This is a genomic window from Pontibacter roseus DSM 17521 (genome assembly GCF_000373265.1).
GTDB classification, from domain to species: domain Bacteria; phylum Bacteroidota; class Bacteroidia; order Cytophagales; family Hymenobacteraceae; genus Pontibacter; species Pontibacter roseus.
This window is the reverse complement of record NZ_KB890766.1, coordinates 461,372-519,042: the sequence shown is the minus strand read 5'-3', so window position 1 is coordinate 519,042 and position 57,671 is coordinate 461,372. Positions and strand designations below refer to the sequence as shown.

The 57,671-nt window shown below is 47.5% G+C and carries 48 protein-coding genes and 1 pseudogene (2 of these 49 running past the window's edge); 29 read left to right on the top strand and 20 right to left on the bottom strand.

The features are described 5' to 3' along the window. From B051_RS0116530 to B051_RS21525, 5 genes are all read left to right on the top strand, one after another. Nucleotides 1-506 carry the 3' portion of a hypothetical protein gene (locus tag B051_RS0116530; protein WP_018479332.1) on the top strand. Its footprint begins 307 nt before the window's first position, so the window shows 506 of its 813 coding nt (coding positions 308-813); its start codon lies beyond the left edge, outside the window; it ends in the stop codon at nucleotides 504-506. 258 nt (nucleotides 507-764) lie between these two features. Beyond that, nucleotides 765-1,745, top strand: coding sequence for a formylglycine-generating enzyme family protein (locus B051_RS0116525; RefSeq protein ID WP_018479331.1), 981 nt, complete (start codon nucleotides 765-767; stop codon nucleotides 1,743-1,745). A 19-nt stretch (nucleotides 1,746-1,764) separates the two neighbouring features. Beyond that, nucleotides 1,765-2,103: a hypothetical protein gene (locus B051_RS0116520; protein ID WP_018479330.1), complete on the top strand. Its 339-nt coding sequence runs from the start codon at nucleotides 1,765-1,767 to the stop codon at nucleotides 2,101-2,103. Continuing rightward, nucleotides 2,093-3,739: a sulfatase-like hydrolase/transferase gene (locus tag B051_RS0116515; RefSeq protein ID WP_071594909.1), complete on the top strand. Its 1,647-nt coding sequence runs from the start codon at nucleotides 2,093-2,095 to the stop codon at nucleotides 3,737-3,739. Before B051_RS0116520 ends, B051_RS0116515 begins: the two co-directional genes overlap by 11 nt. An 8-nt stretch (nucleotides 3,740-3,747) precedes the next feature. Further along, nucleotides 3,748-5,523, top strand: a complete 1,776-nt coding sequence (locus B051_RS21525) for a SulP family inorganic anion transporter (RefSeq protein WP_018479328.1) — start codon at nucleotides 3,748-3,750, stop codon at nucleotides 5,521-5,523. Nucleotides 5,524-5,578: 55 nt separating this feature from the next. Here B051_RS21525 and B051_RS0116505 read toward each other — a convergent pair whose 3' ends face one another. The 11 genes from B051_RS0116505 to B051_RS0116455 all read right to left on the bottom strand — a co-directional run bounded on the left by B051_RS0116505 (nucleotide 5,579) and on the right by B051_RS0116455 (nucleotide 13,563). Further along, complete coding sequence (locus B051_RS0116505) at nucleotides 5,579-6,556, bottom strand: ring-cleaving dioxygenase (protein ID WP_018479327.1); 978 nt, start codon at nucleotides 6,554-6,556, stop codon at nucleotides 5,579-5,581. A 177-nt stretch (nucleotides 6,557-6,733) separates the two neighbouring features. Further along, complete coding sequence (locus B051_RS0116500) at nucleotides 6,734-7,684, bottom strand: adenylate/guanylate cyclase domain-containing protein (RefSeq protein WP_018479326.1); 951 nt, start codon at nucleotides 7,682-7,684, stop codon at nucleotides 6,734-6,736. A 157-nt stretch (nucleotides 7,685-7,841) separates the two neighbouring features. Next, nucleotides 7,842-8,804, bottom strand: coding sequence for a DUF5996 family protein (locus tag B051_RS22900; protein ID WP_018479325.1), 963 nt, complete (start codon nucleotides 8,802-8,804; stop codon nucleotides 7,842-7,844). A gap of 390 nt (nucleotides 8,805-9,194) precedes the next feature. Next, the gene (locus tag B051_RS0116490; protein ID WP_018479324.1) at nucleotides 9,195-9,467 is read right to left on the bottom strand and encodes a hypothetical protein; all 273 of its coding nucleotides are present in this window, start codon (nucleotides 9,465-9,467) and stop codon (nucleotides 9,195-9,197) included. 11 nt (nucleotides 9,468-9,478) lie between these two features. Next, a complete protein-coding gene (locus tag B051_RS0116485) occupies nucleotides 9,479-9,769 on the bottom strand; it encodes a hypothetical protein (RefSeq protein WP_018479323.1) in 291 nt (96 codons plus the stop codon). 48 nt (nucleotides 9,770-9,817) lie between these two features. Next, the gene (locus B051_RS0116480) at nucleotides 9,818-10,132 is read right to left on the bottom strand and encodes a hypothetical protein (RefSeq protein ID WP_018479322.1); all 315 of its coding nucleotides are present in this window, start codon (nucleotides 10,130-10,132) and stop codon (nucleotides 9,818-9,820) included. Between the two features lie 38 nt (nucleotides 10,133-10,170). Next, a complete protein-coding gene (locus B051_RS0116475; RefSeq protein WP_018479321.1) occupies nucleotides 10,171-11,415 on the bottom strand; it encodes a DUF4153 domain-containing protein in 1,245 nt (414 codons plus the stop codon). Nucleotides 11,416-11,470: 55 nt separating this feature from the next. After that, nucleotides 11,471-11,809, bottom strand: a complete 339-nt coding sequence (locus B051_RS0116470; RefSeq protein ID WP_026236468.1) for a hypothetical protein — start codon at nucleotides 11,807-11,809, stop codon at nucleotides 11,471-11,473. An 82-nt stretch (nucleotides 11,810-11,891) separates the two neighbouring features. After that, entirely contained in the window at nucleotides 11,892-12,200 is a 309-nt protein-coding gene (locus tag B051_RS0116465; protein ID WP_026236467.1) for a winged helix-turn-helix domain-containing protein, read from the bottom strand. 7 nt (nucleotides 12,201-12,207) lie between these two features. Further along, nucleotides 12,208-12,831, bottom strand: a complete 624-nt coding sequence (locus B051_RS0116460) for a hypothetical protein (RefSeq protein ID WP_018479318.1) — start codon at nucleotides 12,829-12,831, stop codon at nucleotides 12,208-12,210. Nucleotides 12,832-13,125: 294 nt separating this feature from the next. After that, entirely contained in the window at nucleotides 13,126-13,563 is a 438-nt protein-coding gene (locus tag B051_RS0116455; protein WP_018479317.1) for a hypothetical protein, read from the bottom strand. Between the two features lie 106 nt (nucleotides 13,564-13,669). Here B051_RS0116455 and B051_RS0116450 point away from each other — a divergent pair, with 106 nt between their 5' ends. Continuing rightward, nucleotides 13,670-14,350, top strand: coding sequence for an RNA polymerase sigma factor (locus tag B051_RS0116450; protein ID WP_018479316.1), 681 nt, complete (start codon nucleotides 13,670-13,672; stop codon nucleotides 14,348-14,350). A 128-nt stretch (nucleotides 14,351-14,478) separates the two neighbouring features. On the opposite strand, the gene B051_RS0116445 is transcribed toward B051_RS0116450, so the two are convergent. The 3 genes from B051_RS0116445 to B051_RS0116435 form a co-directional block, all read right to left on the bottom strand. After that, nucleotides 14,479-15,378 carry an EF-hand domain-containing protein gene (locus B051_RS0116445; protein WP_018479315.1) on the bottom strand — a complete coding sequence of 300 codons (900 nt, stop codon included), beginning with the start codon at nucleotides 15,376-15,378 and terminating at the stop codon, nucleotides 14,479-14,481. A 60-nt stretch (nucleotides 15,379-15,438) separates the two neighbouring features. Further along, entirely contained in the window at nucleotides 15,439-16,320 is an 882-nt protein-coding gene (locus B051_RS0116440) for a hypothetical protein (RefSeq protein WP_018479314.1), read from the bottom strand. 424 nt (nucleotides 16,321-16,744) lie between these two features. After that, nucleotides 16,745-16,993, bottom strand: a complete 249-nt coding sequence (locus B051_RS0116435) for a CBU_0592 family membrane protein (RefSeq protein WP_018479313.1) — start codon at nucleotides 16,991-16,993, stop codon at nucleotides 16,745-16,747. Between the two features lie 95 nt (nucleotides 16,994-17,088). Here B051_RS0116435 and B051_RS0116430 point away from each other — a divergent pair, with 95 nt between their 5' ends. Further along, the gene (locus tag B051_RS0116430; RefSeq protein WP_018479312.1) at nucleotides 17,089-17,985 is read left to right on the top strand and encodes a LysR family transcriptional regulator; all 897 of its coding nucleotides are present in this window, start codon (nucleotides 17,089-17,091) and stop codon (nucleotides 17,983-17,985) included. A 104-nt stretch (nucleotides 17,986-18,089) separates the two neighbouring features. On the opposite strand, the gene B051_RS0116425 is transcribed toward B051_RS0116430, so the two are convergent. Further along, entirely contained in the window at nucleotides 18,090-19,577 is a 1,488-nt protein-coding gene (locus tag B051_RS0116425) for a trypsin-like peptidase domain-containing protein (protein WP_018479311.1), read from the bottom strand. A gap of 240 nt (nucleotides 19,578-19,817) precedes the next feature. On the opposite strand from B051_RS0116425, the gene B051_RS0116420 reads away from it, so the two are divergent. The 7 genes from B051_RS0116420 to B051_RS0116385 all read left to right on the top strand — a co-directional run bounded on the left by B051_RS0116420 (nucleotide 19,818) and on the right by B051_RS0116385 (nucleotide 28,654). Then, on the top strand, nucleotides 19,818-21,227 hold the full coding sequence (locus B051_RS0116420; protein WP_018479310.1) for an APC family permease: 1,410 nt from the start codon (nucleotides 19,818-19,820) through the stop codon (nucleotides 21,225-21,227). Nucleotides 21,228-21,344: 117 nt separating this feature from the next. After that, nucleotides 21,345-22,811, top strand: coding sequence for an RtcB family protein (locus B051_RS0116415; protein ID WP_018479309.1), 1,467 nt, complete (start codon nucleotides 21,345-21,347; stop codon nucleotides 22,809-22,811). 98 nt (nucleotides 22,812-22,909) lie between these two features. Continuing rightward, on the top strand, nucleotides 22,910-24,304 hold the full coding sequence (locus tag B051_RS0116410) for an MATE family efflux transporter (protein ID WP_018479308.1): 1,395 nt from the start codon (nucleotides 22,910-22,912) through the stop codon (nucleotides 24,302-24,304). A gap of 200 nt (nucleotides 24,305-24,504) precedes the next feature. Continuing rightward, entirely contained in the window at nucleotides 24,505-25,086 is a 582-nt protein-coding gene (locus tag B051_RS0116405) for an SAM-dependent methyltransferase (RefSeq protein WP_157578958.1), read from the top strand. A gap of 150 nt (nucleotides 25,087-25,236) precedes the next feature. Further along, entirely contained in the window at nucleotides 25,237-25,671 is a 435-nt protein-coding gene (locus tag B051_RS0116400) for a hypothetical protein (protein WP_026236465.1), read from the top strand. A gap of 205 nt (nucleotides 25,672-25,876) precedes the next feature. Then, nucleotides 25,877-27,325, top strand: coding sequence for a M14 family metallopeptidase (locus B051_RS0116395; RefSeq protein WP_018479305.1), 1,449 nt, complete (start codon nucleotides 25,877-25,879; stop codon nucleotides 27,323-27,325). 96 nt (nucleotides 27,326-27,421) lie between these two features. Continuing rightward, complete coding sequence (locus B051_RS0116385; RefSeq protein WP_018479303.1) at nucleotides 27,422-28,654, top strand: nucleoside recognition domain-containing protein; 1,233 nt, start codon at nucleotides 27,422-27,424, stop codon at nucleotides 28,652-28,654. 121 nt (nucleotides 28,655-28,775) lie between these two features. On the opposite strand, the gene B051_RS0116380 is transcribed toward B051_RS0116385, so the two are convergent. From B051_RS0116380 to B051_RS0116370, 3 genes are all read right to left on the bottom strand, one after another. Continuing rightward, nucleotides 28,776-30,254, bottom strand: a complete 1,479-nt coding sequence (locus B051_RS0116380; RefSeq protein ID WP_169336222.1) for a T9SS type A sorting domain-containing protein — start codon at nucleotides 30,252-30,254, stop codon at nucleotides 28,776-28,778. Between the two features lie 1,257 nt (nucleotides 30,255-31,511). Further along, nucleotides 31,512-31,967: a YybH family protein gene (locus B051_RS0116375; RefSeq protein ID WP_018479301.1), complete on the bottom strand. Its 456-nt coding sequence runs from the start codon at nucleotides 31,965-31,967 to the stop codon at nucleotides 31,512-31,514. A 118-nt stretch (nucleotides 31,968-32,085) separates the two neighbouring features. Beyond that, nucleotides 32,086-32,670 (bottom strand): YMGG-like glycine zipper-containing protein, encoded by a 585-nt coding sequence (locus tag B051_RS0116370; RefSeq protein ID WP_018479300.1) that lies wholly within the window; start codon nucleotides 32,668-32,670, stop codon nucleotides 32,086-32,088. 300 nt (nucleotides 32,671-32,970) lie between these two features. On the opposite strand from B051_RS0116370, the gene B051_RS0116360 reads away from it, so the two are divergent. The 13 genes from B051_RS0116360 to B051_RS0116300 all read left to right on the top strand — a co-directional run bounded on the left by B051_RS0116360 (nucleotide 32,971) and on the right by B051_RS0116300 (nucleotide 50,519). Beyond that, a complete protein-coding gene (locus tag B051_RS0116360) occupies nucleotides 32,971-34,509 on the top strand; it encodes an N-acyl-D-amino-acid deacylase family protein (RefSeq protein WP_245539646.1) in 1,539 nt (512 codons plus the stop codon). Nucleotides 34,510-35,041: 532 nt separating this feature from the next. Continuing rightward, on the top strand, nucleotides 35,042-35,836 hold the full coding sequence (locus B051_RS0116355; RefSeq protein ID WP_071594908.1) for a polysaccharide biosynthesis/export family protein: 795 nt from the start codon (nucleotides 35,042-35,044) through the stop codon (nucleotides 35,834-35,836). Nucleotides 35,837-35,855: 19 nt separating this feature from the next. Further along, on the top strand, nucleotides 35,856-38,180 hold the full coding sequence (locus B051_RS0116350; protein WP_018479296.1) for a GumC family protein: 2,325 nt from the start codon (nucleotides 35,856-35,858) through the stop codon (nucleotides 38,178-38,180). Between the two features lie 227 nt (nucleotides 38,181-38,407). Further along, nucleotides 38,408-39,499, top strand: a complete 1,092-nt coding sequence (locus B051_RS0116345; protein WP_018479295.1) for an NAD-dependent epimerase — start codon at nucleotides 38,408-38,410, stop codon at nucleotides 39,497-39,499. A gap of 129 nt (nucleotides 39,500-39,628) precedes the next feature. After that, nucleotides 39,629-41,179, top strand: a complete 1,551-nt coding sequence (locus tag B051_RS0116340) for an MATE family efflux transporter (RefSeq protein ID WP_018479294.1) — start codon at nucleotides 39,629-39,631, stop codon at nucleotides 41,177-41,179. Nucleotides 41,180-41,362: 183 nt separating this feature from the next. After that, nucleotides 41,363-42,817, top strand: a complete 1,455-nt coding sequence (locus B051_RS0116335; RefSeq protein WP_211214347.1) for a nucleoside/nucleotide kinase family protein — start codon at nucleotides 41,363-41,365, stop codon at nucleotides 42,815-42,817. Continuing rightward, nucleotides 42,814-43,584 (top strand): hypothetical protein, encoded by a 771-nt coding sequence (locus tag B051_RS0116330; RefSeq protein ID WP_018479292.1) that lies wholly within the window; start codon nucleotides 42,814-42,816, stop codon nucleotides 43,582-43,584. The genes B051_RS0116335 and B051_RS0116330 overlap by 4 nt, the downstream gene beginning before the upstream one ends. Nucleotides 43,585-43,848: 264 nt before the next feature. Next, nucleotides 43,849-44,871 (top strand): O-antigen ligase family protein, encoded by a 1,023-nt coding sequence (locus B051_RS0116325; RefSeq protein WP_169336221.1) that lies wholly within the window; start codon nucleotides 43,849-43,851, stop codon nucleotides 44,869-44,871. An 80-nt stretch (nucleotides 44,872-44,951) separates the two neighbouring features. Further along, complete coding sequence (locus B051_RS0116320; protein WP_018479290.1) at nucleotides 44,952-46,085, top strand: glycosyltransferase family 4 protein; 1,134 nt, start codon at nucleotides 44,952-44,954, stop codon at nucleotides 46,083-46,085. 49 nt (nucleotides 46,086-46,134) lie between these two features. Further along, entirely contained in the window at nucleotides 46,135-47,253 is a 1,119-nt protein-coding gene (locus B051_RS0116315; protein ID WP_018479289.1) for a glycosyltransferase family 4 protein, read from the top strand. 72 nt (nucleotides 47,254-47,325) lie between these two features. Beyond that, entirely contained in the window at nucleotides 47,326-48,264 is a 939-nt protein-coding gene (locus tag B051_RS0116310; protein ID WP_018479288.1) for a glycosyltransferase family 4 protein, read from the top strand. 81 nt (nucleotides 48,265-48,345) lie between these two features. Further along, nucleotides 48,346-49,383, top strand: coding sequence for a DUF354 domain-containing protein (locus B051_RS0116305; protein ID WP_018479287.1), 1,038 nt, complete (start codon nucleotides 48,346-48,348; stop codon nucleotides 49,381-49,383). Between the two features lie 98 nt (nucleotides 49,384-49,481). After that, on the top strand, nucleotides 49,482-50,519 hold the full coding sequence (locus B051_RS0116300; protein WP_018479286.1) for a DUF354 domain-containing protein: 1,038 nt from the start codon (nucleotides 49,482-49,484) through the stop codon (nucleotides 50,517-50,519). 697 nt (nucleotides 50,520-51,216) lie between these two features. Here the strand turns inward: B051_RS0116300 and B051_RS0116290 are convergent. Together B051_RS0116290 and B051_RS22075 are read right to left on the bottom strand one after the other, a co-directional pair. After that, nucleotides 51,217-52,596 carry an exopolysaccharide biosynthesis polyprenyl glycosylphosphotransferase gene (locus B051_RS0116290; RefSeq protein ID WP_071594907.1) on the bottom strand — a complete coding sequence of 460 codons (1,380 nt, stop codon included), beginning with the start codon at nucleotides 52,594-52,596 and terminating at the stop codon, nucleotides 51,217-51,219. 873 nt (nucleotides 52,597-53,469) lie between these two features. After that, nucleotides 53,470-54,264, bottom strand: a complete 795-nt coding sequence (locus B051_RS22075) for a polysaccharide lyase (protein WP_083919463.1) — start codon at nucleotides 54,262-54,264, stop codon at nucleotides 53,470-53,472. A gap of 1,386 nt (nucleotides 54,265-55,650) precedes the next feature. Between B051_RS22075 and B051_RS23005 the strand changes: the two are divergent. Next, nucleotides 55,651-57,540, top strand: a pseudogene (locus tag B051_RS23005) (InlB B-repeat-containing protein); the annotation flags it as partial. 76 nt (nucleotides 57,541-57,616) lie between these two features. Beyond that, a protein-coding gene (locus B051_RS22745) for an InlB B-repeat-containing protein (RefSeq protein ID WP_083919462.1) crosses the window boundary here: on the top strand, nucleotides 57,617-57,671 show its start. 1,352 nt of this gene lie beyond the right edge of the window; 55 of the gene's 1,407 nt are visible here — the first part of the coding sequence; its start codon is at nucleotides 57,617-57,619; its stop codon lies off the right edge, out of view.

Below are 57,671 nucleotides of genomic sequence, written 5' to 3'. Positions count from 1 at the left end.
CCTGGACTATTGCCTGGGTGAACGAATGGCTGGTGCTGTCGGTGGTGCTCATCCTGACGCAGTTGGCAACGCTGCTGGCGATGCATCTGCGGCTAGGCATATTCGACAAAGGTCGTTCTGCTGCCTCCAAGTGGTTTACACAGGTGCCCCTTAGCTTATATTTTGGTTGGATTATTATCGCCACAGTGGCCAACATTAGTTCTGCTTTGGTTGGTTTAGGATGGGATGGCTTCGCCCTGGGTGCTGGTACCTGGACTACGATTATGATAGTGACTGCCACTTTGATTGTCGTATTCGTTGTCTTCACCCGGACTAACCCCTATATTGGTCTAGTAGGTGTATGGGCACTCTACGGTATCATTTTAAAACACCGCCAGCTAGACCTGGAAGAAAGCCCTCAAATCATTACCACTGCCTGGGTTTGTTTAGCAGTTGTGGCTCTGACAGCTATAGTCTCCTTCTTCCGAAACGCTGAAAGAAGACAAAGAACATTAGCTCAGCGCTGATCTTGGTGAATGCAGGTCATGGCACTTGTCTCCATAAATCTGAGTCCGGAGCGACACCAGCAGATTTATCTGCATTTGGTTCACTGAATCACTACAAGCTGATTCACTGCACAGAACTAAGCCTTCTTGGTTTTTTTTCCTAAGCCATGTATAGGTATGCACACACCTATACTTCTCCCTGCTACCTGTACAATTCGAATTTCATCAACCCACTGAATGCCTATACGTTTACCCTAAAGTATTCTATTTCAAAGAAGTATGCTGGAGCTGCTGGAAACAAACACAAACCAGGCCTTTGACCAGATGGTATGGATTCCCGGAGGAACGTTTGAGATGGGCTCCAACGACTTTTACCCGGAGGAAAAACCGGTGCACCGCGTGGCGGTAGACGGTTTCTGGATGGACAAATACCTGGTGACGAATGCAGAATTCAGCGCTTTTGTCAAAGCGACAGGTTACCAGACCGTCGCTGAACGCTTCCCTAACCCGACGGATTACCCTGGAGTTGACCCCGCCTTGCTGGTGCCAGGTTCCCTTGTCTTCCAAAAGCCGGCTTGTAAGGTAAGCTTGAAAAATCACCTTTCCTGGTGGGCCTATGTACCAGGTACTTGCTGGAAAAACCCCGAAGGCTCAACCAGCAACCTGCACGGCCGGGAAGACCATCCGGTAGTGCATGTTACGCACGAGGATGCAGCCGCCTACTGCGAATGGGTGGGGAAAAGCCTGCCTACCGAGGCCGAATGGGAATTTGCCGCACGCGGCGGACTGGAAGGAGCCGTCTATACCTGGGGAGACGATTTTACCCCGGACGGACAGATACTCGCCAACACCTGGCAGGGGGAGTTTCCCTGGCATAACCTGCAAACCGATGGCTACGAAGGCACCTCCCCGGTAGGTGCTTTCCCAGCAAACGGGTATGGCCTGTATGACATGACGGGTAATGTATGGGAATGGACCGATGACTTCTTTCGCCCGAGGCACCCGGAAGATGCAGCCAAAGCTTGTTGCGTGCCACGCAATCCAAAGGTATCAACAGCAGAATCTGGCTTCGTCCAAAACCAACCAGGAAGCAATATCCCCAAGAAAGTGCTGAAAGGAGGTTCCTTTCTGTGTGCTCCCAATTATTGCCTTCGCTACCGGCCGGCAGCCCGACAAGGCGAGGCGATTGAATCCTCCGCCAGCCACATCGGCTTCCGCTGCATCGTCAGGAAACCAAACCCATCTGCAGGGGAATTGTGACAAATTAAACTCAGACTGAATGGATGGTCTTCTGCCAAAGTTCCTCAACATCATTGTGCCAGTGTTTTCGGTACTCAGCATGCTCTCTGCCGGATTGGCGTATACCTTCCATGAAATCGTCAAACCGCTCCGAAATAAAAAGAGGGGTATGTTAATGATAGCTGCCGACTGCTTGCTGGTTCCAGTCCTAACCATTTTCATCATAGTCACCACACTCAGTTTTGAAAGTAAGGGCCCGCTGGTCATGGTCGTCATCCTTTCGCTCACCAGCATGGCCATCCTGTTCCCCCTTGCCTGGTGGCATGAAAAAGGAAAACAAGAAGAAACAACCAAACCCAACATCAGCTATGGAAAATAAACAAGGCGCCGGCCAAAAGAATATCCTGATACTGTGCATGGACCAATGGCAAACACACATGGAAGTACCCGAAGGAGTCAGATTCCCAGCAATGGAAAGGCTGGAGGCGCAGGGGGTTACCTTCGAAAGGCAATACTGCACCGTGCCCATCTGTACGCCCTCAAGGGCAACTATGTGGACGGGGGTCCACGCCATAAAAACGGGTTTGTGGGATAACACCAACTTCGCCTGGATACACGAATTAAGCCAAGAGTTTCCAACCATTGGGCATATGATGCGGGAGCAAGGCTATTATACTGCTTTCAAGGGCAAATGGCATCTTTCAGAAGTCCCGCACAGCGAGGATGCACTGGAGCGCTATGGGTTCTCAGATTTTCAGCAATGGGGAGAAATGTTTGGCATGCCCCTGGAAGGCGCTAAGGTAGATGGCACCGCCGTATTCGAGACTATCGACTGGCTTGAACACAAATCCTCACAGCTAGACCAACCCTGGCTCCTGCTCTGCAATCTCATCAATCCGCATGACATCATGTTCTTTCAGAGCGACCCGATTGAGGAACCGGTTCCGAATGGCGCAATAGCCGGTATGAAAACTCCTGCACAGCGTTTGAGCTGGTTTGAGAAAGAATGGCCGGTTGAGCTGCCAGAAAACTTCGAGGACGATTTACAATACCAGCCTTTCGCGGTACAGCATTACAAAGATTTTATCGACAAAAACTATGGAAAGGTACCGGAGAACCGGCCCGAACTCTGGCGCAAAAGACGGAATTACCTCATCAACGCCATGCGGCTGGTGGACTATGAATTCAACAAAATCATCGAGGCACTGGACAGGCTCGACCTCTGGAAAGATACTATCGTCGTGTTTACTTGCGACCACGGCGAAATGAATGGCGCGCACAGGATGAGCCAGAAAGGTGGCATCCATTACGATGAAGCGGCTGTTGTCAGCTTGACAGTTTGCGTACCGGATGGACCAAAAGGTGCGCGTACTTCCGCTGTGGGTTCCCACCTGGACCTGGCTCCAACCCTGCTGGAATTCGCAGGACTCCAAGAACATGAAATCAAAACCCGATACCCGCACCTGAAAGGCAACAGCCTCAAATCGGCCATTATGAACCCAACTACGGCAGGCCCCCGCGGCAGCCAGAGTGAGCCGGGAAAAGGGGCGCTCTACTGCTGGGATGGCCTGCACATGCTGGATGAAAAGTGGTCTGTATCGGGTGCTCTCCAGGCACTGACGGGAATACCAGCGACAGAAGACAGACAAGAGCACATGCAGGCAGCCGGGAAAAAATACGGTGCTCCAGATTTCAATAACCGGACCTTCTACCGGACTGTGGTGGACGGACAGTATAAACTAGTACGCTGGTTCAGCCCGAGTAACTATGGTAACCCTGCCACATTAGAAGAATTGTACGCCCACAGTGATGTCACCCTGCACGACCTGATCAACGACCCGCTGGAACTGGACAACCTGGCGCACCCAGACCACCCGAAGCATGACCCGCAAGCGGCTGAGAAAATGCTCCAGAAACTGCACCATCTTATTGTGGAAGAAATAGGCGACGACCAGGCACCCTTTGACCTGAACCTATTCGGGACCCGAAAAACGGGCGACGAGACTAATCACTAAGTTTGACAATGCGGGAAACTTCTACTGAGGACAAGGACACAACGACAGACGAGGAATTTCATCTGCCCGGTCTCACCGTGCTGCGCGATGCGGTTCAAAACGCCTCCAGAAAAGTACCGCCACGCAACAAACTCCAGCAGGACGGCATCGCCGGGTTGACTACCGCCGTCAGCAGTCTGCCAGATGGTATGGCGAATGGCTTGCTGGCCGGCGTGAACCCCATCTACGGTCTCTACGCCTGTATAGCGGGACCATTGGTAGGAGGCCTTTTTTCTAGCACGCAACTGATGGTGATTACCGCAACCAGCGCTTCGGCAATCATGGCGGGCCAGACGTTGGGTAGTTTACCGGCGGAGGAGCGGTCGAAGGTATTTTTTCTGCTGGTAGTGCTTATCGGGGTTTTTCAGGCGGCAATGGGGCTGCTAGGTATGGGACGTTTGACACGGTTTGTTTCATTCTCGGTGATGACTGGTTTCCTGACCGGCATCTCAGTGCTGTTGGTCATGAGCCAACTCCCGACTGCTACAGGTTATGAAGCTAGCGGGAGCAACAGCATTGTCAGGACATTTAATCTGCTATGGCATATAAATCAGGTGCATTTGCCTACCACCTCAATGGCTGCATTAACCATATTGCTTGCCATCTTCCTGCAAAAAACCCCGCTTAAGAAGTTCTTTGCCTTGATTGCCATCGCCATCCCGTCACTGATTGTCTTTATAGTAGGGCTGGAAGATGTAAAAGTAGTGCAGGATGTCGGTGACATCACCGGTGGCTTCCCTAGACTGGCCGTACCGCCTTTTTCTGCTATCAATATGGACATCATAACCGGGGCTATGGCGGTAGCGATTGTCATTCTCATACAGGGAGCCGGTGTCAGCCAGAACGTTCCAAACAAAAATGGCCAGAGCACCAGCACCTCGCGTGATTTCGTGGCGCAGGGGGTTGGTAATATGGCGAGCGGTTTTTTTCAGGGGCTTCCAGTAGGTGGCTCGTTAGGCACCACTGCCGTCAATGTGCTGGCCAGGGCACAAACCAGATGGTCGGTCATTTTCTCAGGGCTTTCGATGACTCTGATTGTTGTTGCGCTGTCAAGTATAGTGGCTCATACCGCCATGCCTTCTCTGGGTGCCATGCTCATACTGGCCGGTATCCGGAGCATCAAGCTTTCTGATATTGTCTCTACCTGGAATTCCGGCTGGAAATCGTGGCCGTCATTGCTCGCAGGGGGAGTTACCTTTGGGGCCACCCTGATTCTGCCTATACCTACTGCGGTAGGTATAGGCGTGCTCCTCTCCGCTTTCCTTTTCGTGACCCGTTCGTCCACTGAAGTATCCTTAGTGGAACTTCGAAAGCGTTCGGATGGGAAAATAGAAGAACATACGCCTCCCAAAAAGTTGACAGGGAATCAGGTGACGGTACTCAATGTGTATGGGAACCTGTTTTATGCAGGCGCCAGGACCTTGGAGCATCTGCTGCCAAAACCAGGTAACGTTGAAAACCCCGTGGTTATACTGCGCCTGAGAGGACGCACGCACCTGGGAGCCACCCTCATTTCTGTACTGGCAGACTACTCCAGCCTGTTACAGAGCCAGAAAGGAAAGCTATACTTGACCGGGGTCAGCGAACAGGTATACCGGGAGGTGATGAACTCCGACAAACTGCGTATAAACGGGCCGGTAAAAGCTTTCAAGGTAGAACCTGTTCTCGGACTCTCCACGCATAACGCGGTGGTTGACGCAGAAGCCTGGCTGCTGGAAGATGAAGCAGCGCCTGCTCAACATTGATTCGAGACTTCACTTCATGCTTCCTGGCTAGCTTGATGGCTAGCCATACCTTTTTTTATTCCTTAGTAAATTCCTTAGTGCTTCTCATGGTGTCAATCGGGCGTACTAGTTTTTCTATTTGTGCCCGTTTCGGCTCTAGGAAGGGAGGCAAGGATAGTTTCTCCCCAAGCGTTTCGTAGGGCTCATCCCCCATGAAACCGGGGCCATCTGTGGCCAATTCAAATAGAATCTGTGGCGCGACCCGGGTGTACAAGGACTCGAAGAAGTGGCGGTTGACGTAACCCGATGTAGGAAGCCCTACCTGGCTCATCCATTCGGTCCACTCGTCTAGCACGGCTCGGTCTGCTACCCTGAATGCCGCATGGTGGACCGTGCCAAAACCCTGCTGGGCCTGCCGCAGATTGGGGTTGTCTTCTACTATCACGGAGGCACCGTTTCCACCCTCCCCCATTTCAAATAGATGAAACGCTCCTTCTTGCGCAGTCTCTTTGAATAGAAGCACTTTCTCGAATATCCCTTTCAAGGCATCAAATTGGGATATGCGCACAAAAACAGGGCCGAGTCCCCTAATGGCATGCTCCAGCGGAACCGGGCCTTTCTGCCAAGGTATGCCGGGCGCCACCCCCTTATCCAATTCGTCTGAAATCAATTGGTATTGCTGGTCCTCAAAATCGACAAAAGAGAGTGCTTTCTTGCCAAACTGTTCTTTGATTCCGGTGTGTTTAACTTCCAGACGGTCAAACCGCTTTTCCCAATAGCTTAGAGCTGCATCTGTCGGGACCCGGAAGGATGTCTTGGAAATCTCATTGGTGCCGTGCACCCCTTTCGGAATGCCTGGGAAGTCAAAGAAAGTCATGTCTGTACCGGGGCTCCCTTTGTCATCGGCAAAAAACAGATGATAGGTCTGTATATCGTCTTGGTTGACTGTCTTTTTCACCAGGCGCATACCTAGCACGTTCGTGAAAAAGTCATAGTTCTTTTCTGCGCTGCTGGTGATGGCTGTGACGTGGTGTATTCCTCTCAGTTGGTTCATGTAGTGATTGTGTGAGTGAAACGGTTCTAAAACCCTATACTTGTACTACGAGCTTAGTGGCCAGACGCTACGTTCAATATGTCTTCAAGTACTTCACTATAGCCTGACTGACCCATGTGGTGAGTTGGGGAAAGGCTCTAAAGCAGGTGCGCGTAGAGTGCAAGAGGTAAAATCAGGCTAGCCAAGACCTTCTTTTCCTTGTTTTACCTCGTAGGGTTTTCCTATCAGCTTGACCTCGTAGGCATTGCTGACACCCTTTAGGTTCAGGTAATTGCAACCTACGGCATACGGCGGGTTCCGAAGCAAGCGATACGCAATGGCTGAAATCACAAAGCTATTGTCGAGCTCCTTGGTGGCTGCCTGCAACCGGGCGGCTATATTCACCGGAAAGCCCATCACCGTGAGGTTATTACTTATACCAATGCCCACATTCCCCACAATCACATTTCCCACGTGCACGCCTATACCTACCTCAAAGGTATGGTTGAAGTAGGGTCGCATGTAGGTGTTGTTGAAGATTTTGATATCTTCCAGAATTTTCAGGCCTGCCAGCACAGCCGACTCAGTTGCTTTCTTGATGCGGCTGTTAAGCCCAAAAACCGCGTACAGCCCGTCCCCAGACGTATCGATGATTTCGCCTTGGTACAAGGCGATGGCATTACGAAAGAGCCCAAAAATCCTTCGCATGATGTGGATGACATCGAAGGGAAGATTGGCCTCTATGAAGGGGGTAAAGCTGCGAATGTCGATGAAGAAAAGCGCCAGCTTGCGCCGTTCTCCCATCACGGTCATGGTGCTGTCCTCCTGGCTGTCTATAAAAATATAGCGGTCTGTTTCGTCACGAATCAACCGACGCACCTCCACCCCTTCGCCGGTTACATAAGATTGGCAAGCCAGCCGTACGATATCCGGGAACTTCTTCACGTTCCGGATGGCGCGCTCGTAGCTTGTGGGCGGCGTCAGCTTCTCCTGCCCTTCCACTACCAGTACGCGGCAGGTAGTACATTGCCCTTTCCCGCCACAGGCGTGGTAATGGGGTATACCGGCAGCCAGTGATGCTTGCAACAAGGTCTGACCACCTTCTACAGACACCACTTTCTCGCCTTTAAAATCTACCTGGCAGGCCATAAACACTAATAGCTAAACTGTTTTTATAGATGGTTTTTCTACTCAATCTAGTCAAGTCCTATCTGTGTGACTTGTCGCATGGAAGCAACGGAAATCCTGTCCCGAATAATCCCTTAGCGGGCCTATACCTTCAACAACGGGCAGGGAAATTTGAAATCTATTCTCCTTTTGTCTGTTTGTAAGCGTTCCTGACCCCTTTGCTCCCCTTGCTGAAATTTATTGTTTCCAGTGCTTCCCTGTCCCACTTTGCCAGATTTGCCGCTGCTTCATAGGTGCTCTGCAAGAAATCCATAAGCATACCTGCAGGGTCGTCGGCCTGCTGCACCGCCTCATAGGGTAGAATGTATTCCCGCAGTTGTGCCTCGTAGTATGCCTGTTTGGGTGTTATGTCTGCTTCTTTATACCCCTCTGGCTCCGGATAGATGTAGCTGTAATACGCTGCCTTGGGAAAGGCCTCATTCCCTGGCCAAAAGCCGCAACTGCACACTTCTTTTGAATAGGCATCCTGTGCCACCCAATCAGGAAGGTTGGGCACCCCTCCCGGATGCTTGGGCGCATCGCGACCGGAGAAGCGGGACACGGCCAAGTCAAAGCTCCCCCAGAAGAAATGGACCGGACTACATTTGCCTTGGAAAGCGGCGCGAAACTCGGTGAGGACTTTGTGGCTTTGCATCAGCACCTGGTGGAGCGCTGCAGCATGCGCCGGATGATAGGTGGCATGCTGGAAATCCTTTGGAAAAGGAATCGGATTTTCCAGTTCATTCGGCACTTCGTGAATATTCACTTGAATATCAAACGCACGCAGAGCTTGTAATGTCTTCTCGTAGCAAGAGGCCACTGACAGCTCCTGCAGGCTGATGCTGTGAGCCTCACCCGTGCTGGTGCTGACCTGCAGTTGGTGCTTTGTGAAATCGAAGTCGAGTTGAAAGTATTTCTCCTGGTCAGGTATGGCGCCAGTAGACAGGCCCGTAGGCGTCACATATAGGGCGACATGCCAGGAATGGTTTATCCAGTGCATTTTGGATAGGCGTATTTTCCCTGCTATCTGCGTCCACAGGTGCAGGGTCTCGTACGTGTCTTTAGCTTCGGAGAAAGCAAGCGGGGGCCATGGAGAATTCATAGTATACCTGTTTCTCCTTATAACGCACATCCTGCTTTTTTGTCTTTCTGGTGTACACAATCAGGTTGTTCGTTCGCTTCATTCTACCAGCTCTGTTGTCCATCGGACTATACCTGGCTTGCTGCGCAGGCTTTCAAAGAGTTTGTAGTTCAGTAAACCTACTGCTCGCCTTCTGCAGGTATGGCTCAGTGGCAACTGCATACCTTGGAATAGATTGATGACTGACAGTACCTACTAAAATGAAAAGCCCCTCCTCTTGGGCTGAGGGGCTTTTCAGTCAGTTAATTGTATATTGTTCAAGAGGCGCAGCAGGTATAGGTGTCACCTCCAACGGGTTCTGAGGAAATCCATACCTCCGTTTGCCTGAATCGGCTGCTGTCCCCTATACCTTTACAATTTGTCAAGCATGTCGCCCAGGTCGCTCACACCCAGCGTGAACCAGATACTCACCAGACCCAGGATTATCTTTATAGCAAGCGGAATCGAAAAGCCGAGTTTCCCCCTGAGTTGTGCATCGGTCTGTGGGATGTAGAGCAAGGATAGAATCAGGAAAACCAGCCCCGGAACGGGATGTACCAAAACCAGGTTCAGTACACCAATCGCGAAAATAACTATACCCAGTATCCAGCTGGTAATGTTCAGTGTCATAACGTTGTCTTTCATAGTGTTCATGTTTAGCTTCCGGCGAATGGTGACCCAAATATACCAACTGCAAGCTCAGCCCAGATGAGGAAGAGCACCACTAGGATTACGGCTATGACAGCGAGTGCATTGTCCTGGCTTTTTATCTTTCGCAAGACCAGTTCACAGAGTAAGCCCGTGCCAAACAGCAGGACACCCATGACCAAGAAATCAAATGCGTCCCAGTTTACTTCGTCGGTGAACTGCATGGCTACCAGCGGAATGAGTAGTATAAACACTACTGTAAGCATAATACCGATAAGTCTTTTGTTGTGTGTAAGCATAATGGTTCTGTTTTAGGTTAAGGATATAATTATAATAGTTTTCTAGCATTACAAATCCATCAGCATCATTTCTACTTTGTCGGGTAAATCCCCTACTCCCATCGTGGCCCAAATGATGAAGATGCCCAGCACGATTTTCACTATCCTCATTCTAGGTATAGTGAAGCCTACCATTTTCTTCAAGATGTCATTCACGGGAAGGAAGTACACGAGCGAAAGCAGGATGATGAAAATCCCGAAGCCCGTGTCGCCTCCCCAAAACGTGTTCACAAAACCGGCTGCGAAAAAGAGCAGTCCAAAAATCCAGCTGATGATGGTCAAAGGATTGATTCTCAACTCTGAGGCACTTGATTCGTTGTTCATAAATTTCTTATGGTTAAAATTTTATTGTCTGTAAGGGATTATGCAAAGCTGAAAATCAAGGGGAAGAGGAAAATCACGACAATTGCCCAGGCGCAGTAGATGGGCAGGAAGAGGGCGATGGATTTGCCAACCGCCGCGATATCGGATTTCCTGGTGAGTGACTTGAAAAGCTGTACTGTAATGAAGAGCAGGTTCAGCAGCATCAGCAGGTTGCTGCCCATTACGGCCAGCCTGTTGGGGGTAATGCCCCACTCCGCTATCCGGAACAGAATGGCCGACAAGGCTATTCCATTCACCACAATCGTTACAGATGACAAAAGGAACAGCACCCAGGTAGCCGTCGTGTTCCTGCCTGTTTTGGAGCCTTCTGCCACCGAGAAGAAAATGATGGCCATCACCCCAATCAGCAGCAGGTTGAAGATAATCAGGAACTCCCTGTCGTTGTAGGGGTCTTTCCCGGAATAGACGATGGCGCCCAGGTATATCACCAGCATGATTAAAACCAGCGGGCTGAAAATCTTAGCGATAACCGGAGAGACCTTGTTTACCAGCTGCGGGTTGGTCTGGGTGAGGTAGGTACCTACGATAGGCGCAGCTGCCAGCCCGAAAATGGCGACGTACTCAAAATAGAACTGCTCAATCTGGAACCCAATCAAGGCAAACAACCCAATGGTGAGCCCTGTCATAATGCCGCCTGCAATCAGGATGAGGGTCGTCATCACAATCAGGTCGCCGTTATACCTGAGGTAGTCGAGCCGCCGGGTATAATCCGAGAGGTTTCGGCCTACATAGGCGGCCCCCAGGAGCACCCACAGCAGCAAGGGTAAATGGATGCAGGCCAGCACCAGGGTATCGCTTGTGGTGGAGACAGGCAGGAAGTTGATGTAGACGAGAGAAATCAGCATTACGCCATAGAGTATGGCAACTTGTCTGGTGGGCAAGTTGTTTTTCCAGGCAAAGTAGGCCGTGAGGAGCGGCAGAAAGATGAAGCCAATATTCCTAGGGTAGAAGAACTCTTCGTTTATCTGGAACATGGCCGGTATTTTGGCAATCAAACCAGCGATGAGTGAAGCGACAACCACGAACCACAGCTCCCTGCCTGTCCCCCAGTTTATCTCATCACTTTCGTAGTACAGCCTTTCGTTCCAGAAATCGGCCAGGGAGTTGCCTCTCAGTTCAGGGTATAGCGTGCTGAACTCCCGCTTGAACGGTGCTTTGTTGGTTCGGTACAACCTCTCGAGCTGCCCGGGGTCGTTTAGATGGTTCAGTATTTCGTCTTTCATGGTATTAGGCTTTTGAGTCATATTCACTGTTCTGATTTCAGATTCGCCGGAATGCTTAGTCCCACATGGTGCCGTGCAGTCCCAGCACAATACCTAGCCAAAGCACAAGGAAGAGCACCAGCAGGCTCAGGACATTTGCCAATACCCTGCGCCAGCCGCCTTCATACCGTAGATAATCCATGAGGTGGTAAAACAGCCCACCCATAGCACCTGCCAACGGTACAACCAGCAGGGGCTTGACCATCCAGTACCTGGACCATTCTGGTTCAGGCTCGCCTGCACCGAGCAGGAAAAATGAGATGAGTACCAACCCGATACCCGCGCCCACCAGCATGCGCATACCTAGTGGGTTGGAGTGAATTGGCTGTGATGATGCATTGTCTCTCTTGTTCATGATATTATAATTTAATGTGTGCGTGAATTCGTTATTTTTATTTAAAGTACTTTGAGTTTCAAAGTTTGAATGCAAAAAAATATCAGGCGTCCTTCCTGTTGTTCAAAATAAGCTGTTCCAGTGCATCCAGATGCGCGTTGAACGCCTCACGGCCAGCTGGGGTAGCCTGGTAGGTGGTGTTCGGCTTACGGCCCACAAACTGCTTCTCCACCTGCAGGTATTCGGCCTCTTCCAGCGCGCGCAGGTGGCTGGCCAGGTTGCCGTCTGTCAGTTGCAGCGTGTCTTTCAGCGTACTGAAGTCAACCCTCTCTTCCACCATCAGCACAGACATAATGCCCAACCGCGCCTTGCTTTCGAAGGCCTTATTTATATTTTCAAGGTAATCTTTCACAGGCCTGCTAGCGTTCGTACTTGAAATACATCAGCGTACCATACACGATGTGCAGCAACCCGAAACCCACAGTCCAAGCCAGCAAACCATACCCTACAAAGAAGCTGGCAAGCAAACCCAATGCTATCTCAAACAAGCCCAGGTACCGGATATCGCTCAGGGTGTACTTGCTGGCATGTAGCAAAGCACATCCATAGAAAATAAGCATCACAGGCGCCACCAGGTATAGCAGGTTGTGGTAAATCAGGATGGCGCAGAAAATGCCGCCTGCTGCCAAGGGTATAAACAAGTTGACCAGCATCCGCTCCGTTTTGCTGTCCCATATCCGGTGGTTGGTTTTCTGAACGTTGCGAATAGTAAAATAGGCTGCCGAGCAGAAGGCGAGAATAAATACAAACGCCGCCACGGCCACCATAAAAAGAACCGCTTCCCTGGTCAGGTTCAGTCCTGCATCCTGCTGATAGTTGATGTTGTGCGTTACCAGGTACCACTTGACGACAGCCGCACCGATGAGCGCCGAGACGCCGGCTGCTACTCCTGAAAGTCCGCTCAGCGAAATAAAACGCGACGAGCGGTCCATGATGTTCCGGATTTCGTGCAGGGTGGCTAATTGGTCTTGCTGCTGGTTCATGTTAAAGTACTTTGTGTTTCAAAGTTAATAAGGCTTTACGCAAAGTCAAGCAATATGATTTAATTATTTTTTGCAGGTATACGGTACAGTTCAGGTATAGCCCCTGCCAGGTATGAGGAAGTGAGGGGAAATAGTGCCCATATAACACGACAAGGCCGGATATAGAAGGTTATTCCCTTGTATCTGGCCTTGTCGTGTTATATGGGGGCAGTAAAGGCTACAGGTTCAAACCCTGCTATACCTGCTCCTGATGGGCACTGCTTGGAAACAGGTAAGTAGAGCAAGCAGGGAACATTACCGCTGCGTTTTCACCTCACCCAGCAGCAGGTATAGCGAGAAGGCACCGACAGCCATGACCAGGTCACGCACCGCTATGTCCAAATACTGGCCGGTGAGCAGCAGGTTCACAGAGATGCTTACCAGCCACAGCCCTACCACCAGCGCCCCGATTCTAGGCTTAATCAGCACCAGCAGGCCAGCCAGGATTTCGATTATACCCACCACACCCATAAAGGTAGCCGTGCTGAAAGGCAGCATATCAGCCACCACCGGCGCCAGGTATTGGCCCCAGTCGGTGAGCAGGTGCGTGAATTTGTCAAGTCCCGCCACTATAGGAACCAGCGCATACGTATACTTCTGTAGCGCGATAGCGGTGGCGATTCGGTCGTAGGCAGGGCGCTCGGCACTGGGTACGCCAGTTGATGCAATTGTTTCCATGATGTTTTCCTCCATTCGTTTAAATCTTATAATTAGATGAAGCGGTTTGAAATTCGTTACAACATCCTGTAACCATATGACCAGCAGTGCATCTAATCATTGACATCGACCATTCAGAACCATGAAACATGTAACGGCAGTAGAGAAAACTGAGCTGACGGATGCGGCCATCGTCGCGCGCGTGCTCGAAGGAGACATATCGCTGTATGAACTCCTGATGCGGCGGTATAACCAGAAGCTTTACCGCGTAATCAGGAGCTACCTGAAGCAGGAGCAGGAAGTGGAGGACACCATGCAGGATACCTACCTGAGGGCTTATGAGAGGCTGTACCAGTTCCGAAACGACGCCCTGTTTTCCACCTGGCTCATCCGGATTGGGATAAACAACGCATTGGCCCGGCTGCGGGAGCAGAAGCGGATTTCACCCTACGCGCTGTTGGTAGACCAGCCAGAAGTGTTGCCCCATTTCCTAAACCTGACAAACGCCATGAACCCCGAGCAAATCGCCATACGGCAGGAAGTGAAGCTGCTGCTTGAGAAAGCCATTGACAGCATACCGGAGAAGTACAGAATCATCTATACCCTGCGCGAAGTGGAGGAGATGCCCATTCAGGACGTTGCCCAATGCCTGGACCTGTCAGAGGCGAACGTGAAGGTGAGATTGCACCGTGCCAAGGCTATGCTTAAAGAGAGCCTCTTCAAGCTGTCTTCTAGCGGAGATGTGTTTGAGTTTGGCAACAAGCGCTGCGATGCCGTAGTGGTGCGTGTGCTGGCAGCCCTGCCTTCTGATAAGGAGGTATAGGCTGTGCAGCCGAGTTTTGTATACCTCATTCCGAAGGTTTTCCCCTGAGGAAGTCTATCCTCGTTCGGTCATACAGGCTATACCTTGGTTACCGTGGTAGACACTCCAGCTGATACACCCTGGCTGCATTAACGGTAGAAATAAGCGTAAAATTTCTCCAGGTACTCCGCCTTGCTCAACTTGCCGTTTTTGTTCTGGTCCCAACGAGTGAAAACCCCGACTGCCATTTCATCTAGGTCCACAAGTTCATCCTGGCTCTTATCCCACTCTTTGAGCAATTCCAGGCCGTCTATACCCTTCTCAAACTCCGCTTCGGTTAAGATTCCGTCCTTGTCTTGGTCCCACTTTGTCCAGGACTGGTTCTTGATGCCGAAGTCTACCATAAACCTTTGCCAATCAGCCTCAGAGACAGTGTAATCGGCATTTGTGGCTGCCATAATCAACAGCACCTTGCTTAACCAGTTGGCATCAAACACATACCCGTAGTCCCAATTATTGAATCCAGCCTCCCAGTAGTTAAATCTTTCCCCATTCAGAGCCTCAGCGACTTTGGAGTTTGAAAACGCAGAAAAGAAAGGCATACTAAAATCCGGCTGGCTAATATCCGAATCATGCAAGGTGAAAACAACCGTACGGTTCCCCATGTTCTGGCTTCTGTCTTTGGCTTCAACCGTTAGGGTATAGGTTCCGGTTTGTGAGTTTTTGGGTAGCAGATAATCCAAGTTCATGTGGTATCGCTGGTATTCATGATAAGAAGTAATGTTAGCATTTGAAATTATCTGAGCATCGCTACCAGGTGTAGCCAGGACAACCCGTACATTGTCGAGTTCCTTGTCTTCCATAATTTCAAAAGTTACGTGTATCGCACCTATAACCAACAAAGAGTCATTGGCCATCGGTGTCAGAATGGTCACTGCCGGGGCAACGGTGTCGGGCACCAACTTAGGAGTCGGTGCATCTACCTCTTCGTCGCATGCCAGCAACGCCAGAAAAGGTAGAAGTAAATAGAAGCGAGTGTACCTTTTCATAAATTTCCTGGCTCTAAAGCATCATGGTTTTTTTATGGCTTTGCTACTACAGATACAACTTTATCGGGGGTATAGATAAGTGTTGAACTTTTCTAAGTACTCCTCCTTTGCTAACAGATTGTCTTTGTTCTGGTCCCAATGAGAAAAAACCCCTGTAGCTAGCTCTTCCAGGTTGACTATTTTATCCTTGCTCCTGTCCCATTCTTTAAACAAGCCCAAGCGGCTGATTCCCAGTTCAAATTCCATATCATTCAGGTTTCCGTCATTGTCTTCGTCCCACTTCGCCCAGGACTGATTCTTCATGCCGAAGTCTGCCATAAACTTTGTCCATTCAGCCTCAGAGATACTATACTCGTCATCAGAAGTTGTTACCATGAGGTACAGCACTGTGCTCAACCAATTCTCACTGAAAGCATACCCTTCATCCCAAAAATTATAGGCGAACCAATCCAAGGGGGCAGAGAGTTTCTCATAGAACGCATTATCGAAAGAACGTTCAAATGTAGCTCTACTCACGCTCGGCGCCTTCACGGAAAACGTAACCGTTTTGATGGTCACATTCTGGCCAATGTCTCTGGCTTCAACCGTTAGCGTATACACCCCTGAAGCGGCGGCGTTTTTGGGCAAGCGATGAAGTACACCTGCCGTGTAATTTTTTTCTTCACTGAATGGGACTTTGACATCTGATATGACCTGGCTGGCACGACCTGGTTCAGCTAAAGACACCCGTACATTTTCAATCCGTTTGTCATCAGCCACTTCAGCAACTACTCCAATTACATCAATTATCAGCAGAGAGTCGTTGGCTGCCGGCGCCTGAATGGCGACTGTCGGGGCAACAGTATCGGGCAGCAGCTTGTTAACAGGAGCAACATCCTCCTCGTCGCATGCCACAAAAGCAAGGCAGGTCAAGATAAAGAAGTAGCAAGTACACCTTTTCATTACTTCTATTGGTTTAAAAATCCCAGGGTATAGCATGATAATTAGCTGACTCAATAAGCCTCTTGTTGCAGCACTGCAAACGAAGGAAGAATACATCACCCTCGTAAATGCGTTTCAATCAAGCAATGAGGTTAGCTCATAATTGGCAAGAGCTCTGTTGTCAGAACCAGAGGAAAGAGAGGAGGGCAAAGCTGGTACAGGTTCCGCCTTAACGGAGTATGACCTTCTTACTGCAGCTCAACTATAATACGGATTATTACAACTTAAATCCAAATCTCAAATTACTGTATTACAGATACTTAGTAAATCAACATCAAAGAATGGGGAATCGTGACTTTGGTGTGGCGCAACTACCCCTGCAAAAAAAGCCCGAACTATACTTGGTATGGTTCGGGCTTTCCTAATACTAATGGTTTGTCTATAGCTACATGTACACCCGCAGCAGGGCAAAGGCAGTCATGAGGAGCCAGATGGAGTTGAGTACCCAGCTAGCATGCGCCTTTTTGAAAAAAGCGTACATAATCAAGAAGAAACACCCTATGATGTTCATCATCAGGTACTCCAGCGACTGGCTCCCAATCATGTTCAGGCTATTGAGGCTGAAGGCCGTGAGGGAAAACAGTGCGCCTACCCACCCTATGCCTTCTTTTGCGAACTTTCTTGCTGCTAACATCGGTCTTCACTTTAGTTTATCCAAAATTAGTGTGCGTGCATCGCTCTAAAAATGCTAATATTGGATTGACTAATGCATAAACCGATTCAGCAGGTATGGAGCTGCAGCAAATAAAGTATTTCTTGGTGCTGGCGCAGGAACTGCATTTCTGGAACACCGCCGAGCGCATGTTCATCACGCAGTCGGCGCTGAGCAGGCAAATCAAGGCGCTGGAAGAGGAGTTGGGCGTGCAGCTTTTTGAGCGGAGCAAGCGGAGCGTGAAGCTGACGGCGGCCGGGGCTTTCCTGCGAGACCAGTGGCTCCCGCTGCTCGACGAGATAAACCGCATCAACAGGCAGGCCCGGAAAATACACGAAGGCGCCTATGGGACTATCACCATCGGCTATCCGGGCTCTATCGCCTACAGTTTCATGCCAGAGCTCATCCCCCGCATTTCCCACGCCTTGCCTGAGCTCAAGGTGGTGCTGGTGGAGCCAACTGACATCAGTTTCGAGCAACTGCTGCTCGACTATCAGATGGACATCGCCTTCCGGCGGGATCCGGCAACGAACCCAGCCCTGCAGTCCATCTGCCTGTACTCTGAAAATTTTGCCCTGGTGGTACCGGAGAAGCATTACCTGAACGAGCAGAATTTCAATGGTCTGCACGACTTGAAGGACGAGAAGTTCATCCTCTCCGGCTTGGAACAGAAGTCCTTTTATATCTCCAGCCTCCATCAGATTTTCGATGATTATAACTTCAAACCGAACGTCTACATCGAGACGGACTTTGGCGGCATGGTGCTGGGATTGGTGTCCAAGGGACTGGGCGTTTCCATTTTACCCGGCTCCTACTCCTTCAGTTCCCTACCGAATGTGCGTTTCATCCAGCTGCCCTACAAGGTGAACCTCTATGTGACCTGGCGGAAAGAAGACAAGAGCCCGGTGATACGTAACGTGATAAGCCAGGTGCAGGAAACCGCTCTGAAGTTCGCCTTGAAAGAGGAGGTATAGCCATACCCAATACTGGCGCTATAGCATACCTGCCTTTTAACAGACACAGCCGCCCGGTTTACTCCGGGCGGCTGTGTCTGTTTCTATACCTTTGTTTACTTGCTTTAGGCGCCGAGCGGGAAATTGAAGACAAAGGCCGTGCCATCGGGTGTGATGCCGTCTATGCGGACCATGCTACTCTTGGAGACGGCCAATGCCTTGCTGATGTCGGCCATGCTGCTCACTGTCCTGCCGTTCACGCGGGTGATGATGGTTCCGGCCGGTATACCTGCCGAGTCGAAGAAGCCGCCGCGCGACACTTCTTTCACATACACGCCGTGGTCTAGTTTAAAGCGTTGCTTGGCGCGGTCCGGCAGCGGAGCGAAAGACGCTCCCAATCGGGCTTCCAGCCCCTTGCCCGCTACCTCGACCTCGCTGGTTTCTTCCCCTTTGAGCACCACTGCCACATCACGCTGGCGCCCGTTCCGCAGCAGGCTCAGCTCCACTTTGTCCCCCGGGTACTGGCGCGCAATCCGCTCCGAGAGTTCAGCCGATGAGGCCACAGGCACGCCGTCTATACCTTGTATGATGTCACCTTGCTTCAAACCGGCCTCGTCGGCACCGCTGCCGGGCTGCACACCCATGATGTACACGCCCCGCACTTCAGCAGGGTCTATGCCTTCGGCTTTAAGAATCTGGTCCTCTACGGCCGGAGCCGGAAAGCTTACACCTAAATAGCCGCGCTTCACCTCACCGAATTTCTGGAAGTCGCTGACCACCTTCTGCATCAGGTTGACAGGTATAGCAAAGCCATAACCTGTGTAACTGCCCGTTGTGGAGGCGATGGCTGTGTTGATGCCGATGAGTTGGCCACTGGCATTGACCAGTGCGCCCCCACTGTTCCCTGGGTTGATGGCCGCATCCGTCTGGATGAAGGATTCAATGGCCGTGTTGCCTACCTGTGAGGGGTCGGCCATACCTCCCTGGCTGGGTTGGTTGAGAATGCCAATGCTCCTGCCCTTGGCACTGACGATGCCGGCCGTCACTGTAGAATTCAAAGAAAGTGGATAACCAACCGCCAGCACCCACTCCCCTACTTGCACACTGTCAGAATCGCCCATGGACACCACAGGCAGCTGCTTTCCCTCCACTTTGACCAGTGCCAGGTCGGTGCTGGGGTCGCGGCCAATCAGTTTGGCTTTGTAGCTGCGCTTGTCTGGTAGCACCACCTCGATGGCAGAGGCTTTGTCAATCACGTGGTTGTTGGTCACAATGTAACCGTCGTTCGAGATAATCACACCCGAACCCGAACCACGGGCAGGTATAGCCTGCTGCGGCATGCCGAACAGCTCGTAAATGGGATTGCCGGCAGCGGGTTGGGCTGCCTCATATAGTGTTTTGACGTGCACCACTGCAGGCGTCACCACCGAGGCGGCCTGCACAAAGTCAGGACTTCCGGCCGAGCCGACCGTCGCGATTCTGCCACCTGCAAAATGCACCTGCTGCCCCTGCAGGGCCTGCTGCTCCTGTCTGTTGTCCAAGTACCTATACCCTGCAATGGCCAACGTGGCAGAGAGCAGTGCAATCAAAATCACAATTCCAGCTTTCTTCATGTTCTATACTCGCTTTTTACTTCTATTCAAGATTTCCCAGAATGCTCTGCTCCTTATTACTTACCGCAGCAGATACCGGCAGGCTTCCTTTCATAACGTGTCAGGTGTGTGAATGTTCAGCTCTGCCGCACCTGCTCCTGTAGGTAATTTTGTGAAGCTAACTCAGTAAAATTCAGCTGTTAACCGTACAATGTTCTCAGGCCACACGTTGTGCCGTGACCCACTGATTGATTAAAGCTTATGGAAGAAATGGACCAGGAATTCAGAACCGCCGCCACCGAAAGCCAACTCACAGAAGCCACCCCATCCACTACTGACAAAAAAGCGGAACCGAGACCAGCGCTGGGCATGCTGGACGCCATCGCCGTAATCGTGGGCATTGTGGTGGGTGCGGGCATTTTCCGGACGCCATCGCTGGTAGCAGCCAACACGGAGAGCAGCACGATTTTCCTAGCTACCTGGGTGTTGGGCGGGCTCGTGTCGCTGATTGGGGCGATGTGCTATGCCGAACTTGCCACCACCTTCCCCAATGCCGGCGGCGACTACCATTTCCTGACCAGGGCATTCGGCAAGAAACCGGCTTTCCTGTTTGCCTGGGCTAGGATGAGCGTTATCCAGACCGGCTCCATCGCGCTGCTCTCCTTCATCATTGGAGATTACCTGGCGCAGATTTACAGCTTTGGGGAGTTTACATCCGTGTTTTATGCTGCGCTGGTGGTCATTTCCCTTACGGCCATCAACATTGTGGGGGTGACTTTCGGGGCCGGCACGCAGAGGCTCCTGACCATTTTGGAAATACTGGGCATCCTGTTTATCCTGGCGGCCAGCTTTTTGTTCGCACCTGATGCCGCAGCGACTGCCGCCCCTGCCTCAAGCGGCGGAACCACCTCACTCGGTCTGGCCATGGTGTTCGTATTACTGACCTTCGGGGGATGGAACGAAGCAGCCTACATCTCGGCCGAGCTCAAGACCGAGCGCCGGGGTATGGCCACCGCCCTCATGGCCAGCATCGCCATTATTACACTCATCTACCTGCTGATCAACATAGCTTACCTCAACGTGCTGGGACTTGGGGGCATGGCGCAATCGGAGGCGGTGGCGAGCGATTTGGTAAGAGCTACTTTCGGCGAGGCAGGTGTCGTGATAATCGCCCTGATTGTCACCTTGGCTGCCCTGACCTCGGTCAATGCCACTATCTTTACGGGCGCCCGCACCAATTACGCCCTCGGCCGCGATTTCCCGGTGTTCGGATTTCTAGGCAAGTGGAACGGGCAGACCTCCTCCCCTGTCAATGCTTTCCTGGTGCAAGGGGCCATATCGCTGGCACTGGTGGCACTGGGCTTCCTGACGCGTAACGGCTTTGAGACGATTGTGGAGTATACGGCGCCCGTCTTCTGGTTTTTCCTGCTGCTGGTAGGTATAGCGCTGTTCGTGTTGAGGAGGAAAGAGCCTGACCGGCCACGTCCCTTCCGGGTTCCCCTCTACCCCATCACGCCCCTGCTTTTCTGCCTCACGAGCGCCTACCTGCTCTATTCCAGTCTGATGTATACCGGATTGGGGGCCCTTGTAGGTATAGCTGTTCTGGCGGTGGGCGGGCTTCTCCTGCTGGCCTTGCCCATGCTCGAGAGACGGATGAAGCGCAACAACTAGACCTATACCTGCAGACCTCCCGAGTTTTCAAAACACCGAATTGCTAGGTACTTTCTATACCCTATCACCTGCACCAGATTCCGCGTATAGTAGGGTTCGTGTAGCCGATGCATACCTATGAAAAACAAGAAGAATAGCAAGAAACCAGAAAAGCAGAAAAAGAGCTCTAAGTCAGACAAGCTGTCGTCAAAAGACCTGCTGAGCCTTGGGTATCCTTCCGGTAAGCCTACCGGCACCGCCCTCAACCTCATCCATACCTTCTACACCGACTTGGGCAAGCGGCACCAGATAGAGCTGCTGCAGGATGTGCTGGCTGCCCCCGAGCAGTACCAGATGCACACCACGCTGGCACCCCTGGCCCAGGCGATTCTGGCGCAGAAAGAAGCCGCGCCCATCGCCCTGAAAACTGACAAACCGAAGTATGCTGTATACGGAGCCGAAGGTATAGAGCAAGGTGCCTTGGACCAGATGAACATCGCCATGCGCCTGCCCGTGACCCGAGGCGGCGCCCTGATGCCCGACGCCCATCAGGGTTATGGTCTGCCGGTGGGTGGCGTGCTGGCCACGCACAATGCTGTTATACCTTACGGGGTGGGCGTGGACATCGGCTGCCGCATGAGCATGAGCATTTTCGACATCCACACCGGCTACATCGACAAGAACCGGGAGAGGCTCATCAAGATGCTGACCGACAGCACCCGCTTTGGCAACACCTCGTTCAAACGCCCTATAGACCACGAAATCATGAGCCGGCCGGAGTTCCACGAGATTCCGGTGGTGCGGGAGCTCAAGGACCGCGCTTTCCAGCAGTTGGGCACATCGGGCGGAGGTAACCATTTCGTGGAGTTCGGCACGGTGGAGCTGCACGAGGCGGACAACGAGTTCAATCTACCCTCAGGCAAATATTTGGCCATCCTCTCCCACTCCGGCTCACGGCGGCTGGGCGCCAATGTGGCGGGTTACTATACCAAAGTAGCGATGGATGCCTGCCCCCTGCCCCAAGAGGCGAAGCACCTGGCCTGGCTCGACCTAGACTCCGAGGCGGGTCAGGAATATTGGCTCGCCATGAACCTGGCCGGCGACTATGCCTCCGCGTGCCATCACCAGATACACGAACGGCTGGCGGCACAGCTGGGCGAGACACCGATAGCCCGGATTGAGAACCACCATAACTTCGCCTGGAAAGAAAAGGACGCCAAAGGCCAGGAAGTGATTGTGCACCGCAAAGGAGCCACACCGGCCGGCAAGGGTGTGATAGGCATCATACCCGGCACCATGGCTACTCCTGGTTTCATCGTGCGGGGTAAGGGTGAGGCGGCCGCCATCAATTCCGCTTCGCATGGAGCGGGAAGAACCATGTCCCGCACGAAGGCCATCAAGACGCTCTCGCCTCCTGACATGCGCCAATTCCTAAAGAAGGCCGGCGTGGACCTGGTGGGCGCCGGCCTGGACGAGGCTCCCATGGCTTACAAAGACATCCACCAGGTGATGACCTACCAGCAGGATTTGGTAGAGGTGGTGGGCACTTTCTACCCGAAGATTGTGCGGATGAACGAGGACAAGAAGTACGTGGAAGTAGACTGAATCAATTGCCTTTAACTACAGGTATACTTGGCTCAAAACATTTGGCAGGTGAAAATCCGTAGTCTCTCCATCCACTCCATACCCGGTAGCCCACGCGCATGAGCAGCTATAAAGAGTCTTTCCACCTTATCTGGTCTGCCGTGAAGGGCAAGGAGCAGGATTATACCACGCTGGGCATCCGGAAGGGAATTGTGTTGCTGGCGGTGCCCATGATACTGGAGATGGTGATGGAGTCTTTGTTCGCGGTGGTGGACATCTTCTTTGTGGGCAGGCTCGGGCCCAACGCTCTGGCTACGGTTGGCCTGACCGAAACGGTTCTCATGATTATCTACTCGGTAGGTATGGGCGTGAGCATTGCCGCCACGGCCCTTGTATCCAGACGAGTCGGCGAAAAGGATTACCGGGAGGCGGCCAGCGTCACCTTCCAGCTCATCGTGACAGGAGCCGTTCTGGCCATCGTGATGGGCTTCCTTGCCACTTATTTTGCTGCGGACATCTTCGCCCTGATGGGAGCCGAGGAGGCCATTATCACAACTGGTCTGCGCTACGCCCAAGTTATATTCGCCGGCAACCTGGCCATCATCCTGCTTTTCCTCATCAACGGAGCTTTTCGCGGGGCGGGGCAGCCGCATCTGGCCATGCGTACTCTCTGGCTGGCCAACGGAGCGAACATCGTGCTGGACCCGCTCCTGATTTTCGGGATAGGCGGTTTTCCAGGTATGGGATTGGAGGGAGCCGCGTGGGCCACGACCATAGGGCGCAGCATCGGGGTAGTATACCAACTGTACCACCTCCTAAACGGGAAACACCTGCTCAAAATCGGGCGGGAGAACTTCATCATCAGCCTGGCCATGATTGGCCGTATCCTCAAAGTGTCCTCTGGAGGTATGGGCCAGTACCTGATTGATTCCGCCAGCTGGATATTCCTGACCCGCATCATAGCCGAGTTTGGGAGCACCGCTTTGGCCGGTTACACCATTGCGTTCCGGATTATCATGTTCACACTGCTGCCTGCCTGGGGCCTTTCGTCGGCGGCGGCTACGCTAGTGGGACAGAACCTCGGTGCCCAGAAAGCCAAACGGGCAGAGCTGGCGGTCTGGCTGACGGCGCGCTACAATGTGATTTTCATGGCGGTGATTACACTGATTTTCCTGCTGTTCGGGGAGTATCTGGCGGCTTTCTTCACCAACGAGGCAGGCGTTGTCCTTATCGCCTCCGAAGCACTGCGCATCATCACGCTGGGCTATGTCTTCTTTGGCTTGGGCATGGTGATGGTGCAGGCCTTCAACGGAGCAGGCGATACCCGCACGCCCTCCCTCATCAACGTCGTGGTGCTGTGGCTGATTGAAATCCCACTGGCTTATGTGTTGGCGCTTTCACTTGGTTTTGCGGAAACCGGCATTTTTATCGCCATCGCTTTCTGCCACTCGTTCCATGCCCTGGTCAGCTGGTGGCTGTTCCGGCGCGGCACCTGGAAACAGGTACGGGTATAGGCTAAGTTTATCTAGCGCCTACATCTAGTTGAACTGTAAATCAAGCATATACGTACTAGTATGATCTGCTATACCTGCTGAAAAGCCGGTAGGTTCTGCGTTGAATGGCCACCTTCGGGTTGCTTAGGCGGGCGGGCGGTTACGTCGTTTCTCAAGACTCATTCATTTCCATACTTAATCTTTAACCAAAGTCAATTCCTATGAAATCAATCAGACATTCCCTCTGGACGTTACTCCTGATGCTGTGCGCGACAGCCGCTTTCGCACAGCCTACCCAGACGGCTACCAAAGCAACCACACCGAAGCTGGATGTTCCCTATGTGCCTACGCCGCAGGCAGTGGTGGATGCGATGCTGAAACTAGCTAACGTGACGGAGAAGGACGTGCTCTATGACCTAGGCTGTGGTGACGGTCGCATCGTGGTGACGGCGGCTAAGGAATATGGCGCCAATGCTACTGGCTTTGATATAAACCCGGAGCGCATCAAAGAGGCGAACGCCAATGCCAAGAAGGCGGATGTGACCGATAAGGTGAGATTTGTGGAAGGTGACTTGTTCAAAGTGGATTACCGACCGGCCACGGTGGTCACGCTATACCTGCTGCCAACCGTGAACATGAAGCTCCGCCCGATGCTGCTGGAACAGCTCAAGCCCGGAACGCGTATCGTGTCCCACGCCTTTGACATGGGCGACTGGGAGCCGGAAGAAACCCAGGTGGTGGATGGCTCCACCATTTACCTCTGGACCGTGCCGGAGAAGAAGTCACCAGCCAAAGGTCGCTAAGCATCACCTACTCGCACCATAGCCCCGCCCATGTCTACATGCGCGGGGCTTTGCTTTGCCTGCCTGACAGGTAGCTTAAAATAGAATCCCCACAGCTGAGATAATTTTAAAATTCCTATATTTACAGCTGACACTAACCTATTCTCCGAAATGTATACAGGATTACAGCATTTTCACTCGTTTATGGCCTACCTGGTACTGCTAGGTCTTATCATCAGCATCGTTTTTGCTTTCATGGGTATGTCTGGCAACAAGCCATTCACCGACAAAGACAGAAAAAGGGGTCTGCTGGGGCTTATACCTGCGCACCTGCAGTGGGTGTTGGGTGTAATACTCTACTTTCTCTCGCCAAAGGGGATTGATATGGCTACCGAAGGCTTCATGAAAGTGAGCGAGCAGCGATTCTATGTGTTGGAGCACCCGCTCACCATGATTATCGCTTTGATATTGATTACAGTGGGATATGCCCGTTCCAAACGTTTGCAAGACGACAAGAAGCGCTTCAGTAGCATCGCTGTTTTCTATACCTTGGCGCTCATCCTCATCCTGGCTCGTATTCCATGGGGTGAATGGCCAGGTAACTAAGCCATTTTGAGCTAGGGCTGCTCTTTTCTTCAGTCCGAACCGAAACGCCTCCCGTTCCAGGTATAGCCTGGGTCGGGAGGCGTTTCGGTTTATCAGAAGGTATGGCAGGCGTTGGGCAGCAGGATTCGTTTGATTTGCTAACTTAGCGGACCCGCTGAAACACTGGCGGCAGACAGCAGACATAAACTAGCATACCTATTTTTACATGGCATCATCACAAAACCAATCGGAGGCCACCCTGCCCATACAGCAGGTGGCGCGCCAGGTATACGAGCAACACACTACCTTCAAAGAACAGGCCTTGCAGCACCGCCGCTTCAAGCACCAGGACATCGTGCCGCTGCTGGAGCAGTTGCGCCAACACCCACTGCTGGACGTGCAGGTAGCAGGCAAATCGGCTGAGGACCGAGATATTTATTTGGTTAAGGCGGGCACCGGAAAAACTAAAGTCATGCTCTGGTCGCAGATGCACGGCGATGAACCGACTGCCACCATGGCGCTCTTCGACCTGCTCAACTTCCTGCAACAGTCCGACCAATTGGACCCCGTGCGGCAGAGCATCCTGCAGAACATGACCCTTTACATCGTGCCCATGCTGAACCCGGACGGTGCCGAGCGCTACACGCGCCGCAACGCCCTGGAGATTGACCTGAACCGGGATGCGCTCCGGCTGCAGAGCCCCGAGGCACAGCTGCTCAAAGACCTGCGCGACACCCTGGAGCCTGCCTTTGGCTTCAACCTGCACGACCAGAGCCGGCACTATACCGTGGGCACGAGCCACAAAACGGCTACCATCTCCTTCCTCGCCCCCGCCTTTGACCATGCCCAAACGGTAAACGAAGTCCGTGGCCGCGCCATGCGCTCCATTGTGGGTTTGAACGAGGCGCTGCAGCAGTTCATTCCCGGTCACATAGCCAAGTTCTCAGACGAGCACGAACCGAGGGCCTTTGGCGACAACATACAGAAGTGGGGCACCAGCGTGATATTGATAGAATCAGGCGGCTACTTCGGTGACCCGGAGAAGCAGTACATCCGGCAGCTCAACTTCGCCGCTATCGTATCGGCGCTATACCTGATTGGCACCCAAGGCTATACCTCCTATGCACTGGAAGACTACTATGCCATACCTGAGAACCAGCGCTACCTGTTCGACCTCATCGTGCGGAAGGTGCAGTATGAACAGGGTGGCCGCAGCATCCTGCTCGACATCGGGATAAACCGTCAGGAAGTACAGGCGCAGAACACACTCGGTTTCTACCACACCAGCGTGGTGGAGGAGATAGGCGACATGAGCGTGTTCTACGGCTATGAAGAGCTGGATGCGGAGGGGCTCATGTTAGTACCAGGCAAGGTATACGAACAGCCTTTCCAGACGCTGACCGACCTGACACCTGAACGTGCCCTTGATTTGTTGCGGCAGGGCTATACCACCATAAGATTGGCCACGCTGCCGCAGGAGCTGCCCGACCCAGTGGAACTCCCGCTCAACGTGACGGGCGTTTCCAGTGCCGTTGACCACAGCCTGACCTTGGAGGGAGGTGCCAACTTCGTGCTGCAGGACAAGGAAGGAGAAATCCGGTATGGCATTGTGAACGGCTTTGTGTGCGACCTCCAAGGCGCCCGCCCCTCGCTCTTCCACGGGCTGCTGCACTAACCCGCTGCCAATCCAAATTTCTCTTCTTTCAGATAATCGGTTATTGGAATCAGTTTGTAACTTACAGGCTGATTCCTGACCAACCAACCTTTTTTCATGGTATTAAACTATCTGTGGGCAACCTTCTTCCTGATTGCCTTTGCCATTGCCTTGTTTCAGCTCATCTTCTTCAATGACGTTGAGATATTCCAGAAACTGGTGGCCAGCACCTTCGACAACGCCAAACTGGGCTTTGAGATTTCCCTTGGCCTGACCGGCGTGATGACCCTGTGGCTGGGACTGATGAAGGTGGGCGAGCGCGGCGGCATCATCGCTATATTCGCTAAACTGGTGGCCCCCTTCTTCAACCGCCTGTTTCCCGAGCTTCCCAAAAACCACCCGGTGTTCGGCTCCATCCTGATGAACTTCTCGGCCAACATGCTGGGCCTCGACAATGCCGCTACTCCCCTCGGGCTCAAGGCCATGAAGGAGATGCAGGAGCTCAACCCTATCAAGGAACGGGCTTCCAATGCACAAATCATGTTCCTCGTGCTAAATACCTCGGGCTTGACGATTATTCCGATTAGCATCATGGTATTCCGGGCACAACTCGGCGCCGTTGACCCTTCTGACATTTTCATCCCGATTCTGCTGGCGACCTTCTTCTCTACCCTGTCCGGCTTGATTGCCGTGGCCATCTACCAGCGCATCAACCTTTTCAACCCGGTGATACTTGCCTACCTGGGTACACTCATTGCCCTCATAGCTGCGCTCATCTACTACTTCAGCACCATTTCGCAGGAGCAGATTAGCGTCATCTCCACAGTGGCTAGTAACGTCATCCTATTCTCCATCATCATCTCCTTCATAGGGCTGGCATTGGTTAAAAAAGTGAATGTGTACGAGGCATTCATTGAAGGCGCCAAAGAGGGTTTCTCGGTTGCCGTTACCATCATACCTTACCTGGTCGCCATCCTGGTTGCCATCGGCGTGTTCCGGACTTCCGGCGCTTTGGACATGCTGGTAAATGGCCTGGGGTACCTGATTTCTTTAACGGGCGTGAATACCGACTTTGTCCCAGCCCTGCCAGTTGCCTTTATGAAGCCGCTGAGCGGCAGCGGCGCCCGCGGCCTGATGGTGGAGACCATGACGAATTACGGTGCTGACTCCTTCGTAGGGCGTATGGCATCTGTGTTCCAGGGCTCAACCGAGACCACCTTCTATATCCTGGCTGTATACTTTGGGTCCGTCGGCATCAAGCGATCCCGTTACGCCCTGACCTGCGGCTTGATTGCTGACTTCGCAGGTATCATAGCGGCCATCTTCATCACATATCTGTTCTTCCACTAGGACCAAATTCAAATTACCACAATACAGGTATAGCAAACAGCCCCTTCACCGACTTGGTAAAGGGGCTGTTTGCTTCTACGGTACTATCACAGGTAGCTTCATTCTACTACCTATACCTGTCTTAGTTTTTTAGCACCAGTCGTACTGTACGGACCTCCTCATTCGTAATTAATTTAAGGTAATAGACGCCTTCTCGCAACTTGTCGGCCCGAACTTCCCGGCTAATTAGTTGGCCTGCCTGTGCCTGCCCCTCGGCGATTACTCCCAGCATTTTGCCATTGGAACTGTACAGCTCGATTCGGAATTTACCCTGTTGCGGCAGGAAGAATTCCACATTCGCCCAATCGCGGAATGGGTTCGGGAAGACCTTCAGCGAAAGGTTGATAGTCAGCACCTTTTCCGGAGCAAACTGGGAAGCGCAATCGCCTAGACTGTCGTCCTTGTGGTTGCGGAGGTGCGCCGCTACAGCGGAGGTAGAAATACAAATCAACTTCCCTTTGTGGCATACCAGCACTTTGCCTTTGCCGCAGCGCACATCCACCACGTTTATGGTGACCGTGGCAGTAGCAGAGCAGGTTCCGTTATAGCCCCTGACCGTAAAGGTATAGGTGCCGGCAGTGCTAGGAGTGAAAACTGGGTTAGCAACAGTGGCATCGCTTAAACCTGTTCCCGGACTCCACTCATAGCGTTCTGCACCACTAGCCACCAGCCGCACGCTCTGCGGGCCATAGCCCAGGTAGATGGTATTGGCGTCACCACCGGTATAGACGTTGGAAGTAGGCTCTACCGTGATGACAGGCGCAGGAGGTGTGCATTGTTCATCTCCACTTAGTTTGATAATCCAGTAGTCAGTGAATCCGCGTGAAGCTTCACTCTTGTCACCACTTATCCCAGATGAAGACTCCCCTCCTAGGATATACCCTCCATCGGGAGATAGTTGTAGTGATTGTAAAGCATCGTAATGGCTGCCCCCGAAGACTCTATCCCATTCCTTTTTTCCAGTAGCGTCCAGCTTCACAATCCAATAATCAGCAGGACAAACACCATCCTCCGGGTCACATATACCTATGTTGTCTTCGGTTTTATCGCCACTGATTCTAGACGAGGAGGAGCCTCCCAGAATGTAGCCCCCATCGCTTGTTTGCCGCACAGCAGCCAGTCTGTCGCCTTTATCGCCACCTACTGTATTATCCCATTCCTTATTGCCAGTGGCGTCTAGCTTCACTACCCAATAGTCAGGAGGGCAAATCTCTTCATCATCGGAGTCACAAAGGGCTATGTTGTCCTCTGTCTTATCTCCACTGGCATTGGAGTTAGAGTATCCTCCCAGAATATAGCCCCCATCGCTTGTCTGCTGGAGCGATAGCAATTCATCAAAACTAGCCCCCCCGATAGTTCTATCCCATTCTTTTCTGCCACTCGCATCTAATTTCACTACCCAGTAGTCTGTGGAGCAGTCGTAATCCTCTGGGCCACACTCCCCTCTATTGTCTTCTGACTTATCTCCGCTTTTGTTAGAGAAAGAGCTACCCCCCAGTATATATCCTCCGTCGAAAGTCTGTTGAAGTGTTTGAAGACCATCATAGGAATCTCCTCCCATAGTTTGGTCCCATTCCTTGTTCCCAGCAGCATCTAGCTTTACAACCCAATAATCTATCCCAAGATTGTCTTCAGTTTTATCCCCGCTAATTCCTGAGTCAGAAGTACCTCCTAGAATGTAGCCCCCATCTCTGGTCTGCTGTAAAAAGCTAAGAAAGTCTCTACCATCTCCTCCAATGGTTAAATCCCATACTTTATTGCCATCTGCGTCAAGCTTTACCAACCAATAGTCGTTTTCTCCATTCGTATTCTCTGTTTTGTCTCCACTTATGTCAGACCAGGAAGTTCCACCTAAAATATACCCTCCATCAGTGGTCTGCTGAACAGCAACCAGCCTATCATCTTTATCTCCACCTATGGTTCTATCCCACTCCTTTGTGCCTTCAGCATCTACCTTTACAACCCAATAATCACCTCCCCTCTCGTAGTCGCCGCTAGTGCCATAATGCGGTTCGGATTTATCCCCGCTAATTCCTGACCAAGAAGTACCTCCAAGGATATAGCCTCCATCGTTGGTAACATGAATATACTCAAAGCCCTCTCTATCATTGCCACCAAACGTCCTGTCCCATTCTAACTCTTGGCCTTGGAGAGCAAAGGAATATAATAACGCCAACCAGAGGAACAGAGCTTTGCTGTAGCCGTGATACCCATTCATACAAATTGAATCCGGATAAAGTCTTTTCATAATCTATAGCTTTAAGTGAAAAATTCAAGGTCTAAGATGTACAGATTGATTCCGGGCGTATAGAATTAGGGGTCCTTTCACAGGAGCGGCAGAAATGAGGTTATTAGATGTAATACTCTCGGGGGTGAGTGAGAGGGGGACAATAGCCATGTAGTGTTCTGAAATACGTATGGCTCAGGATGTAGTGCCTGCCTAAATCGTTTATAGATTCTTGAGCAAGCTATATGGGATGTCGATACTCTAACAGTAACTGCTAGGTATACTAATGCAAATTAAAATATGTTTTGTCATATTGTGTATTTATGGTATAGGAACTCTGTTTACAGGTAGACAAACAGCAATGGCACATCAGCTAGGTTGCAAACTATGAAGGTATAGAGGTATCCAGTGAATATATAATAGAAAGTATAATTGTCACTTTCCCTACTGTAGCAGATTTCGAGGTAGCAAAAAGCTAGCAGTAAGGGGGAAGAAGATGAATAAAAAATGCCGCTTATTCTTCTGAATAAGCGGCATTAGGCTTGTAGACGATTTTAAATACTGTACCGCACTAGGTACAGCTAAGCAAAGTTAGTTTCTAGCCACTACGGGCATGTCCTCTAGTTGAGCATAGCTGAGCTTCCAGTTGCCGTCCTCTGCTTTCTTCCAGAGCAGGATGAAGTTACCCTCGCCGTAGGCATGGGGCTCATCAGGCGTCGATGGCAGCACATCTACTGAAAATGTGCCCGCTTCGTAGGCAATCTGGCTATCAGTGCCAGTGCTCACCACATTTGTTTTTAAATCCGTGATGGTGCCCAGTGTTTCACGCACCCACTTGTCCGATACCTCAGATTTTCCACTGAAGTGCACTTCGCCCTGCAGAAAATGAACATCATCAGCCAGCAGCGAGATTATTTTGTCTGAGTCCCGCGAGTTCCAGGCCCCTATGAACTGCTGGTTGAGTTCCTGCACATTCACCTCCTCTTTGGAATCAGAGCAGGATGCCAGGAAAAATGTGGCAAATAGTATGTAGAGTAAATTTTTCATGATTTCAGATGTTAAGTTGAACAAACCACAGCTCATACGGATAAAGTAGGCTATGGGATTTTACTCAGATGGCCGGGAAAATTCCCGGCCATCTGAGCATTTCCTTAAAGTATACCTGTTACCAACTCTTTCTCCTGTACTCAGAGGTATGGTAAGGTTTGGTACGGTCACCATAGTCCAGGTTAGGCAAATAAGCAGCACTGACCATATGCGGTATTGGCTCCCCGGTTGTGTTGTACATCATGGCCACAGAGTTCGCAGCATTCTCCTCAGCCGCCGTAGCAGCTACCAAGCTTGATTGTCTGGCCGGCTTTGCCTTGGCAGGAGCCGGTGTATTCTTAGCTACCGTAGCTCTACTGGCCGCTTCACGGTTAGCAGCTGCCCTGTTAGCCGCAGCTCTTTCGGCTGCCGCACGCTCAGCTGCGGCGATTCGTGCCTCTTCTTCGCGCTGCTTGTTTTTGTTGTCGATGTGCTTGCCTATACCATATCCAACGGCTCCACCAGCAACACCGCCTACAACACCGCCCACTACGCGGTTACGCTTGTGGATGATGGCACCTGCAGCGGCACCCGTACCGGCGCCAATCACAGCGCCCTTTGCCTGAGGGCTCCAACCTTTTCTTTGTTCCTGCGCCTCAGCTGAACCACCTGCAACCACTGATACCATCAGTGCCAGGCTTAACATATAAGTTACTTTTTTCATAACATTCTCTTTTAGTAAGAAAATCTAACTGTGTTGATGGTGTATTTACAAGTAGTATGCCAAAGCTAATTTTAGGTATGCGCTCTGCATACTATTTTTTGGCTCCCGCAGGGTCATCTCTTTCAAAACAAATTTTATATATTTGAAAATCAATTGATTAAATAACATAAATTTCTTTATACCTAATTCAGCAAAATCAGAAAAAGAATACAGACGCCACAGGAAACCCCCAATCCAAGTAGTAGTAAATCCTCCCATTGATTGTTTTAGTAACCTAAATATTTATCTTTAAGCATGTCGATGCTCAAGAAACTACTCCCTCACTTAACTGCCTGTGTACTTGTGGCAGCAGTAGCCACCTCATGCCAGCGTCCGCAACAGGTCGTGGGCTATGACCTGCTCATAAAAAGAGCTCTAGTCATAGACGGCACCGGGAAGGCAGCCTACTCAGCCAACGTTCTCATTAGCGGCGATTCAATTGCTTTGATAGACACCGATACCACCTCCTCCTACCCCGCCTCCAGAACGATTGACGCTCATGGGCTATACCTGACCCCCGGCTTCGTTGACGCGCACGCACACGGTGACCCACTGGAGACGCCGGAGTTCACCAATTTCCTTTCTATGGGCGTCACGACCATTTGCTTGGGGCAAGATGGCTTCAGCCCCAAACAGGAGAACCTGCAGGTATGGATGAAAGATGTGGAGGCTAAGAGACCGGCAGTGAACGTGGCGCTGTTCGCAGGACATAACACGCTGCGCATGCTCTCCGGAGTGCAGTATGACTCTATACCTTCAGAGGCAGGTATGGCGGCTATGGAGAAGCTTTTGGCAAATGCAATGGAAGCAGGTTGCTTTGGCATGTCAACTGGCTTAGAATACAACCCAGGCTACTACTCAGACAGCACAGAACTGAACCGTCTAGCCAAGGTGGTGGGTAGCAAAGGTGGGTTAATCATGAGTCACATGCGTAACGAGGACGATGCTTACGTAGAGAAATCTATTCGGGAATTGCTAAGCCAAGGAAAGTACTGTCCGGTGCATGTGTCACACATTAAGGTGGTATATGGCAAAGGCGAGGACCGAGCAAGGGAGATTCTACAGTTGCTGGACAGTGCCCGCCAGCAAGGAGTCCAAGTGACAGCTGACTTCTACCCATATACAGCCAGCTATACCGGCATCGAAATCCTGTTCCCGGATTGGGCGAAGAAGCCCAACGATTACCAAAAGGTACTGAGAACCAGAAAAAAAGAACTGGCGACCTTCCTGCGCAACAAGATAATCCAGCGTAACGGCCCTGAGGCTACATTGATAGGCTCCGGCCCCTTCAAGGGGGAAACGTTGAAGCAGATAGCCGAGGAACTTGATAAGCCTTTTGAATTAGCATTGATGGAGGATATAGGTCCTTATGGGGCAGACGGCGCTTACTTTATTATGGACGAGGCCCTGCAGGAAACCTTCCTGAAGGACCTCCACATCATGGTTTGCACCGACGGTAGCCCTACCATGCGCCACCCCCGCAGTTTCGGTGCTTTCGCCCGAATCATAGAGACCTATGTAAACCAGAGGGAGCTCCTATCGCTTGAGGAAGCTATCCGGAAAATGACAGGGCTTCCTGCACAGACTATCGGCCTGCGGAAACGTGGTGTAATCCAGGTGGGTTATAAAGCGGACCTCCTGCTGTTCAACCCTGAGGAAGTAAAGGAAAATGCCACCTATGAGAACCCACACCAAGAAGCTTCTGGGTTCAGGTATATTCTGGTGAATGGCGTGGTGGTGAAAGAGGGCCAGCAGCCTGGGGCGGAAAGAGCCGGAAAGGTGTTAAAGAAAAGCCAATGACAGCTCCAGAAAAGTAGTTAATCTGTAATTCAATTACTTTTCGCGCAAATTTTCTCTCAATTGCTAAAAAATGGCAATTCGGATGCCTATCCGTATGCTAGAATGTAACCCCTTCGCATTATAATAGAGGTTGATATCGAACTCTAATTACTTCCTGCATTAAGCAACAACACTTCATCATCAGTAATGCAGGTATCAAAACTACTAAAACATTAGCTATACCCTTCATATTCCTCCCGGGCCGCAGGGTGTTAGAGTAAGCAATCGTTTCAAATAGAATACTTTGTTATTCCGATACACCAATATTACCAGTGATATACTTCTACTAGCAATATTTTTCCCCATTTTTGCATTCACCCTCTAAAAAGGTCTATTCACCCTTTTTTATTTCCAAATGACACCCTACACTACACATTAGGTAACTAAGATATACAGTCACTCGTATTGTAATCAACTACTATTTTATTTAATTTTTCTAACCGCTCATTTACTTTTGGCTATTGATGTTCCACTCCACCCTTTCCTTATAAATATGAAGCGCATAACTGTTACTGCAATAGTTTGTTCAATAGTATTTCTATCGATTACCTCTTCTTGTACAAGCACGAAAGACGTCGTTTACTTCAACAGCATAGGTAGCACAGAAATTATGGGGAAAGTTGAAAGCCTCGAACCTGTGATACAAGCAAACGATTTATTGAATATAAACGTCAGCAGTCTTAATCCAGCTGCATCTGAGATATTCAATGTTTCCAACCCAAGTCCTACCCGAGCTTCCAATACGACCGCAACAAGTACCGTCTCACCGGCTATCGGTTACCTAGTTGACCAGGAAGGCTATGTACAGTTGCCCCTGCTAGGTAGAATCAAAGCTGCTGGGTTAACAAAGAAAGATTTTCAAGAAGGTATAAGAGACCAACTTGTTCGAAGAAAGCTACTTATCGAGCCAATAGTAGATATCAGATACCTCAACTACAAAGTCTCTGTCTTAGGGGAGGTGGCACGTCCCTCTGTTCTCACCATACCCAATGAGAGGGTGACCCTGCTAGAGGCACTTGGCCTTGCCGGTGACTTAACCATTTACGCGAGCAGAAACAATGTGCTGCTTATCCGAGAAGAAGAAGGGAAAAAGAAACTCACCAGAATTGATTTGACATCAGATGAGCTCTTCACTTCGCCTTACTACTACCTGAAATCGAATGACATAATTTACGTCGAGCCGAACCAGACTAAAATTCAAAGTGTAAGCCCAGCAAGGCAGTGGTTACCAGTCGTGTTCAGTGGATTAACAGTAGTCTTCGTTGCAATAGATCGTCTTACAAGATAATTATATTATTTGGAGGATTATGAACAACAATCTACAAAGCCCTCAAGGCGGTTTTGCCTTCTCAATTATCCATAAGTACTTGCCTTACTGGCCCCTATTCGTCGGCTTACTACTAATTTCTCTAATCGGAGCATGGGCATATCTTCGCGTCTACGCAGTACCCATATATGAAATCACCGCATCCCTAATGATTAAGGATGAAAAAAAGGGGGTGAATGATTCCAAGATGACGGAATCAATTGATGCTTTCACATCAAACAAAACTGTAGACAATGAAATCAATGTAATTCAATCCAGGGCACTCATGAGCCAAGTTGTACATGAACTTAAACTCTATGCGCCAATCTATGAAGACAGTGAGCTTAATTCCGTGTCAGCCTATACTTCTTCACCTATTGTAGTAGAGCTTGAAAAACCAGATAAAGCAATACCCCAGCCCAAGGTTGGTTTCACTTTTAATGAGGCACAACAGAAGGTAGTTATTGGTAGTAAAGGCTATCCGCTTAATCAGTGGGTCAACACAGCCTATGGAAGGATGAGGTTTTCAAAAAACCCTCATAAGACTTCAGATGCTGAGGGTCCTTTGTATTTCTCAATCATCCATCCTAATAACGTGACAGATAACCTGCTGAGCAAAGTTAGGATTCAAGCGTCCAGTAAATTCTCATCGGTTGTAAACCTCTACTTGAAAGATTCTGAGCCACAAAGAGGAGAAGATATTCTCAACCACTTGATTGCCTTTTATAAACAATTGGCTGTGATAGAACGGAACAAACTCGCAGCAAACACATTAGAATTTGTAGAGGACCGCATAAAACGTGTAGTTGAGGAGCTGAAGGATTTGGAACAGGAAGTCGTAGAGTACAAATCTACCCAGGGTGGCGTCAATCTCAGTGAACAAGGGAAATTATACCTAGAGAACGTAAGGGATAATGATCGTAAAGTCTCTGAAATAAATACCCAGTTAGCTGTTCTGGACAAAGTAGAAAGCTACGTCAGGTCGAGAAACAGCTCAGCCAACTTTGTGCCTTCCACACTAGGAATAAACGACGAAGCCTTGTCTCAGCTTCTGCAGCAGCTTTATGAATCTGAAATTCAATACCAACGGCTCAAGAACACAACTGCAGAAAACAACCCCATGCTCGTATCAATCATCAATGAAATTGAAAACATACGCCCAAGGATTATTGAAAACGTCCGCAATCAACGGGTTAACCTGCAGGCAAGCCGAGCGAATCTGACAGCTACTAACAACAGGTATAATTCGGCACTACAGTCTATTCCTGAGAAAGAAAGGGAATTGATGGAATTGAGTCGACAGCAAATTGTAAAGAACAATGCCTACAGCTTCCTTTTGCAGAAGAGGGAAGAAACGGTGCTTTCGTACGCCCCCACTGCGGAGGATAGTAAGATAATTGACATGGCAGGCTCTTCAGCATTGCCTGTTAGCCCAAACCCCTTTTACATCTATTTGATGGCTATAATCGGGGCCTTTTCAATAGGAGCGTTGTTGATTACAGGCAAAGAATTGCTGAACAGCAAGTTACTTTTCCGGTCTGAAATCACGGATTACATCAGCGCCCCAATAGTAGCAGAGTTGTCCTATGTGAAAACCCAGAAGGAGGATAGCTTCACGCCACCAACTGAGGCCTCGGTAATAGAACAATTCAGGCAGTTAAGGGTAACGATGGGGCTATACGGGCGCATCTTTGCTAAGAAGAAAATCATGGTCACCTCTAGTATCCCTGGAGAGGGCAAAAGTTATGTGAGCAATAATATTGCGTATAGCCTAGCCTCATCAGGCAAAAGAGTGGCCCTGGTTGATTTCGATTTAAGGAATCCCAATACCTCCTGTCAATTTGGCCTCTACAAGCAAAAAGGGATAATCGAATACCTAATTGGAGATGAACCTCTTGAAAGCTTTATCCAAGAAACCGGCTACAATAACCTCAGTATATTGCCAGCAGGTATAGATATCGGAGACCATACAGAGCTCCTCCTAAACGGAAAACTGGAGGGACTCTTCGCTCAACTTGAGGAAGCATTTGATTACCTAGTCATTGATACCCCCCCTGTGGATTTAGTCTCGGATGCTTATCTATTAGGAGAATACTGTGATATCACGCTGCTCGTGATGCGACATGCTCATACACCTAAAAACCTCATACAGCGTCTGCATAAAAATAATAAGCTTCAAGCCTTAAGCAATTTAGCCATCGTTTTTAACGGAGTCAAGCCAAGGGGATTTGTCAAGGGACGCTATGGCTATGGCTACGGTTACGGCTATGAGCAGAGATACAAGGACAAAGCATATGGAAGAAGGAGTGCAGCTGCCAGCGCATAACTTAACTCTGTATTCTACGGTGCCCCGAAAGCTTTACCCTCAAAAGTAAAAGTAGAAGAAACAGGAATCACTTGGCAGTAGCTGTAGCAGGCTGTAAGCCATTTACTCTGTCACACTGTTTGGCTGAGATTGGCGAAGCTATACCCTGGTTAGTTTGCCGAAGCCGATTATCAAGACATTGATAGTTACACTTTGAATGCTTTATAAACCTTTAAACGAGTCAATAGATGAAAATTTTAGTCACAGGAACAGCAGGCTTTGTTGGGTTTCACTTAGCAGAAAAACTCCTCCTTAGGGGCGATGAAGTAGTAGGTATCGACAACATCAACGACTACTATGACCCTAAGCTCAAATTTGACCGACTCGCGGAGAGTGGAATAGCTTACGAACATATTGACTGGAACAAAGAGGTGACCAGCTTCAAGCATCATGGATACCGATTTATCAGAATGAACCTGGAAGATAAACAAGCTCTCATGACGCTTTGTGCCCGGGAAGATTTCGATGTGATAGTACATTTAGCCGCACAGGCAGGCGTCCGATATTCCATCACAAACCCAGATGCCTACGCGCAGTCCAACCTGATAAGCTTTCTGAACATTCTGGAAGCCAGCAGACATAACAAAATCAAACACTTGGTTTATGCCAGTTCATCCAGTGTATATGGACTCAACTCTACCATGCCTTTTTCAGTCAAACACACTGTAGACCACCCAGTATCCCTTTACGCGGCCAGTAAAAAAGCTAACGAGCTCATGGCTCATACTTATAGCCACCTGTACAAGATACCGACCTCCGGGCTTCGGTTCTTCACAGTCTATGGTCCATGGGGCAGGCCAGATATGGCATATTTCTTATTTGCTGATGCAATATCTAATAAAAAACCTATACAGGTCTTCAATCATGGTAAAATGAAAAGGGACTTCACTTACATTGATGATATCACGAATGGCATCATCAATGTGATGGAGAAGCCAGCGGAGCCCTGTGCAGAATGGGATAGCAGGCAACCTGATCCCTCTCGCTCCACTGCGCCCTATTGCATTTATAACATAGGCAACAACAGTCCAGTTTCACTAATGAGCTTCATAAAGGAGATAGAGACATGTATCGGGGAAAAGGCGATAATTGAGATGAAAGATATCCAGCCAGGAGATGTGACGTCCACTTGGGCAAATGTGGATGACCTCATGCAGAACTTCAACTATAAACCGAGCACCACCATACAGTATGGTTTGAAGAAGTTCGTGGATTGGTACAAAGACTATTATGCCGTCAACAAATTTACAGGAGCTGATTTGGAGCAGCAGAGTGCCTAGAAGAAAGTTTGGAATAACTAATCAAGGTTTATCCTATTGCCATATTGGCATTCAAATTTGAACAGATTACACTTACTGATTTGAGTTGGTAACGAGGTTACATACACCACTTTACATCCACACACACCCTTGAATGGAGAATTGATTACCGCCCCAGTAAAGAAGAAGGAGAATCTTAAGCAGAGAGCTTATCTGAATTCTCTAACAAGTATCATTGACTACGCAGGAGCTCAGATAACGGGCTTTATTGTAAGTCCTTTTATTGTAGGCGGCTTAGGGAGCACATTATATGGCATTTGGCAAATGCTCAGCCAGATGACCGGGTATGCTGGCATGGCTGATATTCGGGCATCCCAGGTACTCAAATGGTCAATCGCCAATAAAAGGGATACAGTCGATGAGCAGGAACTAAGGAGTGAAGTAACAACAGCTCTCTTAGTTACCGTTCTTATTTTGCCGATTGTCCTAATCATTGGAGGTATAATCATCTGGTATGCGCCATACCTTACACAAGCAGGCGTAGAACACTATCAACTTATCAGACTCACGTGTTCTATCCTGATTCTCTCTCTGGTCATCAACAAGGTCTTCAGTCTGTTTGAATCTGTACTAAGGGGAATGAACCTGGGCTTCAGGCGTATGGGGTTTCGGGCTGGCATTGTGGCACTTGGTGGAGGTTTGAAAGTTCTGGCAGTTACACAGGGGTATGGAATAATTGGCCTGTCTGCTGTTGACGTGGTGGTATCACTTGTAACAGGGTTCACCTTTTATTACATCGTAAAGCAAAACATAGGTTGGTTTGGCTTCGGTTCTACTAACCTATCTAAAGTAGTTTCCTATGGAAAACTAAGCGGCTGGTTCATGGCTTTTACCGGCTCCAAAATGTTACTTCTACACAGCGACAAAATCGTACTAGGATACATAGCCGGGCCCGTCTTTGTCACCAAGTATGCCATCACTATGTTCGCTTCAAGCGCATTGCAGGGCGTGGTGAGTTCAGTAGTGTCAGGTATCATACCAGGTATAGGCGGCCTCTTTGGGAAGCAGGAATATGACAAAGTCATAAAAGCCAGAAGAATTATTGTTTCTTTAAACTGGTTGCTTGCTTGCAGTTTAGGAGTTGCTGTTGTATTGCTGAATGAATCATTCATCAAGCTCTGGATAGGTGAAGAGCACTTTGCTGGCTCTATTGAAAACCTGTTGATTCTGTTTGTAGCGGTGCAGCTAATATTCTTTGAAATTGATAGCTTGATTATTAATGTCACGCTGGATATGAAGAGAAAAGTCCTTTACTCCTCTATTGCATCAGCCATTACTTTCCTGTTTGCTTATTTCCTGGTAAGAGAATACGCTATTATCGGGTTATGCAGCAGTGTTCTTTTAGGCAGGTTTATTCTAACAATAGGATATCCTCTGATATTGAAAGAGAGCATGAGGGATGACTCCCGTATGATTGCCATACAAATGATTCAGCCCTTTCTGACATCTGCTTTGCTCCTTGTATCGGCAGCATACCTAAGTCAATGGGTATCGATAGATGGATGGATACAACTATTTGCCGCCGGTTTCGCCACAGCGGTTACCACAGCTTTCATATTTTGGTTTTCTGGTCTTGGAGGTCCAGCCAGAAAAGAGGTATGGGAAACAGTATCTAAAATAAAAGTACTAAAGAAAGAGTAATCTCTTAACTGATTCGCACATTCAGAAAAGGATTTAAACTGGCCAGATAGTATCAATAGCAAGTGATAATAAAAACGCTACTTCCACTGATTGAGGAGCACACTCTTAGTCTGCTAATTAACAGAGACCAGTTAGATAGCCAACAACGATAAACGATTATTAATTTAAAAGATAAATGACACCATGTATAGCCCTGAGATAGTAGATATGCCTGAGTACACTGCTACACAGGAGTCTAATAAGCTTCTTGGAGAACTTAAGAGCTGTAACATTAGGTTTGCACACTGGAAGAGTAACAGCCACTTGTCAAAGGGTTTGGCCGGGAAAACAGACTTGGATTTGCTGATATACCCAACAGACAAGCCCCTCTTTGAAGCCTGCTTATATAACCTTGGCTATAAAAAAATACAAAGTCAGCCTTGGAGCACTTACCCAGATGTGGATGATTGGATTGGGCTGGACTATGAAACCGGAAAACTGTTGCATGTTCATGCACACTATGCTTTAGTTACAGGCATACAGCATGTCAAACATCTCTACTTGCCTTGGATTGAAGTATTCTTTGAGCATGTAATAATAGATGATCAGACGGGTTGGCCTATACCAGAACCAGAGTTGGAGGCATTAGTATTATTCATCCGCATCTGGGCGAAAATGCCCCTAAACGAGAGGAGAAAAGATACTCCAAAAATACCCAGCTATATACAAGCTGAACTACTCAGTCTGCTCCAGAAATCTGATTTGATGGAAATCAGAAACCTCTGCTCAAAGCTGAACCTAAAGATTCCAAATGGATTTGAAGTACAAATCAACACGATACTAGATAAGAAAAGGCCCGAGGATATACTTGAGATATCTAGCTTGCTATACCAGCAGGTTATTCCCTTTTTTCGTATGCCCTGGAGGCAATCATTGATGATATCCAGCTATTACAAGTCTTTACTGAAATTCAAAAAACACTCTCATAAGTTCATTGGTCCAGATAGGTTTGGCAAAACCCTATGCAATGGAGGAAAAGTGATAGCCTTAATTGGCAGCGACGGTTCAGGGAAAAGCACTCTGAGTAGAGAATTAATAGAGTGGCTTTCATTTAAGATTGATACACATTATTTCTATTTAGGGAAAAGCCCTTTTATCAGGAGCTATAACAAAACGCTGTTTTCAAGGGCATACATTCTGTTCTCAGGAAACAAAGCACCTAGGTACTTTAGAAAAGCCTTAGGAAAGCTTTATTACTTGCTCTTAATAAAGGAGAAACTGAACTCCCTCCGTTTAGCTGAGAAAATGAGCCAAGGTGGCAGTATCATCATCTGTGACAGATTCCCCCAAAAGGATGTGTTCGGTATAAATGATGGCCCATACCTTCAGGGCAAGGGCAACTCCTTCTTTGCGCGACAAGAGATGAAAATGTTTGATGAGGTCACCGAAGTAGAGCCCGACCTTGTTATAAAGCTACATATAACTCCTGAAATCGCATCACAGAGAAAGCCTGAGCATGACTTAGAGATGATAAAACAGAAATGCAAAAACATAGATGCAATCACATTCAAACACGCGAAGGTAGTGACGATTGATGCGAGCGAGCCATACCACCAAGTCCTGTTGAACGCAAAACGAGCAATCTGGAATTCAATATGAGACAGCATTCTAGCCAACAAGGCCCCAAACTAATCGAAATCATTGGCCCACCTGGTGTAGGGAAGTCAACTATTTATAGCGCCTTATGTGAAAGCTGGAATAAAAACCTAAAGTGGGTGCATCAGGATTTATTGTTGGCGCCTGATAATCCAGGTTTTGTGAATATTGGTGGATGGTTGGAGTATAAGCTTCGCGGAGCCTTGGGCAAGAGAAGACCCAAGAGTTTGGCAGTTGATTATGGACTGCGATTTATAAATCATAACGAAAAGCTTGCCAGCCTCTGCTGGAATCATCTATCAGATGCAAATGACTCTAAGGATATGGATAAGCGGTTCAGATCGGCTTATTTCTTATTCAGTGACTTTTGCAGATACCAGGCGATAAGAGAAAAAGCGAACGGAAAGGCTTGTCTTATTGAGGAAGGCTTTTTGCAGAAATCTTTCCTCATTAGCAGTGATGAACAGGCCGAATCACCATTTATAGAGAAGTATCTGTCCCTGGTGCCTTTGCCTCATGCTGTCTTTCATATTAATGTTTCAGACAATGCCGTCATTACAAATAGACTTGAAAACAGAAGCAAAGTGATTGCCTCACATCTAGGGAAAGATACGGAAGGCTTATTAGAAGAAACAGAAAAGTGGCAGCGCACCCAGCACCTAATTCTCCAGAAGTTAAAGGAAAAAAATCTTAGGATTTTCGAGATAAATGGAGAGATAGCTATCAGTGAAAACGTGCATTACATGAAGAATCTCTTAGAAGAAATTTAATTTAAAGAAGTAATGAGTCTCTTTTTCCTCGCTATAGAAATTTTCACCTACGGCTTCGCTGTATATCTATTCCTATACAAAAAGGAATTGGCCATATTTTACTTGCCAATGATTATTTTTTGTCGTGTGGTCATTACTCCATTCACACCGGCGCTTCTTTATTATGGTGTAATTTCTTTCTTCATCTTATATTTTATTTACCGAAATAACTCATTTTTCCGGGAGAATGTATTTTCACTGATTCTAATCCTGCTATACCTTGTCTTGGCAACCAGAACATCAAACTTTGAAACAATAAGGCCTAGCTTCTTTGCCGTCATGTGGCTGTTTCTTTCTATTCCGCTGATAAGCGCTATTTATAAGAAATATTCAAGAGAGGAGGTTCAAAGGGAACTGACGACTTCAGCTTTTCTTATTCTGGCCATTTACATAATGAATGCAGGAGCCTCCACTGTGATGGGTTATTCCCCCAACCTAATGTATGGGATTACATCGGGAGTGCTCTATGGGAACCTTTACGCCACGGATTTCAACATCATAGCTCCTGCTGTATTCATTGTCTTACTGAGTGTCGTTAGCAAGAGGAATTTATTATACTTTTCAGCACTTGTGATTTCCTTCTTAATCACCATGTTATCTTTCAGGCGCTCCGTTATGGGCTTGTGTCTATTGGCATTAGCAGTGGTGGTATTCCTGCTGATGAACAAAAAGAATTCAATGAAATTGGTTGTTTTTGGAGCAGTTTCACTGGTCATGGGATTGGTAGTTGCAGTCAACACAAATTTCATGACAGTATTTGTGGAAAGGTATGAACAGAGAAAACTAGCTGAACGGGAACTGGGAGAGGAAACGCGTTTTCTGGAGTATGATATACTTTACAAAGATATGTTTGTGTATCAGGATTATGACCCCTTGTTTGGGTATGAACTTCTTAATAGTGCAGGTAACTATGGAAAAGGGATTTTAGATGAGAGAAGCCTCCATTCCGATGTTACTAATATTGTCCACTCAACAGGCATCATTGGTTTAATCCTCTACCTTCTGATGGTCGCTTCTAGCTTCTGGAAAGCGTTTGAAAATGCGACTAACAAGACCGATACCTACATATTCCTTTATTGCGCAGCGGCATTCATAGTCTATACTATAACAGGGCGCTATACAAGCGTAGAATGTACCATTCTGCTCTTCTTGCTCTTATACCTGCCGCTAGCTAAAGAAAATGAGGATGTCGAAGAAAAGAACTCAATGAGTGAGCCTAAGCAACAGCTGCAGCCAAAACTTTATTGAACGAGACACTCTACATGATTAGCTTTTTATACTATTGAATTTGTCATTCTAAAAAAGCTTATATACTAATCAAATTGACAATGGCTAAGTTTCTTTTTTACGACGATAAGATTATCAATATTCTACTGAAGGACGAAAAACCATCAGGGGGAGCAGCAGTACAGGCGTATGGTTGGATAATGGGCTTATTAGCATCTGGTCATGAGGTATGCGTATTGTCAGACCCAAGTAAAATAGGCTTAGTAAAAGATGATTGTCAGGATATAACAATTCTACCTGACTTTGACCGAACTAAAGGTATACGTTGGCTAAGATGGCTATACTATCGTCTGCCCTATATCTACAAAACTCTAAAAGAGACTAAGCCGGATTATGTCTACAAAGGTATCCCAGCTTGGGATTCTTTTATAGTGGCCCTTATTTGTCGAAAGCTGAAGATAAAGTTCTTGCAACGAGTATCGAATGACTTTCTAGTGGATTCCCGTTTTTTTAGAAGCCATTCTGCTGCACATCGATACTTCCAGAACTTGGGATTTAAGTTATCCGATTACATTCTGTGCCAAAACGACTATCAGTTATCTATTGTGTCTAAGAGGTTTCCTAACAATAGTGTATATAAGATTTCCAATCCTATTTTTGCGAGTACCATTCAGGGCTCGGATGAAATTGCAAGCAAGAGTTTCATAGCGTGGATTGGGCTTTTTCAATACCAAAAGAACCTAAAATTGCTATTCGATATAGCTACTCTTTTAGAGAAGGAGCAATTTATCATTGCAGGAAAAGAGATACCTAAAATTGATGAGGAGACTGTTCTGTATTTAAATAGATTGAAAAGCCTGCCTAACGTCAAATTTATAGGATTCCTACAACGGCAGGAAGTGCTGCCCTTTCTTTCCCAAGCCAAATACTTACTGAACACTTCCCATTATGAAGGATTCAGTAATACGTTCCTGGAGGCTATGGCAGTTGGAACCCCAATACTAACAAGCGATAAAGTCAATCCTGATTCTATAATATCAAATAACGGATTAGGCAGAGTGTATACAGATGCCCTTGACTTAAAAAGCCAAGTTCTTTCTATAAATCAGGAGGAGTACGATGGAATGTCTCGCAACGCTTTAAATTATGTATTAAGGTGGCACGACTACAAGGCACTCACAAGTAATCTGCTCAAATTACTAAAAGTGAGCCAGCGTAATGAAGTGTTAGCTTAGAAGAATAGTATTTCTGTAGTTAAAAGTAGTTAATCCACTTAGTTTGTTAATGATGGAAAGGACCCGCATTCTTTTTTATATCGGCAGCTTGCAATCAGGAGGTAAAGAAAGGCGCTTAATCGAGCTCCTGTCTTATCTAAAGAAAAAAGGCACCTATGAGTTGATGCTAGTTGTAACAAAGGATGAAGTGCACTACCCAGACTTCTACAAATTAGATATCCCGTACCAGGCTATCGGCAGCATAGGAAAGAACAACTATGCTGCATTGATTTCTAGATTTTATAAGATTTGTAAAGAATTCAAGCCACATCTTATCCATACTTGGGGGCGTATACAATCACTTTATACATTACCCACAGTCATCGGTCAAAGGGTCCCTTTGATAAACAGTCAAATCACTGCAGCTCCACCTAGGGTTAATAAATGGACTCTTGATTACCTAATTGATAAATTGAATTTTCACTTTTCTAAAGTAATCTTATCTAATTCCAGAGCTGGGATAGATACTTATAATCCCCCACTAGCTAAGGGTAGAATTATATATAATGGTATAAACTTAAATCGATTCATTAATCTTACCTCTACGGAGCAGGTTAAGGCCAAATACGGCATTACTACACCTTACACTGTAGTCATGTCTGCTTCATTTTCACCAAATAAGGATTATAACTTATTCTACAGGGTGGCCACATTGGTTACCAAGTGCAGAAAGGACGTAACCTTCATAGGGGTGGGTGCATGCCATAATAAGGAAGAATTTAAAAAGTTGCTAAACCTGAATAGTAACAACCCTAGAATTCTGCTTCCAGGAAGGATTGATGATGTAGAAGCACTGGTTAATGCCTCTACCATAGGTGTATTGTTTTCAAATAAGGCTATACATGGAGAAGGCATTTCAAATTCTATTATGGAATATATGGCGCTTTCTAAGCCGGTGATAGCTAATGATGCTGGAGGGACTAAGGAAATTCTACGTCACCACGAAAATGGGTATCTAATTGAGAACGAAACAGCTGAAGAAATTGCAGCGCTTATCTTAGAATTAATAAGTGATGAGATAAAATGCCAATCTTTCGGAAGAGTCAGTAGAAGCATCATTGAGAATTCCTTCTCGCTTGAGAAAATGGGTCAAGAGTTTGAGCAAGTTTATAAATCTGCTCTCACTTGACAGACTTTATGATTGAGGCTTGCTATGAGGCCTCCTATCACGTGTGGTTTGTACTATTATTTAAATGATTCTATGAATGTGATATTCGTAAGTAGGTCAAAAACCGGCAAGCCACTCCCTTTTGTTAAAGAGCAGGCTGATTTCCTAACCAAGAACTTCCAAGTAGATGTGCAGCATTTCCTGATTTCAAAGGGAGGCGTATTTGGATATCTGACTGCTATACTTCAACTAAGGGATTTTGTCCAAAAGAAGAAACCTGATATAGTACACGTGCATTACGGGCTATGGGCGCTTGTAGCAGTTTTTAGCAAGCTAATATCATTAAGTAAGCATAAGATTATTATTACCTTCCATGGAAGTGACATAAATAAACAGACTGAACGCTATTTCGGCCTGCTCGCCTCGTACTTGGCTTCACATAGTATTCTTGTCTCTCCTAAAATGGTAAAGTATTTCAAATCAAATTACTCCATCATCCCATGTGGAGTTGATACAAATGTAAACCAGTGCGACAGGCACAAAATAAGATTTGAAAATGGGTGGGGCAAAGCCGATTTTGTCATACTTTTTTCTTCAAGCTTTAATAGGCCAGTGAAGGATCCAGAATTTGCTTTTAAAGTGGTTGATGCGTTTTCTAAGGTCTCTCCTAGACCCGTAAGATTCATCGAATTAAAAGGCTATACCAGAGACCAATTAAACGGAATAATGCAGGCAGCAGATGCTCTTATACTATCAAGCATAATGGAGGGAAGCCCGCAGGTTATCAAAGAGTCAATAATTAATTCCTTGCCCATAGTCTCCAACAATGTAGGTGATGTGGCGGCTATTTGCTCTGGAATTGATAACTGCTTTATAATCAATAAAGAAGTTGACGCCTATGTGAGATGCCTCCAAAGTCTCTCCTCTACACAGAACCGCATTACAAACAGAACTCCAGTACTTGAAAGATTCGATAATAATATAATCTCTAAACAGATATTTGAAATCTATAGCACAGTTCTCACCAATTAAATTAAAAATAACTCGAACAGCAAAAGACTATAGCACCCCTATCAAAAAACTACATATGGTCAGATTTTTATCTCTCTCAAAATGAAAATACTCATAGACATCAATCACCCTGCACATGTCCACTATTTTAGAAACTTCTCTAAAATTATGCAGGAGAAAGGGCACAAAATACTTTTCGTTTCCAGAAACAAAGAAATGTCCCACCGATTACTCAACCTCTACAATATCCCTTTTATAGACCGGGGAAAAGGCAGAGATGGTAAAATTGGGAGATTAATATACTTAGCATATGCTGATTTGAAGTTGATTCAAATCTCACTAAAGTTTAAGCCCGATTTGTTTTTGAACTTCCTGCATCCTTATCCCTCACAGGTGGCTAAATTGCTCGGTATACCTTCTCTTGTATTTAGTGACACTGAGCATGCCAGTTTGCACCACAAGCTCACCGTCCCTTTCGCTACAAAAGTTTTCACACCTTCCTGTTACAGTATAGATTTAGGTGAGAAACAGATTAGATTTAACAGTTTCATGGAGCTATCATATTTACATCCCAAGTACTTCACACCAAATCCTGAAATTCTAAAGTTGCTGAATGTGAATATTCTGGACAAATTTGTGATAGTAAGGTTTGTGTCTTGGAATGCTGTCCACGACATGGGCCATTCCGGGATAACGCTTGAGAACAAAAAGCGGGCGGTACTGGAATTATCTAAATTTGCCAAAGTATTTATCTCCTCTGAGGGAGAATTGCCGGAGGATCTTGAGAAATACAGAATCAGGATACCATTTGATAAAATACACGATGCTCTGTATTACAGTTCACTGCTTTTTGGAGAGAGTGGTACAATGGCCTCTGAAGCAGCAATGCTCGGAACCCCTTCCATTTTCATTAATAGCAACAGGCTAGGTTATTTAGATGAGCAAGAGCATAAATATGGCTTGGTATCTAATTTCAGGGCAAGTAAAGAAGACCAAGAGAAAGCAATAAATAGGGCTATAGAAATCCTTCGGGAGGATAGGGGCAAAGAAAGGTATAATAAACTAAGAGAGGAACTCCTGATAAACTGTGCCGATACCACGCAGTTCATGGTAAACGAGGTCCTAAAGTATGAGCAATAATACACAGTTCATAAATCTATTGTTTATGAATATACTTTATAAGCCAAAAGCACATTGATAGATGCTTAAGGCAAACCCCACTCTAAGTACTCCCTTGAATGAAGATACTTATAGACATCAATCATCCTGCGCATGTTCACTACTTTAGAAACTTCTCCAAACTAATGGAGGAGAAGGGACACGAGGTTATTTTCGTAGCTAGAAAAAAAGAAATAGCTCACTGTCTGCTTAACTTATATAACATTCCTTACATAAGTAGGGGAAGGGGTAGACACGGCCGAATTGGCAAAGTTTTGTACTCTATCTACGCTAATGCTAAATTATTTCTCATAGCTAGAAAGCACAAACCAGACCTCTTTCTCAATTTCTTACATCCCTACCCTTCTCAAGTAGCCAGGCTTTTAGGAAAAGTATCTTTAGTATTCAGCGATACAGAACATGCTGACCTCCACCATAAACTGACTTTGCCATTCGTCACGAAAATATATACACCATCCTGCTACCGTTTAAGTTTAGGCAAAAAGCAAGTTCGTTTTAATGGCTTTATGGAATTAGCCTATTTGCATCCTAACTACTATTCTCCGAATCCCGATGTCCTGAATCAATTAGGAGTTCACGAAAAGGAAAAGTACGTAATAGTAAGATTCGTCTCCTGGACGGCTACCCATGACTTTGGCCATACTGGAATGTCGCTGGAAAACAAAAGAAAAGCGGTAAAGTCTATGTCTAGGTATGCAAAGGTGTTCATTTCGGCTGAGGGTGAGCTCCCACCTGACTTAGAACATTATCGGATAAAGCTACCTTTCAACAGGATGCATGATGCTGTCTACTATAGTAGTTTACTTTTTGGTGAAAGTGCTACAATGGCATCAGAAGCAGCAATATTAGGTACTCCTTCCATTTTTATTGATAACGATGGAAGGGGCTACACAGATGAGGAGGAGATGAGGTATGGCATTGTTTTTAATTTTACCGAAAGCGAATCTGATCAACAGGAAGCTATTGCGAAGGCTGTAAATATTTTAAGTGACGACTCCAGTCGCCTGAGGTTCAAAAATGTAAGAGATGTGCTTATACTAGATAGTATCGATACTACTCGTTTCATGGTTGATGAAGTATTGAAGTACGATACATGATTGTACTTTGATAGCAATAGCTTCATTTTAGACTACCGCAATGTTTACTTCTTTATGAAAGTTTCTTACCTATAACTGGTGTCCTAACTTTAAGCATCAGGTGTTAATCGTTATAGTTATAGCCGTCCAACCGCTCTTCAGCCTTCTGCTTGTCATCAAGAGCAGTAAGGAGCAGAAGATGAAATAGCCAATCCTCTTTGTGATGCTGTCACTACTTCCAGTTTAGACTCTTGCTCACTGTTGTATTTTTAGAATCAGATTGATGTCAAGGCACCTAAAATATGTGCATATCCATAAGCTACTGGACGTAAAGTAAGATGAAATCCCGCTGTTGATTCCCTCAGCTAGAGGCTAGGTTTGTTTTGAACACACCAGAAGCTTGTGTATACGGTATGAATTCTGATATTAAAGCTAGGTTTGCCAAAGACGCAATGGATTCGCTTATGGTTCAATGATTGACAGTGTCGTATTAGCTTACAAATCAACTGTTATAGGCCTACTGAATGACTTCCCTCAACTAGTAGCTTTTTGAAATGATGTGTCAGCAAATTATTTCAGACTTTCTTAAGCAGAGCATCAACAAACCTTGGGGACTTAGGATAGACTTTTCTTCATATAATATAAAGTTTCTTTACAGAACATTTATACTAGAACCAATTCAGTAAATTAACCTTTCTTTTCTTACTTCTATTTTTATCTAGAATGCGCTCTTATGGGTATTTCTGCTAAAAATAGTTCTTCCAATAATCTTTATATCTAACCAGAAAGACCAATTTTCCATGTACCACAAATCATGAATTGTGCGCTGATTTTTCTGCTCTTTGGTTTCTGTGGGTCCTCTCCATCCATTCACCTGTGCCCATCCGGTAATTCCTGGTTTGAAATAGTGCCTAATCATATACTTATCAACGCTGGCTTGTAGTTGTTGATTTAGATAGCTCCTGTGTGGCCTTGGCCCTACTACACTCATATCGCCTAGTAACACATTGAGAAATTGTGGCAGTTCATCTAAGCTATACTTCCTCAATACATTTCCAATTCTAGTTACTCTAGGATCGTTCTTACTAGTTGAGAGTACCCCTCCAGAGGATGCGTCAGTACCGTGCATACTCCTAAACTTAAATACCTTAAATAGTTTACCCCCTTTACCCACTCTAATTGGGCAATAAAAGACAGGTCCTGGTGAATCAAATTTTATTAGGACTGCTAAAATTAAAAACAATGGAGCTAATCCTAAAAGTGCTGCTGCAGCAAAAATTTTATCGAAAACGTTTTTTATTAGGAAAGACTGCGTGTTATCTAACGGTAGCTGCCGCACGTTGACGGCATCTATCTGACCGTACCTCATTATCTTATAGTTCTCACCCAATAGGCCACTGTAATCGGGAATGTATTTAACTCTTACACCATGGTAGTCGGCTGCCTGTATGATGCTTCTAACTTTTTTAGAGGGCTTAACAGGTATAGCAATGACTATTTCGTCTACAGGATTGTCTTTCAAATAATCATTAATATTATCTAAGTTACCAACGACCCTCTCCTGCCCAACAATACATTCCTCATTCTTGCATTTTACGAATCCCTTGATTTCGTGAGAAGAACTGTGTAGCGATTTTAAATTCTTCTCTACGTTTACTGCTAAATTACCTATACCTGCTACTAGGGTATATTTCTTCCTACTATTCATACTTCTAAATTCACTGATTCTCAGAAATAGGAAGTTTAATGGTATCCCTACTACTGCTAGCGTTACTACAAAACCTATTATAATATTTTTGCTGGGCTCAGAGAACTGGAATAGAGAGAAACACAAAATCAAGGAGACAATCAGTATAATATATGCTTTAATATAATTTACTGCAGCCAAGGACAACTTATGTCTAATATTGAGTTCATATAACTTCCCCCAGTACATAATTATTCCCCATATAGAAATAATAATGAATAGAATCACCCACTCCAACTCTAAATAGTTGCCATCATTAAAGAAGTAAACAGATAAAAAAAATGAAAGCAAAAATGCTACTATATCTCCTCCAAAGTGCATGGGTGTGAAGGTGTGTCGAGGTTTTATCATAGTATTGCTTTTTAAAGATATTTGAACAGAGTTAAGCTAGCCTACTTTTCAAGGGCGCTTTAAATAGTAAGGCATTCAGGTACCAGTACAGACTGAGCGAAGTAATGCTAGAAATTGCTCCTTTTGACTGGTTCTGGTTCTACCTGTTGGAGAACTTATTTAGAAACTGGACATTTCTAACCTAATTGTAATAAGTGGATGATAAATCACCTATCGCCAGTATTCTGCTTATTAATAATCTTCAATGAATATGGGTAAACTTTGCTTCATAATGCGTTGTGCTATTACAGCTTTAATGGTTAAGAAAACATAATTTTTATACATCTATATTGAACTACAGAAATTCTTTAATTTTAGATAGTTTTTATATTAAATATACTTAATTTAATAATAAAAGATTTCTAAAATGTATGTTTATCCGGAAATAGAACCCAAAACAAGGGGAATGGTACTATTTGGTGGGTGAATGAGGAGTTTTGGTAAGGGGAAAGCTCATTTTTACTTGTGAACATTCTGAATCACATTTAAAAATCTGATATCCAATTGCTTCTTTAGGCAAAGGTTTTTTGAATAGCAGTCGCTACCATAAACTAAACTCCTACCTATGATTCAATTGATTTATTATGAAATGCTCCGAAAAATCTCTTAGATGAAATCAAATTTAACTGCCATGCCGCACATATTCTATCATACAGGCTATGTTAAATTCCTTTTATACTTGCTTTACTAGCCGCGACTTTCTTGGATAATGGTACCAAATATCATCTGAGTATCAGTATACAACACCAAACATCAGCTCTCCATAGTTTTATAATTTATAAGCTACTATGGTTCGAAGTCGTTGTACTGGGTATATCTATCCATTTCTCAGACTCACATGATGTCAGCCAGTGTGGCGCCGGCCTTGCCCACGCGGATGTTGTCGTAGAAGAGCACGCGCTTGTCGGTGGTGGTCTTCTCGCTGGCCCAGTCGTCCTTGTAGACGCCCAGCTTCCACTTGGGCAGGTCGCCCGAGTACATGTTGCCCCCCTTGCGCGAGACCACCTGCTTGCCGTTGATCCACATCTCCGTCAGGCCGTCCGAGCCGCTCGAGTGCACCATGTGCACCACGATGCTGTGCCAGCGGTCCTTGGCCACCGGGGCCAGGTCGATCTTGTCGCGGTTGTCGGAGTCGTTGCCCACCACCAGCTGGAAGCGGCCGGCCTTGGTGCGCAGCATGGCCGAGGGCGTGCCCAGCCCGCTCTGGTACCACTGGTTGATCACCTCGTCGTCCACCTCGTCGATGTAGTCCTTGGCCGGGAAGTAGGCCTGGAAGGCGTACCACATCTCCTTCTGCACGTTGTCCTTGACGATGGTCACCTCCGCCCGGCGGCTGCCCTTCACGTCCGGGTCGTCCTGGCGCAGCTCGAAGCGGGCCGCCTTGCCCGAGTCGCCCGGCTTGGAGACGAAGGTCAGCGAGTGGGAGGCCCCCACCTCGATGCCGTGGGCCGTGGAGAAGGGGTCGCCCCCCTCGAAGGTCTCCTGGTAGAGCAGGCTGGCCGAGGTGGCCAGCTGCGTGGCCGCCGAACCCATCCCCGGGTTAATCTCCTCTAGGTCTTTCTTATCGCATGAGAATGCTACTGCGCCCACCAGCATGGGCGTTAAAATATAACGAAGTCTAAGGTTCATCTTGTTTGGCTAAAGTTGAAAAATTGTTTTTTAATGTTGTACTAATTTAGTTTAAGATACATTTTTGGTTGTTTCTAAGGCGGTAGCGTTACATTGGCAATCCCGCATTTAAAAACATAACTTTTACTTAGTGCACTCTCCTAAAAGTGTTATCATACATCCTCCATTTCTCTTTAAGGCTCAACATTTAATACTAACTAACTCTCGAAGTAATAAGCTCTGTACAATTGCACATTTTACTTATATGTCTCTTGCAAATGTAAGCGAGTTCATCTCAAAAATAAAAACCCAATAGCACTCAAATAGCCTATTTATCAATAATTCCTTAGTTATAATTAGATTAGTTCAAAAAAATGCTAAATTTTATCAAAACCTTATGAGTCTAGGTGCCGTTCCACCTTCTTAGATTATTGAATTATAACTTGTATTTTTTTAAATCGAGTTAAGCTTACAGAATCTTTATGCCTCACTCTCAGCCTTGGATAAATTAATTTAAGATTTGAAGAACGCATTCTAAAGCAGGAGCCTAGACAATAGTATAATAAAATGCATGGCAGAGAGAATGCAAGTGAAGCTTATAGTTGAAACTGTATAACATGTTTACATTCTATGTTATGATAAATCAAATATAGTCGACTTAACTAGATAGGGTACCAAACATGATGATGGCAAACTACTTCTATAGAATGTTTTTTAGACATCAGCATATGCATATATTAATGGATGCCGTGCTACAAAAAGGGGATTGTAATTATTATGTCCCAACAGTTGGGCCGAATGTAAAGCTTTCAAATGTATTCTTTAGTGCCTGCTTCTCTTACTAACTGCCTATTAGGCAGCCTGCAGCAAATAGCTATCTAGGTATACAACATAAGTCCCACTGTTCCTAACTATGTCTTCAAAGTATAAGTGAGACACACAATCCCTCCAACTCGGGCTAGTATAGCTTAAGATGGAATGATAGTTTTATTAGACACCTAATTCAGGTAAGATATCCAAATCACTTGATTAAAGTAAAGAGCTAAATGAATTGCTAAGGATTCAAAATCTAGTCTCTATACCTGCCATTTTGAAGGTATAGAGACTAGATTTTTGGGTAGAGGGGGTAAATTTAGCTGCAGCCGCTTCTATTTAAAGTGTAAGATATTTTACTGAGGAGCCAGTGTAGCATGCTATACATTAGATATCAATTGTCCCTTCACTAGAAATATAATACATTTTACTAAGTATAGTACAAATAAAAAAACTTTTATGTACCTATCCGCTTATATATAGTTTGATAAAATGGCAAGTACTTTAAACAATCATGAATACACTTGCCAGACTTAAACGGTGGTTTACTACTGAATCAATACCTCAACAAATTATAGATTTATCATTCTACTTATGAAAAAATTTACACTCCTGGTGGTATTCACCTTCTTCATCTCATTCCTGGCAGCAGCCCAGTTTACCTCCATAACCAGCCTTAACCCCAGTCCTGTTGATGTTGGTGCAGGGACCCAGGATAAGTCCCAATCCAAATCGTTTTTCCATGACGGCAAGCATTGGGCAGTCTTTGCCAACTCTACAGGCACGCACCTCTGGCGACTGGATGGAAAGTCTTGGACGCATGTACTGATGTTAGCTACTAGGCGTGGCAGGGCTGATTGCAAGGTAGTGGGCAATGTCTTGCATGTCTTGATTTTCCAGAACAAGACTTCACATTTAGTATCCCTTGAATACGTGGCAGCCTCGGCTACATTTAAAATTTGGCCACAAAGAACTTCAACAGTGAATTTTCTTTTTGACGGTGAAGTACAGACTGCCACCATTGACATGGATGGTACAGGGCGAATGTGGATGGCATATGTTAGGGGTACCAGCGTTTTGGCTCAGTGGAGTGACTCTCCGTATGCCAGTTGGAGTTCCCCTGTGATATTAGCTACTGGTGTAAGGACCGACGATGCTGCTGCTGTTATTGCCTTACCAGGCAAAATAGGGGTATTATGGTCTAATCAAGTCACGAAAAGATGGGGGTTCAAAACGCATACGGATGGCGCGTCCCCTTCTAGTTGGTCTGATGACGAAGTGCCTGCTTCCCAGTCCGCTCTAAGCATTGGTGCGGGTATGGCTGATGACCACATGAACATGAAAGTCGCCAGTGATGGAACCTTGTACTGCGCCACTAAAACCGGATACAATGACTCAGGCTATCCATTGATAACCTTGCTTGTCCGTAGACCTAGTGGAAGTTGGGATGACGTTTACAATGTCTCTAATACAGGAACTACACCAATCGTTACCCTGAATGAACAAGCTGGTAAGCTAAGGGTAATTTATGCTTCAAAAACATACGGTGGTGACATATTATATAATGAGTCTCCAATGTCTCAGATTTCATTTGGCCCAAAGCTAACATTAATGCCAGGTAATGCCTACCGAGATCCTGTTAGCAGTAAGCAAAATTTCAGGCCAGATGGTGTAGTGCTCTTTACGGACGCAACTGCCGGCATTGTGGCGGGAGTCATAGCTAGTGATAACACGACAACACCACAGCCTACAGTTCCTGCAGCCCCCATTCTCGCGAGTCCAGCCAATGCTGCTACTGGCATAGCACTTAATCCGACGCTAAGTTGGAACTCCTCATCCGGTGCCGAAACCTATCAAGTGCAGGTGGCAACTTCATCAGGCTTTGCCTCAACTGTGTATGATAAGAGCGGTATAGCAAACACTTCGGTGCAAGTGAGCGGATTAACAAATAACACAGTTTATTACTGGAGAGCACGTGCTACGAACGGAGCAGGAAGTAGCAATTGGTCTACCACTTGGAGCTTCACCACGGTTGAGGCAACAGCTGTTCAGTACACTCTAGCAGTCACGACAGTTGGCAGCGGCACGGTGGCCAAGAGCCCCAACCAGAGCACCTATGCGGCTGGTAGTACCGTCACGCTGACGGCATCGCCGGCGGCGGGCTATGAGTTTGCCGGCTGGAGCGGCGCGGTCAGCGGTACGGCCAACTCCACTACCGTCACCATGGACGGCAATAAGGCCGTGACAGCCACCTTCACGGCCGTGACCACGCCGCCGGCTCAGTACACCCTGGCCGTGAGCACGGTTGGCAGCGGCACGGTGGCCAAGAGCCCCAACCAGAGCACCTACTCAGCCGGCAGTACCGTCACGCTGACGGCCTCCCCGGCGGCGGGCTATCAGTTCGCCGGCTGGAGCGGCGCGGCCAGCGGCACAGCCAACCCCACCACGGTGGCCATGGACGGCAACAAGGCCGTGACGGCCACCTTCACGGCCGTCTCCACAGGGGGGGCACAGGTGACGGGCTTCGTGCTGGTGAGCGCGACCACCGAGCAGGANGCCCATGACCATCTCCTTCACGATTGTGCAGGAGGGCACAACTCCGACACCGACTCAGT

What these genes read in the sequence shown, in the direction of transcription:
- B051_RS0116525 (WP_018479331.1), top strand. Translation starts at nt 765, where the DNA reads ATGCTGGAGCTGCTGGAAACAAACACAAACCAGGCCTTTGACCAGATG.
- B051_RS0116520 (WP_018479330.1), top strand. Translation starts at nt 1,765, where the DNA reads ATGGATGGTCTTCTGCCAAAGTTCCTCAACATCATTGTGCCAGTGTTT.
- B051_RS0116515 (WP_071594909.1), top strand. Translation starts at nt 2,093, where the DNA reads ATGGAAAATAAACAAGGCGCCGGCCAAAAGAATATCCTGATACTGTGC.
- B051_RS21525 (WP_018479328.1), top strand. Translation starts at nt 3,748, where the DNA reads ATGCGGGAAACTTCTACTGAGGACAAGGACACAACGACAGACGAGGAA.
- B051_RS0116505 (WP_018479327.1), bottom strand. Translation starts at nt 6,556, where the DNA reads ATGAACCAACTGAGAGGAATACACCACGTCACAGCCATCACCAGCAGC.
- B051_RS0116500 (WP_018479326.1), bottom strand. Translation starts at nt 7,684, where the DNA reads ATGGCCTGCCAGGTAGATTTTAAAGGCGAGAAAGTGGTGTCTGTAGAA.
- B051_RS22900 (WP_018479325.1), bottom strand. Translation starts at nt 8,804, where the DNA reads ATGAATTCTCCATGGCCCCCGCTTGCTTTCTCCGAAGCTAAAGACACG.
- B051_RS0116490 (WP_018479324.1), bottom strand. Translation starts at nt 9,467, where the DNA reads ATGAAAGACAACGTTATGACACTGAACATTACCAGCTGGATACTGGGT.
- B051_RS0116485 (WP_018479323.1), bottom strand. Translation starts at nt 9,769, where the DNA reads ATGCTTACACACAACAAAAGACTTATCGGTATTATGCTTACAGTAGTG.
- B051_RS0116480 (WP_018479322.1), bottom strand. Translation starts at nt 10,132, where the DNA reads ATGAACAACGAATCAAGTGCCTCAGAGTTGAGAATCAATCCTTTGACC.
- B051_RS0116475 (WP_018479321.1), bottom strand. Translation starts at nt 11,415, where the DNA reads ATGAAAGACGAAATACTGAACCATCTAAACGACCCCGGGCAGCTCGAG.
- B051_RS0116470 (WP_026236468.1), bottom strand. Translation starts at nt 11,809, where the DNA reads ATGAACAAGAGAGACAATGCATCATCACAGCCAATTCACTCCAACCCA.
- B051_RS0116460 (WP_018479318.1), bottom strand. Translation starts at nt 12,831, where the DNA reads ATGAACCAGCAGCAAGACCAATTAGCCACCCTGCACGAAATCCGGAAC.
- B051_RS0116455 (WP_018479317.1), bottom strand. Translation starts at nt 13,563, where the DNA reads ATGGAGGAAAACATCATGGAAACAATTGCATCAACTGGCGTACCCAGT.
- B051_RS0116450 (WP_018479316.1), top strand. Translation starts at nt 13,670, where the DNA reads ATGAAACATGTAACGGCAGTAGAGAAAACTGAGCTGACGGATGCGGCC.
- B051_RS0116445 (WP_018479315.1), bottom strand. Translation starts at nt 15,378, where the DNA reads ATGAAAAGGTACACTCGCTTCTATTTACTTCTACCTTTTCTGGCGTTG.
- B051_RS0116440 (WP_018479314.1), bottom strand. Translation starts at nt 16,320, where the DNA reads ATGAAAAGGTGTACTTGCTACTTCTTTATCTTGACCTGCCTTGCTTTT.
- B051_RS0116435 (WP_018479313.1), bottom strand. Translation starts at nt 16,993, where the DNA reads ATGTTAGCAGCAAGAAAGTTCGCAAAAGAAGGCATAGGGTGGGTAGGC.
- B051_RS0116430 (WP_018479312.1), top strand. Translation starts at nt 17,089, where the DNA reads ATGGAGCTGCAGCAAATAAAGTATTTCTTGGTGCTGGCGCAGGAACTG.
- B051_RS0116425 (WP_018479311.1), bottom strand. Translation starts at nt 19,577, where the DNA reads ATGAAGAAAGCTGGAATTGTGATTTTGATTGCACTGCTCTCTGCCACG.
- B051_RS0116420 (WP_018479310.1), top strand. Translation starts at nt 19,818, where the DNA reads ATGGAAGAAATGGACCAGGAATTCAGAACCGCCGCCACCGAAAGCCAA.
- B051_RS0116415 (WP_018479309.1), top strand. Translation starts at nt 21,345, where the DNA reads ATGAAAAACAAGAAGAATAGCAAGAAACCAGAAAAGCAGAAAAAGAGC.
- B051_RS0116410 (WP_018479308.1), top strand. Translation starts at nt 22,910, where the DNA reads ATGAGCAGCTATAAAGAGTCTTTCCACCTTATCTGGTCTGCCGTGAAG.
- B051_RS0116405 (WP_157578958.1), top strand. Translation starts at nt 24,505, where the DNA reads ATGAAATCAATCAGACATTCCCTCTGGACGTTACTCCTGATGCTGTGC.
- B051_RS0116400 (WP_026236465.1), top strand. Translation starts at nt 25,237, where the DNA reads ATGTATACAGGATTACAGCATTTTCACTCGTTTATGGCCTACCTGGTA.
- B051_RS0116395 (WP_018479305.1), top strand. Translation starts at nt 25,877, where the DNA reads ATGGCATCATCACAAAACCAATCGGAGGCCACCCTGCCCATACAGCAG.
- B051_RS0116385 (WP_018479303.1), top strand. Translation starts at nt 27,422, where the DNA reads ATGGTATTAAACTATCTGTGGGCAACCTTCTTCCTGATTGCCTTTGCC.
- B051_RS0116380 (WP_169336222.1), bottom strand. Translation starts at nt 30,254, where the DNA reads ATGGGAGGAGATTCCTATGATGGTCTTCAAACACTTCAACAGACTTTC.
- B051_RS0116375 (WP_018479301.1), bottom strand. Translation starts at nt 31,967, where the DNA reads ATGAAAAATTTACTCTACATACTATTTGCCACATTTTTCCTGGCATCC.
- B051_RS0116370 (WP_018479300.1), bottom strand. Translation starts at nt 32,670, where the DNA reads ATGAAAAAAGTAACTTATATGTTAAGCCTGGCACTGATGGTATCAGTG.
- B051_RS0116360 (WP_245539646.1), top strand. Translation starts at nt 32,971, where the DNA reads ATGCTCAAGAAACTACTCCCTCACTTAACTGCCTGTGTACTTGTGGCA.
- B051_RS0116355 (WP_071594908.1), top strand. Translation starts at nt 35,042, where the DNA reads ATGAAGCGCATAACTGTTACTGCAATAGTTTGTTCAATAGTATTTCTA.
- B051_RS0116350 (WP_018479296.1), top strand. Translation starts at nt 35,856, where the DNA reads ATGAACAACAATCTACAAAGCCCTCAAGGCGGTTTTGCCTTCTCAATT.
- B051_RS0116345 (WP_018479295.1), top strand. Translation starts at nt 38,408, where the DNA reads ATGAAAATTTTAGTCACAGGAACAGCAGGCTTTGTTGGGTTTCACTTA.
- B051_RS0116335 (WP_211214347.1), top strand. Translation starts at nt 41,363, where the DNA reads ATGTATAGCCCTGAGATAGTAGATATGCCTGAGTACACTGCTACACAG.
- B051_RS0116330 (WP_018479292.1), top strand. Translation starts at nt 42,814, where the DNA reads ATGAGACAGCATTCTAGCCAACAAGGCCCCAAACTAATCGAAATCATT.
- B051_RS0116320 (WP_018479290.1), top strand. Translation starts at nt 44,952, where the DNA reads ATGGCTAAGTTTCTTTTTTACGACGATAAGATTATCAATATTCTACTG.
- B051_RS0116315 (WP_018479289.1), top strand. Translation starts at nt 46,135, where the DNA reads ATGATGGAAAGGACCCGCATTCTTTTTTATATCGGCAGCTTGCAATCA.
- B051_RS0116310 (WP_018479288.1), top strand. Translation starts at nt 47,326, where the DNA reads ATGAATGTGATATTCGTAAGTAGGTCAAAAACCGGCAAGCCACTCCCT.
- B051_RS0116305 (WP_018479287.1), top strand. Translation starts at nt 48,346, where the DNA reads ATGAAAATACTCATAGACATCAATCACCCTGCACATGTCCACTATTTT.
- B051_RS0116300 (WP_018479286.1), top strand. Translation starts at nt 49,482, where the DNA reads ATGAAGATACTTATAGACATCAATCATCCTGCGCATGTTCACTACTTT.
- B051_RS0116290 (WP_071594907.1), bottom strand. Translation starts at nt 52,596, where the DNA reads ATGATAAAACCTCGACACACCTTCACACCCATGCACTTTGGAGGAGAT.
- B051_RS22075 (WP_083919463.1), bottom strand. Translation starts at nt 54,264, where the DNA reads ATGAACCTTAGACTTCGTTATATTTTAACGCCCATGCTGGTGGGCGCA.